Source organism: Anabaena sp. PCC 7108, assembly GCF_000332135.1.
GTDB lineage: Bacteria > Cyanobacteriota > Cyanobacteriia > Cyanobacteriales > Nostocaceae > Anabaena.
Window position 1 is genome coordinate 5,573,383 of record NZ_KB235896.1, and the last position, 57,671, is coordinate 5,631,053.

36 protein-coding genes and 1 pseudogene (1 of these 37 running past the window's edge) are annotated in these 57,671 nt (G+C 41.6%); 33 read left to right on the top strand and 4 right to left on the bottom strand.

Going from position 1 to position 57,671, the window contains the following annotated elements; all coding sequences use genetic code 11:
- From ANA7108_RS0125990 to ANA7108_RS28010, 7 genes and pseudogenes are all read left to right on the top strand, one after another.
- On the top strand, positions 1–1,353 hold the 3' portion of the coding sequence (locus ANA7108_RS0125990; RefSeq protein ID WP_016953762.1) for a cyclic nucleotide-binding domain-containing protein. 138 nt of this gene lie to the left of the window's left edge; only the last 1,353 of its 1,491 coding nucleotides appear in the window; the start codon falls outside the window, past its left edge; it ends in the stop codon at positions 1,351–1,353.
- A 42-nt stretch (positions 1,354–1,395) separates the two neighbouring features.
- A complete protein-coding gene (locus ANA7108_RS0125995; RefSeq protein ID WP_016953763.1) occupies positions 1,396–2,460 on the top strand; it encodes a substrate-binding domain-containing protein in 1,065 nt (354 codons plus the stop codon).
- A 31-nt stretch (positions 2,461–2,491) separates the two neighbouring features.
- Complete coding sequence (locus tag ANA7108_RS0126000; RefSeq protein WP_016953764.1) at positions 2,492–3,328, top strand: hypothetical protein; 837 nt, start codon at positions 2,492–2,494, stop codon at positions 3,326–3,328.
- A gap of 41 nt (positions 3,329–3,369) precedes the next feature.
- Positions 3,370–4,386 (top strand): substrate-binding domain-containing protein, encoded by a 1,017-nt coding sequence (locus ANA7108_RS0126005; protein ID WP_016953765.1) that lies wholly within the window; start codon positions 3,370–3,372, stop codon positions 4,384–4,386.
- Between the two features lie 44 nt (positions 4,387–4,430).
- On the top strand, positions 4,431–6,329 hold the full coding sequence (locus ANA7108_RS0126010) for an iron uptake porin (protein ID WP_016953766.1): 1,899 nt from the start codon (positions 4,431–4,433) through the stop codon (positions 6,327–6,329).
- A gap of 322 nt (positions 6,330–6,651) precedes the next feature.
- Positions 6,652–7,860 (top strand): aminotransferase class I/II-fold pyridoxal phosphate-dependent enzyme, encoded by a 1,209-nt coding sequence (locus ANA7108_RS0126015; protein ID WP_016953767.1) that lies wholly within the window; start codon positions 6,652–6,654, stop codon positions 7,858–7,860.
- Between the two features lie 536 nt (positions 7,861–8,396).
- A pseudogene (locus ANA7108_RS28010) lies at positions 8,397–8,961 on the top strand (IS4 family transposase); the annotation flags it as partial.
- A gap of 167 nt (positions 8,962–9,128) precedes the next feature.
- On the opposite strand, the gene ANA7108_RS0126030 reads toward ANA7108_RS28010, so the two are convergent.
- Both ANA7108_RS0126030 and ANA7108_RS0126035 read right to left on the bottom strand, forming a co-directional pair.
- Entirely contained in the window at positions 9,129–10,028 is a 900-nt protein-coding gene (locus ANA7108_RS0126030) for a dihydrodipicolinate synthase family protein (RefSeq protein WP_016953769.1), read from the bottom strand.
- A gap of 82 nt (positions 10,029–10,110) precedes the next feature.
- Positions 10,111–10,545 (bottom strand): hypothetical protein, encoded by a 435-nt coding sequence (locus tag ANA7108_RS0126035; protein WP_016953770.1) that lies wholly within the window; start codon positions 10,543–10,545, stop codon positions 10,111–10,113.
- Positions 10,546–10,918: 373 nt separating this feature from the next.
- Here ANA7108_RS0126035 and ANA7108_RS0126040 point away from each other — a divergent pair, with 373 nt between their 5' ends.
- The 6 genes from ANA7108_RS0126040 to ANA7108_RS0126065 all read left to right on the top strand — a co-directional run bounded on the left by ANA7108_RS0126040 (position 10,919) and on the right by ANA7108_RS0126065 (position 28,401).
- Positions 10,919–13,696: a non-ribosomal peptide synthetase gene (locus ANA7108_RS0126040; protein WP_084776987.1), complete on the top strand. Its 2,778-nt coding sequence runs from the start codon at positions 10,919–10,921 to the stop codon at positions 13,694–13,696.
- 27 nt (positions 13,697–13,723) lie between these two features.
- A complete protein-coding gene (locus ANA7108_RS0126045; protein WP_016953772.1) occupies positions 13,724–20,461 on the top strand; it encodes a type I polyketide synthase in 6,738 nt (2,245 codons plus the stop codon).
- Positions 20,458–24,708 (top strand): non-ribosomal peptide synthetase, encoded by a 4,251-nt coding sequence (locus ANA7108_RS0126050; protein WP_016953773.1) that lies wholly within the window; start codon positions 20,458–20,460, stop codon positions 24,706–24,708. The genes ANA7108_RS0126045 and ANA7108_RS0126050 overlap by 4 nt, the downstream gene beginning before the upstream one ends.
- Positions 24,709–24,782: 74 nt before the next feature.
- Entirely contained in the window at positions 24,783–25,751 is a 969-nt protein-coding gene (locus tag ANA7108_RS28015) for a TauD/TfdA family dioxygenase (protein WP_016953774.1), read from the top strand.
- Between the two features lie 25 nt (positions 25,752–25,776).
- Positions 25,777–27,624 carry a choline/carnitine O-acyltransferase gene (locus ANA7108_RS0126060; RefSeq protein ID WP_016953775.1) on the top strand — a complete coding sequence of 616 codons (1,848 nt, stop codon included), beginning with the start codon at positions 25,777–25,779 and terminating at the stop codon, positions 27,622–27,624.
- Positions 27,625–27,828: 204 nt separating this feature from the next.
- On the top strand, positions 27,829–28,401 hold the full coding sequence (locus tag ANA7108_RS0126065; RefSeq protein ID WP_016953776.1) for an AMP-binding protein: 573 nt from the start codon (positions 27,829–27,831) through the stop codon (positions 28,399–28,401).
- Positions 28,402–28,865: 464 nt separating this feature from the next.
- Here ANA7108_RS0126065 and ANA7108_RS30740 read toward each other — a convergent pair whose 3' ends face one another.
- The gene (locus ANA7108_RS30740; RefSeq protein WP_202804359.1) at positions 28,866–29,108 is read right to left on the bottom strand and encodes a transposase; all 243 of its coding nucleotides are present in this window, start codon (positions 29,106–29,108) and stop codon (positions 28,866–28,868) included.
- 334 nt (positions 29,109–29,442) lie between these two features.
- Between ANA7108_RS30740 and ANA7108_RS0126075 the strand changes: the two genes are divergently transcribed.
- The 14 genes from ANA7108_RS0126075 (at position 29,443) to ANA7108_RS0126155 (ending at position 46,421) form a co-directional block, all read left to right on the top strand.
- On the top strand, positions 29,443–32,160 hold the full coding sequence (locus tag ANA7108_RS0126075) for a TnsA endonuclease N-terminal domain-containing protein (protein ID WP_016953778.1): 2,718 nt from the start codon (positions 29,443–29,445) through the stop codon (positions 32,158–32,160).
- Positions 32,160–33,713, top strand: a complete 1,554-nt coding sequence (locus tag ANA7108_RS0126080; protein WP_016953779.1) for an AAA family ATPase — start codon at positions 32,160–32,162, stop codon at positions 33,711–33,713. Before ANA7108_RS0126075 ends, ANA7108_RS0126080 begins: the two co-directional genes overlap by 1 nt.
- 781 nt (positions 33,714–34,494) lie before the next feature.
- Positions 34,495–35,325, top strand: a complete 831-nt coding sequence (locus ANA7108_RS0126095; RefSeq protein ID WP_084776989.1) for a bifunctional DNA primase/polymerase — start codon at positions 34,495–34,497, stop codon at positions 35,323–35,325.
- Between the two features lie 9 nt (positions 35,326–35,334).
- Entirely contained in the window at positions 35,335–35,802 is a 468-nt protein-coding gene (locus ANA7108_RS0126100; RefSeq protein WP_016953783.1) for a hypothetical protein, read from the top strand.
- 1 nt (position 35,803) lies between these two features.
- Positions 35,804–36,238: a hypothetical protein gene (locus ANA7108_RS0126105; protein WP_016953784.1), complete on the top strand. Its 435-nt coding sequence runs from the start codon at positions 35,804–35,806 to the stop codon at positions 36,236–36,238.
- Positions 36,238–36,984 carry a hypothetical protein gene (locus ANA7108_RS0126110; protein ID WP_016953785.1) on the top strand — a complete coding sequence of 249 codons (747 nt, stop codon included), beginning with the start codon at positions 36,238–36,240 and terminating at the stop codon, positions 36,982–36,984. The genes ANA7108_RS0126105 and ANA7108_RS0126110 overlap by 1 nt, the downstream gene beginning before the upstream one ends.
- On the top strand, positions 36,963–37,670 hold the full coding sequence (locus ANA7108_RS0126115) for a prokaryotic E2 ligase family D protein (RefSeq protein WP_016953786.1): 708 nt from the start codon (positions 36,963–36,965) through the stop codon (positions 37,668–37,670). The genes ANA7108_RS0126110 and ANA7108_RS0126115 overlap by 22 nt, the downstream gene beginning before the upstream one ends.
- Positions 37,667–38,278 carry a hypothetical protein gene (locus ANA7108_RS0126120; protein ID WP_016953787.1) on the top strand — a complete coding sequence of 204 codons (612 nt, stop codon included), beginning with the start codon at positions 37,667–37,669 and terminating at the stop codon, positions 38,276–38,278. Before ANA7108_RS0126115 ends, ANA7108_RS0126120 begins: the two co-directional genes overlap by 4 nt.
- A gap of 325 nt (positions 38,279–38,603) precedes the next feature.
- Positions 38,604–39,482 carry a ThiF family adenylyltransferase gene (locus ANA7108_RS28025; RefSeq protein WP_016953789.1) on the top strand — a complete coding sequence of 293 codons (879 nt, stop codon included), beginning with the start codon at positions 38,604–38,606 and terminating at the stop codon, positions 39,480–39,482.
- A gap of 300 nt (positions 39,483–39,782) precedes the next feature.
- A complete protein-coding gene (locus ANA7108_RS0126135) occupies positions 39,783–40,235 on the top strand; it encodes a hypothetical protein (protein WP_016953790.1) in 453 nt (150 codons plus the stop codon).
- Between the two features lie 219 nt (positions 40,236–40,454).
- On the top strand, positions 40,455–40,757 hold the full coding sequence (locus ANA7108_RS0126140) for a hypothetical protein (RefSeq protein ID WP_016953791.1): 303 nt from the start codon (positions 40,455–40,457) through the stop codon (positions 40,755–40,757).
- Positions 40,758–41,038: 281 nt separating this feature from the next.
- The gene (gene dnaN, locus ANA7108_RS0126145) at positions 41,039–42,469 is read left to right on the top strand and encodes a DNA polymerase III subunit beta (RefSeq protein WP_016953792.1); all 1,431 of its coding nucleotides are present in this window, start codon (positions 41,039–41,041) and stop codon (positions 42,467–42,469) included.
- 231 nt (positions 42,470–42,700) lie between these two features.
- Positions 42,701–44,005: a DNA polymerase III subunit gamma/tau gene (locus tag ANA7108_RS0126150; protein WP_016953793.1), complete on the top strand. Its 1,305-nt coding sequence runs from the start codon at positions 42,701–42,703 to the stop codon at positions 44,003–44,005.
- A gap of 610 nt (positions 44,006–44,615) precedes the next feature.
- Entirely contained in the window at positions 44,616–46,421 is a 1,806-nt protein-coding gene (locus tag ANA7108_RS0126155; RefSeq protein WP_016953794.1) for a DNA polymerase domain-containing protein, read from the top strand.
- Between the two features lie 325 nt (positions 46,422–46,746).
- Here the strand turns inward: ANA7108_RS0126155 and ANA7108_RS0126160 are convergent, their stop codons facing one another.
- The gene (locus tag ANA7108_RS0126160) at positions 46,747–46,992 is read right to left on the bottom strand and encodes a hypothetical protein (protein ID WP_016953795.1); all 246 of its coding nucleotides are present in this window, start codon (positions 46,990–46,992) and stop codon (positions 46,747–46,749) included.
- 451 nt (positions 46,993–47,443) lie between these two features.
- On the opposite strand from ANA7108_RS0126160, the gene ANA7108_RS28345 reads away from it, so the two are divergent.
- The 6 genes from ANA7108_RS28345 (at position 47,444) to ANA7108_RS0126190 (ending at position 57,531) form a co-directional block, all read left to right on the top strand.
- Entirely contained in the window at positions 47,444–48,448 is a 1,005-nt protein-coding gene (locus ANA7108_RS28345; protein WP_016953796.1) for a hypothetical protein, read from the top strand.
- A gap of 53 nt (positions 48,449–48,501) precedes the next feature.
- A complete protein-coding gene (locus ANA7108_RS0126170; protein WP_042491368.1) occupies positions 48,502–49,446 on the top strand; it encodes a DUF1822 family protein in 945 nt (314 codons plus the stop codon).
- A 20-nt stretch (positions 49,447–49,466) separates the two neighbouring features.
- Positions 49,467–54,203 (top strand): CHAT domain-containing protein, encoded by a 4,737-nt coding sequence (locus tag ANA7108_RS0126175; RefSeq protein WP_016953798.1) that lies wholly within the window; start codon positions 49,467–49,469, stop codon positions 54,201–54,203.
- A 286-nt stretch (positions 54,204–54,489) separates the two neighbouring features.
- Positions 54,490–55,455 (top strand): DNA polymerase III subunit delta, encoded by a 966-nt coding sequence (gene holA, locus ANA7108_RS0126180; RefSeq protein ID WP_016953799.1) that lies wholly within the window; start codon positions 54,490–54,492, stop codon positions 55,453–55,455.
- 117 nt (positions 55,456–55,572) lie between these two features.
- Positions 55,573–56,568, top strand: a complete 996-nt coding sequence (locus ANA7108_RS0126185) for an AAA family ATPase (protein ID WP_016953800.1) — start codon at positions 55,573–55,575, stop codon at positions 56,566–56,568.
- Between the two features lie 120 nt (positions 56,569–56,688).
- Positions 56,689–57,531 (top strand): hypothetical protein, encoded by an 843-nt coding sequence (locus ANA7108_RS0126190; RefSeq protein WP_016953801.1) that lies wholly within the window; start codon positions 56,689–56,691, stop codon positions 57,529–57,531.
- Positions 57,532–57,671: the final 140 nt, after the last annotated feature.

Consider the following 57,671-nt stretch of genomic DNA (forward strand, 5'->3'; position numbering starts at 1 on the left):
TATGTGTTACCTCCCTTAGCCGTAATTTTGGTCATGCGACAGCTTTTAAGCGTTGCTGGCAAAGATTCCTGGGCACGCTTTGTGGAAACGTTAACTTGGGTTGCCGTGATTGTGGCGGGAATTTCTTTAATTAACGCCTTGTTGACCACAAAAAAAGAACCGATCAAATGGCAAATTCATGTACCTAGCCTGTTCTTTCAGGTAGCTAGGGGTGTGGTAATCTTCGCCATTGGTTATCACATTATCAATGGAATTTGGAATATAAATTTGACTGGCTTGGGTTCTTCTGTGGGGATAGCTTCAGCAGTAATTGCCCTAGCGCTGCAAGATACCCTCAGCAACCTGGTATCAGGATTGCTGCTGCTATTTGCCAAACCATTCAGAACGGGTGACTGGATTGAGTTCGACGGAAAGCAGGGGCGGGTACTCGAGCAAAATTGGTGGTCGGTTACTATTGCAGCTCCTGGCAGAAAATTCAACGTTCCCAATGGGGTATTGTCGAAGGCAAGCATTATCAATTACGGTCAGGGAGCAATGTGGAAAAGTATTTCTGCCAGCTTTTCTTATGACGACTCTCCTAATGAAGTGATTCCAGCACTAAATAGCTTGGTGGAGGGCATAGATGCGATCGAAGACGAAGGTTTGGCTCAGGTTAGTTCCTATGGAGACTCCTGTATCACCTATGACCTTTACTATAAATTACTGCCTGAAAATAATTTTGGCGTTTCTGCGACACTCAAATCCCGGCTTTACTATCTAACCAAACGTTATGGTTTTACCGTCCCCTATCCGATCGCAGTACAGTACGATGTCGATGCGAAACTTGGGATACCAAGCCGGATTCCTCAAGTACTAGAGAACCGCCAACAGGAATTGGTAACTTATTTGCGATCGCTCCCATATTTCTTAACGCTCAATGATAATCAAGTTGAAAAACTGAGTGAACGGGCTAGATTTAAAGCCTACGGTAAGGATGAGTTAATTATTCAGGAAGGTAAAGAAGACGAGGGACTTTATATTATCTTCAAGGGTACAGGACAGGCTTATCTAAAAGATGAGCAAGGGAACCGCAAGATAGTAGATGAACTAGAACTTAACGAAGTATTTGGTGAAATGGCTATCTTTCCAGGAGAGGTAAGCCCAGTTACAGCGATCGCCAATGAAGATGTCGAGGTTGTAGTGATTCCAACGGACGAGGTTATTGAAATAATCGAGTCTAACAACAAATTTGCTTCAGAGATTCTTGAGTATATCGAAGAACGGAAAAAGATGGTTCGACTTGCTAAAGGAATTAAGGAGGATGTGAATCTGCCAAATAACAAAAATGGTCGCCGAATCCAAGTGGGAAGATAATATATGTCATCAATCAGGAGAACTTGCAGAAATTACTTATTTTTGTTCAGCATAGTTTTACTATTAATAGCTTGCACTGGTCAATCAAAAACCTCAAAAGCAAATATTGATAATCAAGCTAATCCGGACAAATCTGCAAAAGAAAATTTAGGTATTCAGAAAGTCGAGAGGAAATTAGTTAAATCACTCTCAACCCAAGACTCAGCTCAACAGGGCATTGTGCTTCCGGAGGTAAACCCCCTAGAACTAGAGGGAATAATAGCGATATCTGGAACTCAGGTAGTTTTGCCAATTAGTCAGGCTATTGCTCAACGCTTTATCCAAGACGGGTATCCTAGCAAGATTAATCTCGCTGGTATTGATACGGTTGTTGGCTTCAAACTATTTTGCCAGGATAAAACAATAGATATTGTCAATGCAGTTCGCCCGATTACCAGTCAGGAGTTAGCCGCCTGTGCTAAGTCAGGTATTCAGCCGATAGGCTTTAAAATTGCTACCGATGCCGTGACTATTGTAGTTAGTTCTGAGAATAATTTCGTCCCCAACACTCTGACACGCGACGAACTGGCAAAGGTATTTACTGTCCAAAAGTGGTCAGATGTCAATCCCAAATGGCCAAAAGAACTGATTAAACGCATTATTCCAGCCGGGGCTGGTACGGGGGGAGCAGTTGACTTGTTTGCTCAAGCTATTCTCAAGGGCAACGTTAGCCAACTTACTAATGCTCCCAATACGATGTTTTATGACTTTGTAGAGCAGTTATACTCAGAAGCTTTAATTGATTCCTACATGGTTGGCTTCTTAGAGTATGGCTCCTATCAAGAAAACCGTGAGAAGTTGAAGGCGATCGCTATTGATAAAGTAGACCCTTTCCTACCAGGATATCCTCTAACTCGTCCTTTGTATATGTATGCAGATGCCAAGGCGATTCGGAACCGAACGGAATTAGAAGGGTTTATTAACTATTACTTGACATATGTGGACCAGGAAATTTCTAGTCTTGGCTACCTTCCAGTTAAACCAACCGTATTGGATGAATCAAAAACTAAGTTTTTGCAAGTGAAAGGTAATAAAGAGTTATTGAAGTCAGCAAGTAAGAAAAATTAGTTAGTGGGACAATTTTACACTTTTAGAAAAAATGAACAATAAAAAACTGATGATTTTTTCCACAACTAATTTGCAGAAAGTTTTCACAATTACAGGAATAGTTATGCTCACCTCCTCTGTTTATTTAGGTGATGATCAAGCTCAATCTCTTGCTAACAGTAGAAGTTTATCAAGGAAGGCAGAAGGCAGAGGAGCCACTGCGGTCTTGGGGTCTCCCCAAGTGAAGCAAGTGGCGTGGCAGGAGGCAGGAGGAAAACGCATTGTAGAAATTCCTGCGCGACTTCTAGGGAGCAAGGGTTTAGGAACCCCACTGTTGCGTGAGCTTCCCGCAGGGTACGAGAGTTCAGCGGCTTCTTTCTCAGTGGGGGTTGAATCCCCTACTGAGAAAGCTCATAAAGCCTCCTGCCTCCTGCCTCCTGCCTCCTGCCTCTTGCCTCGTTTATTAATAGCCCAAAATCTAGGGGGAATAGTCCGAAAAATACCCCTAGAAGAAGTCGCACTTCCAGCAATGTCTTCAGCAAAGACAGCGACCAATGCTAAATTTAGCCAAGCCCGAATCGAACTTAAGTCAGATGGTTCATTAATATACATACTCAGAGGTCAAAACCAACAAGGCTTTGAAGTTGAAGTACAAGTTACTCCCATTGGCACTCTGATTCAAGTTGACGAGCAAATAGAGTCTAGTGGAGTTCCTGAAACTGCTGTAAAAGCATTCAAAAAATGGGCACCAAATGACCCACTTATCAGCACTTGGCGGAGTACTCGTCTTGGCGAATTTTTCTATCAATTTGTCATTCGGGATTTTTGGTTAGAAATTGCTGCTGATGGTAATAGAGTCCTCATTTACCGCAAAAAAATCAATATTTAGCAAATCAACAGTCAAAATATGCAATTCGGCGACACAGAGCTATGAAGACATTTACAATCAGTAATTGCCAGAGAATTGCCGCTACCACACTAACTGCAATAACGATTATTTTCACTACTAATACTGCTTCTGCTCAATTACTTAAGGGTGGTGGGGCTGCTTTTTCCGAACCTCTTTATCAGCGATATAGTGCAGAATACGAACGGGAAACAGGCGTTAAGTTCCAATACACTGCGATTGGCAGTGGTGGTGGTATTCGTTTGTTCATCAATAAAACTGTAGACCTCGCAGGTACTACTTTAATTCCTACCCCAATTGAGAAAAATCAAATGCAAGATGGGTTGCTAATGGTACCTACAGGGGGAGGGTCAATAGCTATTATTTACAATCTTGAAGATGTAACCGCAGATGTCAAGTTATCTCGTGAGCAACTGGCAAAAATATTTACAGGTCAAATTGCCAATTGGAACCAAGTTGATTCCAGTTTTCCTAACAAAAAGATTCAAGTCATAGTTCAATCTGACAGTAGCGGTACTAATTTGACCCTGACTAAATACTTGCGAAAAATTACGGGTGGAAAAATAGAATCTAGCCGAGAACCTAATTGGGGATTTCAGGTCTTTGCTTCCCTTCCCCAAGATAGTGCAATAGCAGGAGAAGTGCGAAGAATTGATGGTGCAATCGGCTATATTCAAACAAGCTTTGCTCGTCAGAACAATCTGCCTACAGCTAGGATTGAAAATCGGTCTGGTCGTTACGTAGAACCAACCTTAGCAGAAACGGAAAAAGCTCTAGTCAATATCAAGTTTAATGATGAGTTCACGACTGAAGATATAGATGATCCAGAAGATGGCTACCCCTTGGTTAGTTTGAGTTGGCTACTTTTCTATAACAAGTACCCTAACGAAACTCTTGTCCAGTCCAATAAGAACTTGTTGATATGGATTCTAACTAAGGGTCAAGGATTTAATCGAGAGCTAGGGTACACGAAAATTCCCGAAGATGTAGCTAAAAAAGTGATTGAAACTGCCAATAATGAATTGAAGGTTCGTCCTTAAAAAAGGTTTTTTATCCATTGTTTGTGTAGAAAAATGCAAAAATTATGAGCAAATTGAGTCTGCCATTGCCGCTGACTTTATTGATCCTGGGTTACAATTTATTAGTATTATCTCCGGTCTTGGCGCAAGCAAATTATACTAATACTTCAGGATTTGAAATTCCAACAACTGTAAACTTGCTAGAGAATCATGACGTTAGTTCTGTTGATGAATTAGCTCCTAATTCAGATGTGATAGTCAGATCAACTGTTCAAGGAAACGGGGAATTCTTAACAGGGAACAATGCGGTACAAGACCAGAGATTTTACCCCGAACTTTCACAACCGTCTATAAAGGCGGGGGTTTCTAGCACTTTAGAAAACCAACTGGCTTCTGGTAATAAAATTACTTCAAAAACCTCTGATGATCAACTTAAAATTCCAGAAATTCCTACTAACCAATTACAGCCACCCCAACTATATAGCCAACCACCAGATGCGATGACGGAAGTTACCAGGGTTGAAGATTTACGAGATGTTATTCCTGGGGATTGGGCTTATGAAGCACTGCGAAGCTTGGTAGAAAAATATCGTTGCATTGTTGGTTCTGAAAAAGCTACTTTTGAGGGTAATCGGGCTATAAACCGTTATGAATTTGCTGCTGCTTTTAATACTTGCTTGCTTAAGATGGGACGTATAATTTATAGCTTAAATAATACATTCCCTAATCAAGAAGATTTGGCATCTGTAAAAAGGCTACAAGCAGACTTTGCTACAGAACTGAAAACCCTCACCACTAAGGTAGATAACTTAGAACAGCGAGTAGCCTTTGTCAAAGACCATCAGTTTAGTACTACTACAATTATTCGGGGGACTGTAGATTTTAATTTAATTAGTGCTTTTGGAGGACAGAAAGCTGTTTCTTCTGGGAGTAATCCCAGGGAAAGTTTGAATGAAAATCTTACTTTATCAGGGCGAGTAAATCTCAATTTCGATACCAGTTTTACAGGTAAAGACCGATTGCGTACTAACATTCGGGCTGGAAATGTTAGCAATTTTGGTTCCAGTGTGACTGGAACAGATATGACTCGCCTGATTGGTGCTGTTAATACTGGTAACAATGTTACGCTAGGTTCGTTGTTTTATGAGTTTCCGATCGCAGGTAAACGCGGTAAAGTTGCGATCGCATCTGTTGCTGACTTTCCCACTCGCATTTTCCCTGCGCTTAATCCTGTTGCTTCTATTTCCAATTTTGGTGCTGAAAGTCCTATCTACTCATTTGCTTTTGGTACGGGTGCTGTAGTTTACTATAACTTCACTGATAAAATTGCCGCTGGTGTCAGTTATTTAACTACTTCTGGTAGCAATCCACTTGAAGGACTGTTTGGTGGTCAATCTACTGCTTTAGCTCAGGTAACTTATACTCCATCTGATAAGTTAGCGATCGCTTTTACCTATGGTCACTACTACGCTTCAACACCTAATCTAACTGGGAGTAAGGGTAGTAGATTTGCTCAGTTACCTTTTGGAGGCAGTACTGCGACTTCCGCCAACGCTTATGGTTTACAGTCTACTTACAAGTTGAGCAATAAGTTGATTTTAGGTGGTTGGTTTAGCTATTTCAATGCTAGGGCTGAGTCTGAGCCTAGCGTTAGTGGTTTAGATGGTTCAATTGGAGCTAATGCTGACATCTGGAGTTGGGCAATTACTGCGGTAGTGCCAGATTTGGGTAAGTTAGGTAGTCAGTTAAATTTTGTCTTTGGTATGCCTCCGAAGGTGACAAGTAATGATGTTTCTTCTCGTTTAGATAGCGATACTTCAATGCATTTTGAGCTATCTTATCGCTATCCAGTGACTGATAGAGTTTCTATTACTCCGGGAGTTTTGTTGATTACTAATCCTGAGCATAATGCTGCCAATGATAGTATTTGGATTGGATTATTGCGAACTACTTTTTCGTTTTAATTAAAACCCATCTCTAGAATATCAAAAGCAATTTTGGCAACTAATAGATCAGGTCGAGTCACTTTATAATAGTCGTCCTGAGTAAGCTTCCTACTTTTCCGACTTTATTTATTAGTAAATAAGGATTAATATTCTTTAGCAATGCCTTCAAAAATCCCGTAAGATTGGACAATGTTTTTTTAATGACTAGCAAGCTTTTACAAAATTGGCATAAAATAATTTATTATCGTTAACAATTTCTAAAAACCTGATGATCGCACTTACAGAATCAGGGTTTAACGTGAGAATACAATTTCCAACTCATAGATTAAGATAGAAAACAATGCTGAAGTTTCAAGACCTAACTCAACACGAGGTTGAAGCACTTAAGCAAAAGCATAACTATGCTGATGCTCATACTCATCAATCACAATCTCCTTCTCAACTGGAGATTATTAAAAGGTTGCCTGAGTTATGGCTTGAAGCCGAAAAAACTAAGCAAGAAACCTTAAATAATAAATTTATAGAAACCTTTTATAAAATGAGAGGATTGGATACAGCCTTATTTCCCAACAATGTCATGCTTTATTATGCGGCTTCAATCGCCATCATTCATATAGCCAACTATCTCTTAAAAAAACGCTTGAGCGTCACTTTAATTGAACCTTGTTTTGATAATCTCTATGAAATATTGTCGCACCTTGCAATTCCTCTTGATCCTTTAAAAGAAGAATTATTACACGATGTCGATAAAATTTATGAAAATCTCAAAACTCATGTCAAGAGTGATGCAATATTTATCGTAGACCCTAATAACCCAACAGGATTCACGCTGCTGGGACAGAAAAACAAAAAAGCTTTTGAAAATGTGGTTCAGTTTTGTAAAGATTATGACAAGATACTTGTTATAGATTATTGCTTTGCCAATTTTTTGATGAACGATGAGGAAATTGAACTTTATGATACCTATAAAGTCTTAAAAGAATCGGGTATTAAATATATGGCAATTGAAGACACCGGAAAAACCTGGCCAATTCAGGATGCCAAAATAGCCATGCTGAAAGTCAGCGACAATCTCTATGAAGAGATGTATAGCATTTATACAGCATATATTCTTAATGTATCTCCCTTCATTCTCAATGTCCTCACAGAATACCTACTAGATTCCCAAAACTGCCAGTTTGCTTCCATAAAAAATCTCTTAAATACAAACCGAAAGATTTTAGAAGAAACATTTCAAGATAGTATGTTAAAACCGCTCAAGCCAAAAGGTAACGTCAGTGTCGCCTGGTGTGAAATCATGGAGCCTAATCTCAAGGCGACTGAACTGCAAAAAATCTTATACGAGGAGGGCGTATATGTTTTACCAGGAACCTACTTTTTCTGGCACAATCCTGACCAAGGAGAGAAATACATCAGAATAGCTCTAGCGCGAGATACTGATAATTTTACTGAGGGTACGTCTTTAATTAAGAGCATACTAGACAGGCTAGATAAAAACTTTTCTGCTCAAGTAGCAGCAGTGCCACAGCTTTCACCGTCAGGGGGGTAAACGCGAGAAAATTAATGGAAAGAAGATTTTTAGAGTGTGAAAACCCATTGCTACTAACAAACTGATGAGATACTAGGTAAGACAATGCAATGGAAGGGTGTAATGCCAGCTATCACGACGGAAACATTGATAGCTCCGCCGCACGTACAGGTGCTAGCCCCGCAACTGCGGGCAAGCTTGAAGCAAGCACAGGCGGATTCGGATTAGCTTCACAAAACCCATCGTGGAAAATTGTTCAAAATTTTAAGACTACCGAATTGAGGAAAAGAAAATGATGGATCGACAATACCTTAGCCAAAATAAGAGGATGAAGAGAGAGGTCCGATGTAATAGAGTTATTGTCTTGGCATAAATTTCCCAGCTTGGGTGCGATCGCAAACTTTGAAGAGATAGGGCTGCCGTAGTAGAGTTATTGTCTCTCACAACGATAACTCAAAACCCACTTTCCAGCCCATGCCCGACATCTTATCATTGTTACAATGCCTCCTGCCGCAGATAAATGCTACAACAATGCGGCAATTGAACCAAATAATCCTGGCCATGTTATCGATGAGCGGTCGATACCTGGCAAATATTTATGTAAAAGTGCTATTGAGGATGAGATTCAAACTGATATTTATCAAGCCACTCTTCTTCACAAAGAATTTGCTCAAGCTATCAATGTAGTGATTTTGGTAAAAACCAATCTTAAAACTTAATGCTTGCAGCCATGTAATTCTTTTTTCTAGCGACCTAACTCTGTCGTTTGAAAAAATCATCGACTATTACAAACTCCGTTTCCAAATTGAGTTTTGGGGATTGGAAGATTTTATGAACCTTGGCAAAACTGCCGTGACTAATGCTGCTAATTTAGCATTTTTTATGGTCAATTTATCCCACCATCTTCTCGCTGATTTCCGTCAACTCAATCCCGGTTCCGGCATTATTGATCTTAAGGCTTACCATCGTGGTTTTCAATATGTTCGTGAAATGTTAAAAATGCTTCCCGAAATCCCTGAGCCTATTTTATTAACCCAGATTTTTGCCAAGCTTACTGCTTTAGGACGCATTCATCCCGTTTCCAGCAGCGTTGAACCCTCGGTAAATTGGCAGAGGTATTGATTTGAAGAACTAATTATGCAGATTAAGCCTGATATTGAGAACCTCGCTGTTAATGCAGGACACCCTCTAGACCGGCACTAATGGAGAGCGAAAAAAGCTCAGGGTTTCCCCCTAAGCCTTTCACAGCCCTATCTATCAATCAGTTTATTTTCCTCCATAGGGTGTCCTTAAAGTTTTGGACGATTAGCTAAGGCTGTTTTAATGATGTTGTGAGCTTCCTCCAGTTCAGAGCCAACGAGTTCTAATCGTGGGGGACGCACAATGGTATTCCCCCAACCAACGACCTCCTGAATCAGCTTAGTTGTCTGCACAAACTTATGTCCGACATTGAGTCCTGCTAAGATAAGAAACCACCGATAGAGATTAAATGCTTTCTCATAGTCGCCCTGCACAGCGTAATTATAAAGAGCTACAGATTCTTTTGGTAAAGCGTTGGCAAGTCCCGCCACCCAGCATGTTGCTCCTGCGGCTATACCTTCAACCAGGAAACTATCTAAACCAACAGTAGGAGAAAGACGCTCTCCCAACAAAGCGCGAATGGCAGTGATTCGGCGCACATCACCAGTTGCTTCCTTAACAGTTTGAACATTAGAATGCTCGTTAGCGAGTTCGGCAATCTGCTCTGGCAGAAGATCGCTCTGGTAGCTAGAGGGGTCATTGTATAACATACAGGGAAGTTTTGTTGCCTCAACCACAGCAAAAAGATGTGTTTTCATCTCACGCCAATCTGGGCTGTATTGATAGGGAGGTAAAATCATTAAGCCGCTACAGCCAACTTCCTCTGCTCGTTTAGCAAAAGCTACGGCTTCGGCTGTATTGATACCTCCTGTTCCAGAAACGATAGGTACGCGATCGCCTACTGCGGATACGCACGTTTGTATGTTCTGTATTTTTTCATCAAAACTTAAAGTGCTTGCTTCCCCAAGCGTACCATTAACAACAATACCCGTGCAACCATTATCCACCAACCAATAAGCATGTTTAGCCATAAATTCCCGATCTATGGATAAGTCTTTCCTAAAACTAGTAGTAATTATTGGCATTACGCCTTTCCATTGCATTTTCATACCTAGTATCTCCGTCGGTTATCTGTTAGATAGCGGATAGATTATAGCCAAACGTTACAAAGTTCATTCCATGTTTTTACTTCTATTTTCCAACGTGATTTTCCAGCAACTTTTTGACTCTCTCAAAGTCGAAGGGAAAAGGCTTTTTAATGGGTTGGTAATCTTTTGGATGAGGGGTACCGTGACGGATAATGGCATTCAATACCAAGCAAGGTTCAGAACTAAAATTAATCAATGCGTGGGGGATGCCAGGAGGAATTTTGATCAGGAGCAGTTGGTGCTGAGTTGACAAAATGTAATCGTAATAACGGTTTTGTAGAAACACTAAGACCATGCTACCTCGCACAACTACTAACTGATCGGTCTGAAAGCGGTGGCAAAATAGTGCTTCATCAGCCGTTTGTGGAGGAATCTCAAATAGTACTGTCTCGTTGCTAGACAAAGGAGTAAAAAATTTTATAACATCCTCTTTATCCTGTACAAGTTGGATACATTCTACTTTATTAAGTATGCCCATTTTACTACTTAGTCTTCCAGACAGCAATTTACTTCTATGGGGTGAACTAATAATCTCATTTATTAATTCAACTCAGTTATACACTACAAAATAAAAAAGAAATTACGAAAAAAATATAATAAATTTAACATAATATAGCAAAAATTACTTGAAATATTAAACTTCTCAAAATAAAGAAAGTAGGAAAAGTAGGAAAAGTTGGGAAAGTAGGAAAATACTTTTGTATAAACGTATTTATACTATAATAATTCCAGTGCGAAATTGATAGGAGTAAGCAGGAACGACAGCGGCTGCTATCCCTGTCAAAGTGGAATGAAAAAAGCTAAGTCACCTATGCAATTAAGATACTTAGAAATTACAAAAATTGTCCCCCATGAGTGAGTCTCAACGTCTTTCGGCTAGAAAGAGCGTGATTGAACAGGAAGTTTACTGGCAGAAGCATTTAGGTAGTATTCTGCCCGTGTTAGAAATTCCCTTCCAGCGTTCAAGAGTATCCGTTCAATCTTTGATTAGAGAAAAGGAAACAATTAAACTAGATGAGAAGCTAGGCTTAGAACTCAATAAATTTTGCTACGCTGAGAATATACCTCTACTTACCGCGCTGCTGACTATATTTAAAATTATTTTGCTGCGTTACACAGAGCAAGAAGATATTATTGTTGGTTCCCTATCTGTGGATAGTATTCGAGAAGCAAAAGAAGCAAGTCAGGAAAAATTTACCAATCCGATCGCGTTGCGGACAAGTCTAGCAGGTGAACCAAATTCTAAAGAAATTTTAAGGCGAGTTGCTATAACAGTTGAAGAAGCAGCACAAAATCGAGATTACCCATTTGAGAAACTGGAGGAGCTAACTAAATCTCCGATTTTTAAGGTAATGTTGGTACTGTGCAATGTACCGTTTTGTATTTCAGAAGCGCCGATAAAATCAGAACAACTAGAGGACATTGAGGAACACATTGCTAGGTGTGAGCTTGTTGTTTTGGCGGCTGAAGAAGAGGGGAATTTAAGAGTAAGCTGCTCATACAATCCTGAGTTGTATGAGTCAGACTCGATTCAGCGGATGTTGGGGCATTTCAAGACTTTGCTTTCGGGTTTGGTTGTCAATCCAGAGCAAAGTATATCCACCTTGCCCCTGTTGACTCAAGCGGAACGGCATCAGCTACTGGTCGAGTGGAACAACACCGATGCAGAGTACCCTCGTTCTAAGTGTAGTCATCAGTTGGTGGAAGAGCAGGTAGAACGCACACCGGATGCAGTAGCAGTAGAGTTTGAAGAAGAACATCTGACCTACCGCCAGATGAATCTACGAGCGAATCAGGTGGCACACTATCTGCGATCGCTCGGAGTAAAACCAGAAGTACCAGTTGGTTTCTGCGTAGAGCGCACCCTAGCCAGGATAATCGGATTATTGGGCATTTTCAAGTCTAATGGCGTGTATGTTCCTTTAGACCCCACCTATCCCGAAGAGCGCCTAGCTTATATGCTGTCAGATTCACAGGCGCAAGTCTTGCTAACTACAGAGAAGACGCTAAGCAGCTTACCGCAGCTAGCACTCTGTGCCCAAGGACGGCAGATAGTCTACCTGGATCGAGACTGGGAGCTTATCTCTCAGCAGAACTCCGAGAATCCAGTCACTCAGGTTCAGCCTGACAACTTAGCCTATGTTATTTACACCTCCGGTTCTACAGGAAGACCCAAAGGGGTGGCGATGGAGCATCGTGCTTTCTGCAATTTCATCTGGTGGCAACTGCATTCCACAACGGTTTCCAACAGTGCCAAAACTCTGCAATTTGCTCCTCTCAGCTTCGATATTTCCTTACAGGAATCATTCACTACCTGGAGTTCTGGCGGAATACTGGTGCAACTGTCAGAGGAAGTCCGACGCAATCCTATGGCTTTAGCTAGTTTCCTCGCTTCAAAAAGGATTGAAAGAGCATTTCTTCCCTGTGTGGCCTTACGGAATCTGGCAGAGGTGGTTAATAACGGCAGACCAATTCTTACCACCTTGCGCGAAATCATGGTCACTGGCGAACAATTGCAAATTACACCAGCTATTGCCAACTTATTCAAGCAAACAGGTGGCATTCTCTACAATCAGTATGGGCTAACTGAGAATCCAACGATAACGCAGTTTATCCTCACTGGAGAAACGAGCAGTTGGCCAGCGCTTCCTCCTATCGGTTCTGCTACTACAAATGCCAAAGTTTATATACTAGATCGATGCCTTCAACCCGTTCCGATCGGCGTTCCCGGTGAGTTGTACGTTAGCGGTGAGTGGTTAGCCAGAGGCTATCTCAACCTGCCAGAGTTAACCTCAGAGAGATTCATTTCCAACCCTTTCGGTTCCGGTCGTCTCTTAAGGACTCGCGATATCGCCCGCTACTTGCCTGATGGTAATATCGAGTATCTGGGTCGTGCAGATAATTGGGTAAAAATTCGCGGTTTCAGCATTGAACTCGGTGAGATTGAAACCGTGATGGCACAACATCCAGCAGTTCAGGAAAGTGTAGTTGTACCGCAAGAAGGTATATTAGGTAACAAACGCTTAGTAGCCTATGTGGTGCCCCATGAACATGCTACCAGTATCTTAAATCTGGAAGCAGAGCTTGAGCAAGTTTCTCTAAAGCAACAGCTAGCTAAAAAGCTCGAACTGGCAGTGCGAACTTATTTACGAGAACGTTTGCCCGACTATATGGTGCCAGCAGTTTTTGTCACGCTTGAGAAAATGCCCCTGACACCAAGCGGGAAGGTAAACCGTTTAGCACTGCCTGCCCCAAACAAGTCTCGTCCGGAATTGGCAACAACTCTTGTCATACCCAAATCCAAGGCGGAAAAACAGATTGCCCAAGTTTGGATTGAAGTGCTTGGATTAGATGTTGTGGGAATTCATGATAACTTTTTTGAGTTAGGCGGTTATTCCTTGCTCTTGCCTCAGATTCATAACAAACTAGCTGAAATGTTTGGATCGGAGCTATCAATTATGACTTTGGTGCAATACCCAACTATACACGCTTTAGCCCAACACTTAAGTCAGATAGACTCTGAACAATCTGCTGTCAACGGACGCGAGCAAAACAGTAGACTTGGCCGGAAGTCTTTAGTAGAACAAGAACAGCAGCGCAGGCAAAAGAATCGCAACACAAAATACTAAGAATTTCCCATTATCCAGCTATTAACTATGACTATTAACAATTCAGACATAGCGATTATCGGTCTGTCAGTCCGGTTCCCAGGCGCAGATAACATCAATGCTTTTTGGCAAAATCTGCTCCAGGGTATAGAATCTATTTCCTTTTTTTCTGATGAGGAATTGAAGCTAGTCGAACGCTCTGTGCTGAGTCACCCCAACTACGTTAAAGCTGGCGCTGTTTTGCCCAACATCGACTTGTTTGACGCTTCCTTCTTTGGGTACAGCAGCAAAGAAGCCGAACTAATCGACCCCCAACAACGTATTTTCTTGGAATGCGCTTGGGAAGCTTTAGAAAGTGCTGGCTACGACCCAGGAACCTATAAGGGATTGGTGGGGGTTTATGGGGGTTCGGGCACGAACAGTTACCTAATCAACAATATCTATACCAACCAGCGCTTTTCTCCAAGTAGCACTTTCAAAGAACCAGCCCTAGCTCTTGGGCTGAGCTTGGAGAATGAGAGAGATTATCTGCCCACACGCGTCTCATATAAACTGAATCTAACCGGACCTTCCATTAACATTCAAACCGCTTGTTCAACTTCACTGGTGGCGATTCATATGGCTTGCCAGAGTTTGTTCAATGGTGAATGTGACATGGCACTTGCGGGAGGCGTGAGCATTTCGGTTCCCCAAAAGACTGGGTATTTTTACCAAGAAGACATGATTCTTTCTCCCGACGGACACTGTCGCGCCTTTGATGCACAAGCTAGCGGAACTCTATTCGGCAGTGGAGTCGGAATTGTTGTCTTGAAGTTGCTGAGCCAAGCAATTGCCGATGGCGATCACATCTATGCTGTGATCAAAGGGTCAGCCATTAATAATGATGGAGCTTTGAAACTGGGCTTTACGGCTCCCAGTGTAGAGGGACAGGCAGCAGTCATCTCCGATGCACTGGCGATCGCTGAAATTGATGCGAGTACGGTGACGTATGTAGAAACCCACGGAACTGGAACGGCTCTGGGTGACCCCATTGAAATCACCGCGCTGACACAAGCTTTTCGCAAGAATACCGATAAAAATGGCTTTTGTGCAATTGGTTCGGTTAAAACAAATTTAGGACATCTCGATGCAGCAGCGGGTATAGCGGGTCTGATTAAAACGGTACTGGCTCTTAAACATAAATGCATACCACCCAGTCTACATTTTAAACAAGCCAATCCCAAGATTGATTTTGTCAACAGTCCTTTTTATGTCAATACAGTGCTATCAGAATGGCAAACCAATGGAACTCCTCGCCGCGCTGGAGTTAGTTCGTTTGGCATGGGAGGTACCAATTGCCATGTTGTTCTGGAAGAAGCACCTGAAAAAGTCAAAAGTCAAAAGTCAAAAATCAAAAATAACCGGACGTTGCATATTCTGTGCTTGTCGGCAAAAACCGAGAAGGCTTTGCAGGAACTGCAACAGCGTTATGTAGCTTATCTGAAATCTAATTCAGACGCCAAGCTTGCAGATATTTGTTTCACCGCCAACACTGGGCGCAAGCATTTTAAGCATAGAAAATCATTTGTCGCGCGATCTGTCAAGGAGATTTTGGAGCAATTGGAGACTGGTGCAACGGCATCACGGGAAGTAACCTCATTACCAGAGGCGATTGCTTTCCTGTTTACAGGCCAAGGGTCGCAGTATGTCAATATGGGACGCAAACTCTACGAACAAGCACCAAAGTTTCGGGAAACCCTGAATCGCTGCGATGAAATACTGCGTCCTTATCTAGAACAACCTTTACTCTCAGTTCTCTATCCAGACCTTAACGCAGTAGGGGAGAATCATCAATCCAAAATCAACGAAACTGCTTATACTCAACCTGCCTTATTTGCTCTGGAATATGCCTTGTTTGAGTTATGGAAATCTTGGGGCATAGAACCTGATGTAGTCATGGGTCATAGTATCGGGGAATATGTCGCTGCCTGTGTCGCTGGAGTCTTCAGCTTGGAAGATGGCTTGAAACTGATTGCTTCTAGGGGGCGTCTAATGCAAGCACTACCATCTGATGGCGAGATGGTAGCGCTATTAACAGATGAGGTACGGGCTGCTGCTGCAATTGAACCCTACGCTCAATTCGTCTCAATTGCTGCCATTAATGGGTCAGAGAGTGTTGTCATATCCGGTGGGCGAGAAGCGATAAACGCCATCTGTACTACCCTGGAAACATCTGGAATCAAAACCAAGAAATTAAATGTCTCTCATGCTTTCCACTCACCCTTGATGGAGCCAATCTTGAGGGAATTTGAGTCGGTAGCTCAACAAGTAAGCTTTTCTTCCCCACGGATTAAGTTTATTTCCAATGTTACTGGCACCCTAGCGACAGAAGAAGTATCAACTCCAGAATATTGGTGTCGTCACATCTTGATGCCAGTCAGATTTGCCGCTAGTATGGAAAGCCTCGCACGAATGGGTGTAGAAGCCTTCGTGGAAATCGGGCCTGCACCAATTTTATTGGGAATGAGTCGCTCTTGCCTGCCCGAGGAGAAAGGACTGTTGCTGCCCAGTTTGCGCCCCAATCAAGAGGATTGGCAGGTGCTATTAACCAGTTTAGCAGAACTATACGTACATGGAGTTCCACTAGACTGGTTTAGCTTTGATCGAGATTATGAGCGTCGTCGCTTGTCACTCCCAACCTATCCCTTTCAACGACAGCGCTATTGGATAGAGGCGGCACAGGACGGATATCCAACGGGAACACTTAAGCGAGAAAATGGAACCAAGAGCCAAAACCTTCACCCATTGCTCGGTCAACAGTTATATTTAGCCGGCACAACTGAAATTCGTTTTGAATCTCACATTAGCCAAAACTCACCAGCTTGGGTAAAAGACCATCGCGTTTTTGGCACAACCATTTTGCCAGGAACAGCTTATTTAGAAATGGCTTTGGCAGCTGGGGCTTTTGTTACCAAATCGGACAAGATTTGGCTAGAAGAAGTCGTCATTCAACAAGCGCTGATTCTGCCAGAAAACGAGGAAGAAAAAACCATCCAGTTAATTCTCACTCCAGCGGGGAATTTAGTGTATTCCTTCCAGATTTTTAGCCTCACTCCCTCTTTTGAGGGAGAAAATAGCTTGCCATTGTTTTCACTCCATGCCTCGGGCAAACTGCTGGTCAAAGAAACAGAGGTAGTATCTGATCCCGTGGACTTAACGGCAATGCGGGCGCAATACACCCAAGAGATTTCAATCGTTGCCATATACCGAGGGTTTCAAGAACAGCATATTGATTTTGGTTCCAGCTTCAGGGGGCTGGAACAGCTCTTTGCACATGAAGGAACTGCGCTGGGTAAAATTAGGCTGCCGGAAGAATTGGTTCAAGAAATAGGAAACTATCAGTTACACCCAGTTTTGTTGGACATCTGCACACACGTTTGTGAAGCCATCTCCCCTGACGAGGTGAAACAAAATACCTACGTGCCTGTGGGTTTAGACCGCCTGCGTAAGAGCGGTCGTGCCGATACCCTGATCTGGTGTCAGGCTTTTGAGCGGTCTTCACAAGGGGACAGCAAACAGACAATTAGCGTTGATTTTCGCCTGTTAAACTCGTCAGGAGAGCTAATTGCTACTCTAGAAGGTCTGCAATTAAAGCAAGTTAGCCAGGACGCGATGTTAGGTAACCCACAGTCATCCTGGAACGATTGGCTTTATGAAGTGGAGTGGCGACCCCAGGCACGTTATGGTCTTTTACCAGATTACCTGCCTACTCCAGAAGAAGTTAGCTCACCCCTCCAGACCCAGTTAGCTCAGTTGCTTGCCCAGTCAAGTTTGACAGTTTATAGGGAAGCCTTGACAAAGCTGGAGGCTTTAAGTGTCGCTTACATCCTTGCGGCTTTGCAAGAAATGGGATGGTCGTGGCAACAAAAGCATCGTTTTGCTACAAACCAAATAGCTTCGCAGTTGGGTGTGGTTAGTCAACACCAAAGACTGCTACGTCGTCTTCTGGAAATCTTAGCTGAAGTTGGAATTCTGCAAAGAAGTGGCGAAGAGTGGGAAGTCATCTCGGTTCCTGAGATTGGCGACCCCCAGAATATGATAACTTCCTTGTCCTACCCAGAGGCAGAAGCAGAGGTAACCCTACTCGGACGTTGCGGACTAAGACTTGCTCAAGTACTTCGGGGAGAGTATGACCCACTACAGCTATTATTCCCCGGAGGAGATACGACTACACTCACTCAGCTGTATCAAGACTCTCCAATGGCACGGTTGATGAATAGCTTAGTACAAGGAGTCGTGTTATCAGCCCAAGAGCAGTTGCCTCAAGGACGTGGTCTAAGGATTTTAGAGATTGGGGCGGGTACTGGCAGTACAACTAACTACATCCTGCCGCACCTTTTTAGCGAGCGGACAGAGTATGTCTTTACCGATATCGGAGCCTTTTTCATGGCTAAAGCGCAGGAGAAGTTTAAAGATTACCCGTTTATCCACTATCAAGTTTTAGATATTGAAAAAGACCCACAGTCTCAAGGATTTTCACCGCATCAGTATGATATAATTGTGGCAGCAAATGTGCTGCACGCCACCAGCGATTTGCGTGCTTCTTTGCAATATGTAAAGCAATTGTTGGCTCCAGGGGGTATGCTGGTGCTTCTTGAGGATACTGCTCCCCAGCGTTGGGTGGATCTAACATTTGGGTTAACAGAAGGGTGGTGGAAATTTAGCGATTATGAGTTACGCTCTGACTATCCCTTGTTGAGCGCCTCCCAGTGGGAGACATTATTACAGGAGATTGGTTTTGAACAAGCCGTAACCATTTCGCCTGATGATATCGAGATACCCGATAAAAAAGTTTGTTTGCCTTCGGCGGTAATTGTCGCTTTCTCTGAAGTTAAGCAACAGGTAAGTTCGCCGCCTCACAGGGTCGTTTTGGCTGATGGTCAAGGAATAGGTCAACAGTTAGCAGCACACTTGGGATCTCTTGGAGAGAATTGTACGTTAGTAGTTCCGGGCAAAGAGTACGAACAGATAGCCCCCTTTGAGTTCAGGATAGACCCAGCTAATCCAAAGCATTTTCAGCAGCTATTTGAAGCTTTGCCGGGAGTAGCCGCAATAGTACATCTGTGGAGCTTAGATGCGCCGGAAGCTTTGATAGTAGAAGACTTAGAAGCTGCCTCAAAGCTAAACTGCGGTAGTACCTTGCACTTAGTCCAAGCGTTGGTCAAGACTTATAATAAGTTACCGCGCCTGTGGTTAGTTACCCGTGGAGCGCAAGCGGTGCAAGGATATCATCTTCCAGGAATAGCTCAATCTCCCTTATGGGGTATGGGGAAGGTCATTGCGCTAGAACACCCCGAATCGAAATGCACCACGATCGATTTAGACTTTCAAGCAACGGAAAATGAGGTGCAAAACCTATGTGAGGAAATCTCCCAGAAGGATACAGAATATCAAGTCGCTTTTCGAGACCAAACTCGCTATGCAGCCAGACTCGTGCGCCATCGTGAGCCTAGTATCAAGGGAGCAACTCGGTTAAAAATTCCAGAAAACCAACCGTTTCGACTAGGAGTCTCTAAGCGAGGAACTCTAGAGAACTTGCAACTGCAAAAAACAACACGCCTCAAGTTCCCGGACAAAATTGGGACACAAGAGCGTCTGTCTTTAGGCAGCGATGGCACTTATCTGATTACTGGCGGTTTAGGAGGACTGGGATTACTGGTAGCGCAGTGGCTAGTCGAACGGGGGGCAAAACACTTAGTTTTGCTCAGCCGTAGCGGACTCAATCCGAGTGTGAGTAATCGATTGGAAAAATTGGAGCAAGCTGGTGCTTGTATCAAGGTAGTCCAGGCAGATGTGTCTGACAGCAAACAACTGAATCGAGGCTGGAGTGAGATTGAGCGAACATTACCGCCGTTGCGCGGAATTATCCACGCTGCTGGCGTTTTAGATGACGGCATACTCCTACAACAGAATTGGCAGCGCTTCGAGCGGGTTTTAGCGCCCAAAGTGCAAGGAGCGTGGAATTTACATAGTTTAACCCAGAATAAGTCTTTAGACTTCTTTGTGTTGTTCTCCTCTACCGCGTCCTTGCTGGGTAACGGAGGTCAGGCGAATCACGCGGCGGCAAACGCTTTTCTGGATGCACTAGCATCTTATCGTCGGATGCTTTTACTGCCGGGTTTGAGTATCAATTGGGGGGCTTGGGCAGAAGTAGGAGCAGCGGCGAGAATGGGGCTAGTGGAGCAGTTAAGCCTCAAAGGAGAGGAAAGCATCGCTCCACAACAGGGATTGCAGGTTTTGGAGCAGTTGTTGCTAGCTCCACCTATCCAAGTGGGAGTCATGCCTATTAACTGGTCGAGATTTTTGCAACAGCGAAAGGCGTTGTCGCCGTTTTTCACCGATTTGGCAGCAGAAATTCAGCAATTGGGTTTCCGGTCTACATCTGTGACACCACAGGAGGGAGATTCCCTGAAGAAGGCTATCCTGTCTGGAATACCAGCGGAACGCCAGCAGTTGTTGGAATCTTGCATTACAGAACAAGTAGCGAGCGTATTAGGATTTTCTGCTGCTAAGTTTGATAGGCAAGAATCGCTGATTAATCTGGGACTTGACTCTTTAATGGCGATCGAGTTGAGAAAGAGGCTCAATAATGAGATGGGGGTAAACTTGCCTGTTATGAAAATCATGGAGGGTGTGAGCATTACCTCTCTAGCAGAGGTAATGTTAGAGCAATGGGCATTGACTCAGATCCAGTCAGCGTCCCCATCCGCTGAACTCAATGACAGTATGGAGGAAATCGCTCTATGAACCTTAAGCAATTTGTAGCTGAACTCGCCCTAGCTGGTGTGAAGTTGTGGGTCGAAGGCGACCAGTTGCGCGTGCGTGCCCCAAAGGAGGTACTAACACCAGAGGTACGTAATTTACTGGCATTGTATAAGGCAGAGCTTGTAAAGTTGCTGCAAAAAAAGAGCAACGCTAGCGATACTTCCATACCCCAGATACCTGTTTCGCTCCGGAGGAACTTGCCTCTCTCTTTTGCTCAGGAAGGACTGTGGTTCTTGAGTCAGTTGGAGCCAAATAACCCTTTCTACAACGTACCACTAGCTCTGCGACTTCAGGGTTCTCTGAACGTTGTCGCTTTAGAGAAAAGCCTTAACAAGATTATTCAACGTCACGAAGCCTTACGTACCAACTTCACAACAGTTGAGGGGCAACCCGTTCAGATTATTGCTGAAAGCTTGACCTTGAGTGTGCAAGTTTTAGATTTGAGTGAGCTACCTTATCGTGAGAGAGAAATTGCTTGGGGGCTAAAAGCAAGAGCACAAGTCCAGCAACCCTTTGATCTCAGTAGCTCTGGGTTAATTAAAGCTTCTGTGCTGAAGCTAACACAGACAGAACATATCTTACTACTAACAATACACCACATTGTCTGGGATGCTCCTTCAGAGGGCGTATTGGTTAGGGAGTTAGCAGCCTTCTACACAGCCTACTGCAATGACTTGTCTTTAGAGCTACCAGAGCTACCGATTCAGTATGCAGACTTTGCTGTTTGGCAGCGCCAGTGGTTACAGAGAGATGTACTAGAATCTCAACTCGCTTATTGGAAGCAAAAACTTGCGGGTGCGCCATTCGTATTGGAACTGCCAACTGACCGAGTGCGAAAAGCAACTCAAACGTTCCGGGGGGCGTGTTACCGACAAGCACTCTCAAAAGAACTAACAGAGGCTTTGATGATTTTAAGTCAGCGCAAAGGAGTTACTCTGTTTATGACGCTGTTAGCGGCGCAGCAAACATTGCTTTACCTTTATACAGGGCAGACCGATATTTGCGTAGGCACGCCTTACGCAGGCCGCGATCGCGCGGAAATTGAGGGATTGATTGGATTTTTCGTTAATACGCTGGTTCTGCGGACTGATATATCGGGTAATCCGAGTTTTGAAGAGCTACTTTTTCGAGTTCGGAAAGTGGCGTTGGGAGCATACGCTCATCAAGACCTACCGTTTGAGAAGTTAGTAGAACAATTGCAGTCAGCGCGTAACTTAAGCTACACACCGCTGTACCAAGTGAGATTTGCGCTTCACCCACCGATGCAGATAGACCTGGAAGACTTAACGGTGAGTTCAGTAGCGGTAGAAACAGGTACGGCGAAGTTGGATTTGTTTGTAGCTTTCGTCAACACCGACTCTGGACTAATTGGGACGTGGGAATACAATACTGACCTGTTTGATGCCAATAGGATCGCTCGCATGGCCGGACATTTCCAGACCTTACTAGAGGGAATTGTTGCTAATCCTCAACAGAAGGTTTCAGAATTGCCCCTGCTCACAGAGCGAGAGCGACACCAGCTATTAGTAGAGTGGAACAACACCACAAAAGAGTATCCCTTCGATAAGTGTATCCACCAGTTGTTTGAAGAACAGGTTACGCGATCGCCTGATGCCATTGCGGTGGTTTTTGAAGGGGAGCAACTGACCTACCAAGATCTGAACCAACGGGCGAACAGAATAGCACATCACTTGAAAACTCTAGGCGTGGAGGCAGAAGTGCTGGTAGGCATCTGCGTGGAGCGCTCCTTAGAGATGGTAGTGAGCCTGCTTGGCATCCTCAAAGCTGGAGGGGCTTATGTGCCTTTAGACCCATCGTATCCCAAAGAGCGCTTAGCGTTCATGTTGCAAAACTCACAGCCAAAGGTGTTGTTGACTCAGGAGTGCTTGATAACAGAACTACCTGAACATACGGCACAAGTTGTTTGCTTAGATACAGATAGGCATCTCATTGCTCAACACTCAGAAGAAAACTTAAACCAAACAGCAACAGTTGATAATTTAGCCTATGTCATTTATACCTCTGGCTCAACCGGAAAGCCAAAGGGAGTCCAGGTGACACACGCTAATTTGTGTCACTACGCCCAAGCAATGAGTCAAGCACTAGATATCACAGCAGAAGATGTATATTTGCACACCGCATCGATTGCTTTCTCATCTTCTGTCAGACAGTTGATCGTGCCTCTGGCTAGTGGCGCTACTGTCAAAATTGCAACTTCTGAACAGAGAAAAGACCCGATGTCACTATTTGCGACAATTAAACAACATAGTGTGACAGTTATTGATATTGTCCCCTCTTATTGGCGTAACTGCATTCATACACTTGCTAGCTTAGAACCTGGTACGAAACAAGCACTGTTAGATAACAAACTGCGTTTAATTGTGTCGGCGAGCGAACCACTGCTGTCCGATCTTCCTACTCAGTGGACGTTTGGTTTTCAGCACAAAGCACGATTAATCAATATGTTTGGTCAAACTGAGACCTGTGGAATTGTTGCCACTTATCCAATACCGGCACAACAGGATGAGCCAATCAAAATTGTCCCTATCGGTCGCCCGATCGCCAACACACAAATTTATCTGCTCGACTGCCATATGCAACCAGTCCCTGTTGGTGTACCTGGAGAAGTGCATATTGGTGGTTTTGGACTGGCGCGAGGCTACCTCAACCGCCCAGAATTGACAAAAGAAAAGTTCATCCCCAACCCCTTTAGCGAAGAAGAAGGATCACGCCTCTACAAAACCGGGGACAATGCCCGCTACCTTCCAGACGGTAACATTGAGTTCCTTGGTCGGCTGGATCGTCAGGTGAAGATTCGCGGTTTCCGCATTGAACTCGGAGAAATCGAAGCAGCGCTAGCTCAACACCCAGAGGTACGGGAGACAGTAGTTTTAGCAAGGGATGACCAACCAGATAACAAACGACTGGTAGCTTATGTTGTTCCCAACCATGAAGCTCCTGCCACCATTGAACTGCGGCACTTCCTCCAACATAAGCTCCCCGATTACATGGTGCCAGTCGCCTTTGTAATGCTATCAGCGCTACCTCTGTCCCCCAATGGTAAGGTAGACCGTCGCGCCCTCGCAGCACCAGATACGGAACTAAGTAACTCAATTGGCTTTGTCCCTCCCCGTGACACAGTTGAACAGCAACTACAGCAAATTTGGTCAGAGGTTTTGAAGCTTCCCACTGTTGGAGTGAAGGATAACTTCTTTACCTTCGGAGGTCATTCTCTTTTAGCTGTATTCTTAATGGCTCAAATTTCGCGGCACTTTGGGAAAAATCTGCCCATAGCAACGCTTTTCTCTAGCCCAACTATCGAACAGCTAGCTAGTTGTCTTCGATCCGAAACTCATTCCTTGCCTTGGTCTCCTTTGGTAGCAATTCAGTCTGGCAGCGAGAAGCGACCTTTCTTCTTTGTGCCTGGAGTTGGGGGAAATGTGATTTACTTATATGAGCTAGCGCGTCATCTTGGATCTGAGCAACCCTTCTACGGTTTGCAAGCACGGGGACTTGATGGGGAATCAGAGCCTTTTACACACTTGGAAGAGATAGCCACCTACTATATTGAAGCAATACAGAGAGTTCAGCCCTCTGGTCCGTACCTTCTGGGAGGGCATTCGTTTGGAGGTGTAGTTGCCTGTGAGATGGCAACTCAGTTGCTCAAACAGGGGCATGAGGTCGCTCTACTTGCGATTATCGACGTTGTTGCGCCAATTGTTGGTAATAAGCCGAATTGTTCTGATGAAGATGAGGCGGCATATCTTTTTGATTTTGCCAGCTACATTGAATATATGTTCTCCTTAAACTTGGAGGTATCTAAAGAAACTCTCGCTTCCCAATCTCAGGAGGAGCAATTGAACTATCTCAAAGAACGGTTGATACGGGTCAACTTGTTACCCCCTGATGCGGGAATAAGGTTAGTACGGGGGCTAGCGCAAGTATACATTGCGTCCCTAAAAGCTCATCGTGCTTATTTGCCTTCGGGGCTGCAACAGATTCCAATTACTCTTTTCCGTTCTAGCGAGGTTGATGTATTTGAGGGTGATACAGAAGAGTTGACACAAAGGCGAAAAGAACCTGCCTTGGGCTGGAACGAGTTTTCTTCTACTATACACATTCATGTTGTTCCAGGGAACCATAGCACGATGATGCAACAGCCGCACGTACAGGTGTTAGCCACACAACTGCTCTCTTACCTTGAGCAAGCACAGGCTCCATTGGCTTAGTAATTGGTCTGTTAAGTGGAAACTCTTGAGATAATTAACAAGCTCCTTCATTTCACTAAAGAAGCTCAATCATTATGAAAATAGGAATTTTAGACTCGAATCACAATCTACCCTTGCTAGTAGAACCTGACACAGAACGCGAATCGTCTAATCTTGACTATCTCCTTTCATGGTACAGAGATAGTGAACTTTTAGAAGACAAATTTCTGAAACACGGAGCGATTCTTTTTCGAGGCTTTGGTGTAAACACAATCTTGGCTTTTGAAAAATTTGTAAAATCTGTTTCAGGTAATTTAATGGATTATGTTGATGGAAATTCTCCCCGAACCCAACTAGCTAGTGGGATTTATACTTCAACCGAATATCCATCTGAATACTCCATTAGTTTGCATAATGAGTTATCCTACTCTAGCCAATGGCCAGACCAACTCTATTTTTGCTGTATTACTGCGCCTAAAAATGGCGGAGAAACACCGATTGCTGATAGTCGTCAAATCCTAAAAAGTCTTAACCCAAAGATTGTGGAAAAATTCACACTTAAACAAGTGAAGTATATCCGCAATTTACCTAGTAGTAATGGCATGGGAGTTTCATGGCAAGATTCTTTTAAAACTTCAGATAAGTCCCTAGTAGAAGAGCATAATAGAAAAGCTGGCATGGAATTTGAGTGGAAGAAGGATGGTGGATTGCGATTAAGCCAGATTCGCCCTGCTATTGCAACTCATCCTCATACAGATGAACAAGTTTGGTTTAATCAAGCCGAGCTATTTCATCCATCTACTCTTCCTAAAAATATATACGAAGCTATGATGTTTTATTTTGAGGGGAAGGAAGAGGAACTCCCTCACTATGCTTACTTTGGCGACAATACTCCAATTGATGTTTCAATGCTAGATGAGATTAGAGAAACTATTGGTAAACAAACTGTTCTTTTTCCTTGGCAGGAGGGTGACGTTCTAGTCATAGATAATATGTTGGTTTGTCATGGACGAAGACCGTTTTTTGGTTCGAGGAAAATTTTGGTTTCTCTGTCAAATTTCTGATAACTTTAGCTGTAAGTGTAAGTAAATGTATCAATTCCAAGAGTCTCTTCCCAAACTGCCCTTGCCAAAACTCTCAGACACCTGCGATCGTTATATCGAGATGGTGACACCGCTGTTGAGTGAAACAGAATTAGAGCGAACCAAGGCAGCCGTAAGGGAATTTCAACAAGGGAGCGGAGTCGAACTACAGCAACAGTTGGAAATGGTTGATCGCTCAACTACTACTAACTATTTACAACAATTTAAAGAGGAAACCTATTTAGAAATGCGGTCCTCACAACTAAATATGAGAACCACAGGGGTGGCTTCGCCTGTCTTGACAACCTCGAAATATCCCTTCACCCAGATTGTCGCCATCATAATTTTTAAGACCCTCCAATTCCACCTGAAAATCAAATATCGGGAACTAGAGCCAGATCGGGATGTCTTTCGAGGAAACAAACCGCCCCTTTGTATGGCTCAGTATGACAATTTGTTTGGCACTGCGCGAATTCCAGGAATCAGGTGCGACAGCTTTCAAAGGGCGAAAAATTCCGAGCATATTGTGGTCATGCGACGGGATACATTTTACACCTTAAAGTTGCTCCCAGGAGATAAGTTGCCGACGGTGGAAGCTCTAGCACAGCAAATTAATTGGATTGTAGAAAATACTCATAAAGGGGAACCGCCTGTGGGAGTGCTGACAGCCCTCCCCAGAGAGCGGTGGGTAACAGTTCGCTCTTACCTCACGAACCTAGATGCAGAGAACGCTCGCTCTCTAGAACTATTGGATAGCGCCCTGTTTGTCGTCTGTTTGGACGAAATAACACCTCCCGATTTGGAAACACTAGCAAGAACTGCCTTCACTGGAGATGGTGGGCGAAACCGCTGGTTCGATAAACCGATCCGACTCGTTTTCAACTCTGAGGGTCAGTTCGCTGTAACAATTGAACACAGTAATGTCGATGGCTATCCGGTAGCGCGGTTGATAAACGAGGTCAACCGGGAGCTTGAATCTCTTGAACAATCCCTAACAACCTCCAGTTCAATCGAACTTGAACCCCCACAGCAACTGTGGTGGAAATTAGACCAAACACTCTTAGAAGAAGTAGCGCAGGCATTAACAGATGCAGAGAGTCTGAGCGAACAAATTCAGATGGGGATAGGAATTTTCAACGAATTTGGGTCAGACTTTATTCATCAGCATGGTTTAAGTGCTGATGCTGTGTTTCTCCTGTCGCTACAGATTGCTTACACTCGCCTGCATAGTAAGCTTCCTACTGGCGCTTGGCAAGCTGTACACAACAGAAGCTTCCGGTACGGGCGACACGACTATGCCTTAGTAATTACACCCGAATCTGTAGAACTAATTCAAGCCTTTACTGAGGGAGCTTCAGACGAAGTGCGATATGAGTCCCTAAAACGTGCTGTTAACGCTCGTTTCTCGCGAGTGTTTGACGCTAAAAACGGGCAGGGAGTGGTCATGCACCTTTATGCACTTTATAGCTTATCTCGCCATAAAGGTAGCGGTGTTCCCGATATTTTTCAAGATAAAACCTTTGAAGAATTTATCTTAGACCCAAGCTTCTCCGCTTCTACTCTAAGTAATAAAATGGGCGTAGAGATACTCTGCCCCAGTCCATATCGCGACTATGGAATCGGCTATGTCATCGATCGCAACAAGATTGGCTTTACTGTAACGAGCAAACATCTACAGCCGGAAAAATTTATTTCCCTTCTGAAGCAGTGTCTTTTGGAAGTAGGTGAACTTATCAGTAAAAATTCTAAATTAAATGGCGATCTTAACCAGCTGTCTAGACAAGAGACATACAATACAATTACAGCCAAGTCAAGTCTGAGTGCAGAAATTCAGCAATTCTCATTTTGGACTTAAACTCATCTCAGTTGCAAAAACTTGAACAAAAGAATAGGCTTTTTAGAGAACACTATTGAGAAATATTTTTAATAGGTCGCGCAAAATTTTCAAAATGAGAATTGCTGGCAGAAATTTCCTTAAACTTTACGACTTTAGTAGACGTACTGCGCTACAGAGCCTTATACCCCACCTTCCGCACCCTAAACTGTCACACAACGAAAAATGGTCGTTTGGGGATTTGAGATTGGCGATCGCCACCTAAGATTTAGACTATTTTGTATCAAAATTATCCTCAAAGGTATTCAGAAATCCGAAATTACCGATTGTGACACCAGGGGTGCGGAAGGTGGGTTATACCAGCCTGACCAGACAGCTTATACATTTGTGCAAGATGGAAACATAGAAGCAGGTAGCTTGACTTATCAACAGTTGGATCGACGCGCCCGATCGCTGGCAGCTTATTTGCAGTCTCTAAAAGCCACTGGCGAACGGTCATTACTGCTGTTTCCACAGGGGTTGGAATTCATTACCGCCTTTTTTGGTTGCTTGTATGCGGGTGTTATCGCTATTCCAGCCCCTCCCCCCGATCCTACGCGACTGAAACGAACCCTACCCCGATTGCAAGCGATCGCACGAGATGCCGGAGCAACCTTTATACTGACCACATCCCGCATCATGACCCAGCTTGAGGAAAACCCATCGCTTGAGGGGGCGACAAAGAAGCTAAAAAGGTTGCTGGATAAGCATCACAGTCCTCATGCCCTGCTGATAAAATGGCATCTTATTGCGAACTAATGCCATCATTTCCAAGACCAATTCTTGACACTCATTCATAGAAACTATCCAACTAAGTAAGTCGGCGGGGAAATTTATAACTATGTAACGGAAATTTAACAATTAGCAGCATTGTTAAATTTAATACGTTCTGTACTACATTTTCTTCTTTCTCCCCTAGCGTTCACCCCATTTATAACGGCATAAGCAAGGTCTAACCGACTTTCCGCACTTCATCGTGTAATACACGTAGATTTCCAAAACCTGGCGAACAATGGTTAAATCAACAACCTAAATGACCAATGGTATTCAATATTAATACTTAATAATTTGAACATTATTAGGAATCTTTATTGAAAAGAGAGATAATACATTTTGAAGTGCGGAATGTGGGGTCTAACTCGTCCTCAAACATTTGTCCCGATAGCTCATCTTTTTTCAGATGCTGCCACTCCAATTCAATTGGATACCCTTCGGGAAGCAAGCTACATCTCGGAGCAATATTTAGGTAAAAAGAAAATGTATAAATTCTGACTTTCCCACTTTGACCATAACTGTTGTACTTCTTGGCATCGGTGTATTGGACTGTTATCCTGCACTATTACTCTTATACGTCCCAATTTTTCCGCCTCTTGGGCTTCATACTCCATCATTTGGATATAAGATTTGCGATTCACTGTGACTTGAACCATAACTTGGGCTAAATTGTGAACCATAAAACGAGCCATAAGTAACGGCAAAATAAGCCTTACGGGAAAAAGCGAAATAAAACTTTGCATCAAATAATGAACCAAAGTAGATTTTCTGCATCATAATATGAACATGAGTAGAGAAAACCCTGGCGGACGAAACCCCAAGCAAACAACCAGCTTTAAACAGCACAAAAATCAACTTTCATCCCAAAATATGATTCAAAATAACCAAGATATGCTTCACTCCCCCCACAATAAGTAATATAGACTTGTGTAGTGAAACTCCAAAACTGCCTTTAGACATAGGGTTTAGGGGGAGTTAAGAAAAAATAAAGCTCTAACACACACCTACCTATCATCTTCTAGTTCCATGAACTCCTCTGAATTTGACCAATGGTGTTCCCAACAGCAACTAACGGCGCAGACAAAAGACCTAATTGCCACAATCAGGTCAGCCCAACCCTCACGCCGTGTACAAGGACGCGCCAAAAACGTCAGCGGAGTTTACCCCAGCCGGAAAATGGGTCAAACCATCCAATTTGAAAGCCACACCGTAGAACTGTGGGCAATCTACCAAATGGAACACGACCCAGAAGTATTGGAATACTACGACCAGCCACCCCCCTTCAAAATCCAGTACCACAACAAAACAGGACGCAAAATAGGTCACTACCATACCCCAGACTTCTTCGTGTTGAGAACGTCGGGTGCCGCCTGGGAGGAATGGAAAACCGAAACCGAACTCAAACGACTAGCCGAAAAATACCCCGGACGCTACCAAAAAACTGCCGACGGTAAATGGCACAGCCCACCAGGAACAGCCCATGCTTCTTCCTATGGACTCAAATACCATATCCGCACCGATAGCGAACTGCATCCCATCTTCACCCAAAACCTCATCTTCCTAGAAGACTACCTGAGATTCAAAACCAACATCCCCCACACCATCACAGAACAAATAATCACCACAGTCCAAGCCCACCCCGGAATCACCATAACCGCCACACTGTCCTCAATCCCCGGAATCAGAGCCAACGACATCTACGCCATAATAGCCACAGAGCAACTCTACGTAGACCTGTATGCAGCACCCCTAGTAGAACACTGGCGAGTACAGCTATATCTAGACCAACAAACCCATCAAGCTTACACACATCTAGCCATAACTTCACAGCATCATCAACCAATACCCCCATCCACAGCACTCCTACCAAACACAATCCTGCTGTGGGACTCCAAGCCCTGGACATTAGTAAATATTGGTGAAACCAGCACCACACTCCTACCCGAAATTGGACAACCCATCCAACTACCAACAGCATATTTCCGGCAACTATTGGAAAGCGGCAGCATCAAAATTCAAAACTCAGAAAAACAAGCAACCATCAACGATACAGTCCAGGCACTCATGGATGCCGCCTCCCCAACCGACCTGAGCCTTGCCAATCAGCGATTTCATCTAGTACAAGCCTATATTCAGCGCCACACAGATATCTACAAAGACATAGCTCCAAGCACCCTGAAACGATGGGTAAAACAGTTTCGAGAAGCCGAAGCTCGGTATGGTTGCGGTTATGTTGGTTTACTACCACAGGCAAAAAATCGAGGAAATCGTCACCCCAAAGCACCAAACCAATCAAGCGAATTACTAGATAAATTTATTACCGAACACTTCGAGACACCAAGACAAGCTCCCGCCGCTTCAGTCTATAGATTATATGTCAGAGCTTGCAACGAATTAAATATACAACCCCTGAGTTCTCGTACCTTTTATCACCGCCTCAAACAGCGACCAATCCACGAACAAACCAAAAAACGTCAGGGAGCAAAAGCCGCATATTCAACAGAACCAACAATCTTAGAACTAACCAAAACTACACCCCAACACGGAGACAGACCCTTTGCCATCGTTCACATTGACCACACCCAACTCGACATCGAACTACGCTCTGTGGCCACAGGACGGAACTTAGGCAGACCTTGGCTGACATTACTAATTGATGCCTATTCCCGACGGATAATGTCCGTTTATCTCACCTTTGACCCACCCAGTTACAGGTCTTGCATGATGGTACTACGGTCTTGTGTCCAGCGTTTTGGTCGTTTTCCCCAAGCCGTAGTCGTAGATGGAGGTAAAGAATTTCATAGTATCTACTTTGACACCCTACTAGCACGCTACCACTGCATCAAGAAAACCAGACCTGGTGGCAAACCGCGTTTTGGTTCAGTCATAGAGCGATTATTCGGCACAACAAATACCGAGTTTGTGTACAACCTTTTAGGCAACACCCAAGCCAGTAAACAGCCACGGCAACTTACTAAAGCTGTTGACCCCAAACAACTTGCCGTGTGGACATTGGCAGATTTATATACCTATCTAAGTGAGTGGGCATACTCTGTGTACGACAACTTAGAGCATGATTCCTTGGGGACAACACCATTACAAGTTTATACAGACACTTTAGAAAGAACAGGAGAACGAGAACACCGACACATTGCCTACAACGAAGACTTCCTCATGTCCACACGTCCCAGCACACCTAAAGGAACGGCTTTAATCCAGCCTGGAGTGGGAATTAAAGTCAATTATCTTTATTACTGGAATGATGCTTTCCGTAATCCGGGGGTAGAAAAAACCAAAGTTCCCGTGCGTTATGACCCCTTTGATATGGGTGTAGCTTATGCCTACTTGGAGGGACGCTGGGTTAAATGTATCTCCCAGTATTACAGCACCTTTGTCGGACGCACAGAAAAAGAAGTGCTGTTAGCCGCAGAGGAAATCAGACAAAAGGACAAGCGTAATTCTGTCAGTACGAATATCTCAGCTAAACGCCTAGCAGATTTTATTGCCTCAGCGCAAGAGCATGAAACCTTGTTACTGCAAAGATTACGGGATTTGGAAGCCAAAAGTGTACTGGAAAATTTAACGTCCCATCTTTATGAGGTATCGTCAGCCACCCAAGTTCAAGTTATACCGCAGTCCCCAATCAACAAGTCAAACGGTGAAGATGTCTCCACAGTTCATAAAACTGAAAATATCCAACAGTTGGATGTCACAAAACTACCTGTCTTTGAGGAATACAGATAATGGAGAACTTTCCTGAATCAGCACAGTCCCAACTCAACCAATTCAAGGAATATGCGATATCTCATCCGCAGTTGGCGCAAGTGGATATGCTACTCATGGGTGCGATTCGTGAACCTGCGGGATTTGCTCACGTCCTGGTGTATGGACCTTCTGGTGTGGGAAAGACGACGATGATTCGCCAAATTACTAGACGGTTAAATGGGACTACTGTTGACCAGAATGGTTTTCGTGAAGCAGGCTATCGCAATGGCAATGGTTCTCCAATACCACTGTTACTGGTAGAAACACGACCTCCTGACGGTGGGATGTTTAATCGGGCTGATTATTACCGCACGGCACTGAGGTTGTTGGGAGAACCATACTACGAGCGGCGAATGATGGTGGATATTGATGCCGAGCAGACTTGGGAGAAAAAGGGGCGGGGACGCAGTAAAACGGCACAGTTCAATGATTCTCCTGAACTGCGTCAGGCTTTGGAAGAGGCGATGAGCAAACGCGGTGTTAAGGCTGTGATTTTGGATGAGGCACAGCATTTAATGAAGATTGGTAGTGGGGCTAGTGGTGGTAAGCTTTTAGACCAGTTGGACTGGATTAAGTCAATGACGAATGTGACTGGTGTACTGCATATTCTCATTGGCACTTATGAACTTTTGAATTTTCGCAATTTAAGTGGACAGGCATCACGCCGGGGGTTGGATATTCATTTTCCCCGTTATTTGTTTCAAAATGAACAAGATAGGCAGGATTTTCAGGGATTTTTACTGGCGCTGCTGAGGCAAGTTCCCCTTCAGGTTGATATTCCGGCTTTGATGCAGCATTGGTTTTATTTTTATGAGCGTTCTATTGGTTGTGTGGGTGTATTGAAGGATTGGTTAATTCGGGCTGTGGCGGCGGCGTTGCATGATGGCTGTGATACACTGACTTTGGAACGGTTGTATGAACATACTCTTTCTCTTGCTCAGTGTGAACGCATGGCGATAGAGGCGACTGAGGGGGAACAAAAACTCTGTTATATGGAAAGTCGTCGTGAACACTTATGGCATTTGCTACAGATGGGGATGACTTCGACTTCGGTTCCTGGTGGGATTGTGGATTTATCGTCGGGGGTAAAGTCTACTGTTGCACCTGTTTCTACTGCTACTGCTAAATCTACTCGGAAAAAACGTTCTGAATCTCAGACAGCACAGGCTGATACTCCTACTCCAGAAACAATGGCTGGCAGTCCGGAATCAAAGAAGAGGCAAACTCGAAAAAAGAAGGAATCTCCTGTGGTAGTAACGGAAACTACACAGAACACCCAAGAAACAACGCAGGATACACCCAGTTCTTTGGTTGAGACAGCAGAAGTGCAAACCCCGCCTAAGAAGAGACAAACTCGCAAAAAGAAGGATACTGCTGTAGTTTCAGAGGAAATGCCGCAAGATATACAAAGTTCTGAGCCTGTAGAGGTGTCTTTAACAACTGAGCCATCTACCGTTGAAGCAGTTCCCAAGAAAAATGCTCGTAGGAGTGTTGGGCAACGCAAGCCACAACGAGATAAGGTTGGGGAGTAGTTACAAAATTTACAATCTTTTGCTCAATAGAGTAATGAATTGATTCAGAGCTTTTTGGGTTGTTTTGTATCCTGGGGCTTGCTTACCTAATTTTAGTTCCTGTAATACTTGCTCACGTAAAGCTTCAAGTTCTTTCATGTTGGGCAGTGTCGGTGTATGCGTTTCCACAATTGAAGGTTGTTGATCTTGATTCTTATCTTTCCGTATATTACACGGAAAAGTGTCTGTTTTTTCCTATGTATTACTTGGAAAAAGGAATTTTCTACTTTCACATTTTTTTGAAGCATAAAATGGACATCGGCTTTGTGAAGCATAAAGTGAGCCAAAAGCTCATTTTATGCTTCAAGTCACAATCCTACCTTTTTTTGGGATTCAAAAACGAGGATCTTTAAATCTGAACATCCCAAACAAAATTTTCTCCGTATAAATACACGATGTTTATTGTAATAAAAATATAGGCATACTGGAATTAGTTTTTAGCGATGCCTTCGGCGGGCGTTGCGATTGCGATCGCACGTTTTTTACCAGACCTCACCAAATCGCGTTGCTCCCGCATAGCTTCTAGTATCATTGAGAAAATCCTGATCAATCAGATTGTACAGTAGAGCGGGTAATGAGTGGTGGCGAGCATCACTTTACTGGCTCTATCAATGTGTATAGAATTACTGTCTGCTAACGCAGACATAACTGAAAACCGCACAATTAAAACCCATGCTGAAAAAAACCACAAACCCAAAAACTAATTGACACCCTCAAAATACTCCCCCCACACTGGCCTATCATCCCCACCCAGGGAAAAAGACCATTAGGGTATCAATGGGAACAACACCCCTGGTCTCCTCAAGCATTGCTGAACCAACTACAGCAATATGAGAAAGTCCCAGTCAGAAACCGCCATCACGGTTTTTACAAAATAACCCCCACAGGTATAGGTGTCCTTTGCGGTCAAAACTCCCAGGAATTTTTAATCGCCATAGACTGTGATGGATACAGCGCCCATGCAGCAATCATCGCTCACCAACCACTACCCACCACAGTTGCATTTACATCAGGACGACCAGGAAGGGCGCAATATTTACTAAAATTGCCAGGTAACACTCACCTTAAACTCAAATCCTGTAAAATCACCACCGCCCCCGGTGAAGTTTTAGAATTTAGAGGTACTAAACTACCATCAATACTTCCCCCCAGTATTCATCCACAAACAGGTTATTATCGTTGGCTGAGTGGTTGTCGTCCTGACCAAATCGAAATAGCGATCGCACCATCTTGGATAATTGAACAGATGACCAAACGTGCGAAACCACCAAAAATAGACTACCACAAAAACAGTAATACCTTACCAACAAATCCAGAATTTACAGGTGAGGAGACAGAAACAGCACTGCTACTACTAGAAATTATTCATCCTCGCTTTGCAGATAAATATGATTCATGGATCAAGGTAGGAATGGCTTTGAAATCAGTCAATCCTACCCTGCTTTCTGCTTGGGAGGAATGGAGTCAGCTATCAGCTAAATACACACCAGGGGAGTGTGAATACAAATGGCAATCATTCAAGAAATGGGGAATGAATATGCAGATTTTACACCGTTTAGCTAATCTTTCTTAACTACTAATTATGTCAAAAATTGAAACTCAACAAATTGTGGATACAGATGTAGAAACTGACGATAACGATGCTGATGTTACCACCTCATTCACAGAAACTGATGTTGTTAACGTAGCATCTGAAAAAGAAGATAGATTTGATTTTGACAGCAACACTATCATCTTAGGCATCCAAATTTTACCAGCAAAACAACACGATTTACGGCAGGTATTAATCACGGCTGGAATCAAAGGAGAACCACCAGTCATGCAAGTTAGTACACTGCATGAAATCGAACAATATCCAGTAATAGCTGAAGTTCTCACAAAACTAAAAGCTATTTTACCACAAATAGCAGAACAATCACAACAAAAAGAAGCTCAAAAACAGAAATTATCTGTCAACCAATCAGAGAATAACAAAATTGTCAATCCTCCTGATTTACCACAAACTAATAATCACAAGACTAACCCATCTAATCAATTAACACTGTTTTAATATGCCTCACATTTTGATGATTGAAGGTCAAGAAATACCCATAGCTGATGAAATTGCAGCTACTGACGAAACTCTCCGCAATGCCTTGACACCATTCTACCCAGAAATTGCTCATGCAGAAATTACGCGAACGGATAAGGACGGAATCACACAAATTCGCATGGTCAAGAAAGCAGGTACTAAAGGTTTAGGTGATATCCTCCAAACTTTAATTACTAGCGAACATCAATTTAACCCAGCTTTACTATTAAGTTGGCAAATCAAAATGTTAGAAATTCAAGGTCATCTGAATATCGAAAATCTGCTGTTATTACAAGATGAACTAGAAACAGCAATTACCACTGGGAGAGAATGGCAAACTGAATTAGACAAGAGTTTAAATATTCTCAAAAAATCTCCTCCTATACCTTCACAAATACCAATTTCCGGCTTCTAATGCAGTCTCAATATCAAATGGCTGCTGAGTCTTTGAAAAAATACCAGATTCCCCAAACTGTAAAAGAGGGAATTTGGTATTTAGAAGAACTCAGCGAACAAATTAATTACCTCAGTCTCTACAAAGAACTGTTCCCCTGTGAATGGTTATCCTCAAAAACTCCATTGAGACAACATTCACATCCCAGTGTTTACAGTGACTTAGAAATTGAGTTTTTGGAACTGGTAAATGAGTGGTTATTTCCCATAGATTACCACGAAGATTTTCGGGAATGCACAGAAAGATACACAGAAATTCCCGTTTACTCCCAAAACACAGATTGGTGGGAAATAGGTTTAGAAGAACTCAGTTTCACAGAACAATTTCTTTTGTCACTTATAGGTTATGGACATCCTCAAGAAGATTGGAATTTTTGCTTTGGATTTATTCCTCATAAATTGGTAATGGTGGATAAAATCAATTGGGATAAACTTTCATCACTTTGTCAACAAACAACATCACCTCTGTCTCTACTTTATGATGCCATATCCATCATTGACCACAGTACAGAATGTATTTGGTTAGATGTCACCCATGAAGAATATGTCTCCTTTGATTGGGAACAAGCAGTGCTGAAATATTTAGCTGAACAATGGCAATTATGCCAAACATATTGCCAGAAAATGACGGATTTTTCAGAATGGATTGAATCTTCTATTGACCATAGAAAACAGGTAATCAAACTATGGAACAAAGCACGGAATTAGCTAACATTTTACCTCAACTCAATATTGGTGATATCTCACATTCAATTATCAACCAAACTACTCATACAGAAACACTGGCACATCTGCTATTTCTGCCAGGACAATACCTTCTAGTTTATAAAGAAGGAGAAACAACAAATTACAAATTTATTGCTCCTACTGCGTTGAGAGAAGCATTTGCTGCTGAACCCATTGATTCAGGTTATTTACCACCAAATACTGTGAGGTGGGGAAGATGTCACAAAGGAGAATGGTTAGTGCAGTTTTATCCACCACAAAGTTATTGCATCTCCTTAGAAAATACAACTTTAACAGTACCTATGCCGGGGTTAATATTTGCCGGATGTAATCGTCAATATTGGATTTGGGCTATTAAGAAATTCGAGCAAAATTCTCCTCTATTTTATGCACCATTACCAAATGTGATGGAGAACGGTTCTATTTGTTTTGGTGAAAATTCTGTTCCCAATTGTTCCCCTGAAAATATCATGCAAGTGTGGCAATTGTTTTGGCATAGTGCTTTCAATCAAGATTCAGTGCAGGGTAAATCTAAATCATATCCTGAAAATGTGCGATCGCTCCTGTATCAACTACACAACAAAAACTCTAAAAGATACCCAACACGGGATTTAGTGCCTTGGGGTAACAAAACCATCACCACTGCAATTGAGCTTATTATCTCATGACAATACCCGCATTCATCAATTATCAATTTGCTACTAACACCAACTTACCAGCGATAACAGGCAAAATGATGGAATACTGGGTAGCTGGGAACGGAGTGTTTATTCGTGCTGCACGTCAAGGACTGTCTGCGTGCTTTCCTATCAACCAATGCAGTATTCGCGGTTTACCTCATCTCACACCCTACTTTAACCTGCAATATCCCTTGGTTTCTGCTAAATTAACGTTGCAAATTTTACACTTAGCTCAAAATTCGGGACACCAAGAAATACTCTTCTATCTCTGCTTTACGGACGGACAGTGGCATCTGCACACCCCAGAACAAACTGCCACATCTACCAGTGTAACTCCAGTGGAGGCAACCAGCTTGTTCTATGAGACTGCAATGATTGAGGTACACAGTCATCACAGTATGAACGCACAATTTTCTACTACTGACGACGAGGAAGAATCTGGAAAATTTAGAATCTTTGCTGTTTTGGGTGAGATTTTCACTAATCCCCATATCTGCGTTCGGTTGGGTATATACAGCTACTTTTGGCAAATCCCTGCTAACTGGGTATTTGAGTTACCAAGCTGTCTTATATCCAATTCAGTAGCATTTAAATGATTGCAGCTATTTTCAGGTAAGTTTCGCGCAGAGTCGCAGAGGAACAAAGGCGCAAAGGAATCAATGTGTGATTTAAATAGTTGAAAACGGGGCATTGCTGAACTGAAGTATGAAATTGAAAAATCAATGATTTCAAACTCTTACTCTCTGCGACTCTGCGCCTCTGCGTGTTCGCGAAGCGTGCCGTAGGCATAACAAAATCATACTCTTAATCAGCAACGCCGAAAATGGCTGTAAATAACCACAGAGACGCAGAGAACGCAGAGGTGAAGATTCAAGGAATAATACCGCTACAAAACAAATTTGATGTCACAGATATTACACCATGATGAAATTAGACCTATCTTTTGCTCATTCTGTCCCGCTTATGCTACCTGCACATAATCACGTTGAGTTCATAATTGTGGGTGCTGGTGGGACGGGTGGTTTTTTGATTCCGTCCGTTGCTAGACTGATGCTAGAGATTGAAGCAAATAGCAATAAAACCGCTTCTTGCATAGTTGTAGACCCAGATATCATTGAACCTAAAAACATCCCCCGACAGAATTTTCAACAGTCAGAAATTGGATTACACAAAGCGGAAGTTTTAGCAGCTAGATACAGTTTAGGATTAGGAGTACAGATTAGAGCGATCGCTAAACCATTCACTAAAAAGATTATATCAGCCAGATGGCGTAAATTAACAGTTGTTATCGGTTGCATAGATAATGCTGCTGCGCGTGCTGAAATTAGCAGTTGCTTAGACCAAAATTACTCAGATTCTCAACCACAAATTTGGTGGTTAGATTGTGGTAATCATGCTAATTCTAGTTCTGGACAGGTGGTGCTTGGTTCTACTAATCAATTTACCTTAGAAGCTACTTTTGATAATCTTCAAAAACCTAACTTTTGTTTTAATCTTCCCAGTCCTTCTAGACAACATCTAGAACTACTAACTCCATTACCTGAAGAATTAAATTCAACAAGTTTATCATGTGCTGAAATTCAAGCACGAAACCGCCAAAGCTTATTTGTTAATCAACAAGTAGCTGTTATTGCTGCGGAGTATCTGCTGGCATTAACATTAACTGGAGGGTTGAGAAAATTTGCAACCTATTTCCATAATACTACAGGTTCTTGTCGTTCACTATATACCTGTGTAGATTCTCTGAAAAAGTTTACAAATGAGGAAATAGTTCCACAAAAACGCTCAGTTTTAGTTTAGCAATACAGTATCAAATAACTTTCGCTGACGCGCTTCTTCCTTGAAGAAATTCAAGGGAGAAAATTATTTATGGGACTTACGTAAAAAAATCTTTTAAAATCTCATTTTTTGTGTATTTTAGGTTTTTGTGACTAACCACAGAGGCACAGAGAACACAGAGAATGAAAGTTTTAGCAATTTTATATGAGGCTGCACAGAATACTGAAATCCATTGATTTATCAATCTTTATCTGTGTTTATCTGCGTACCCTTCGGGAAGCAAGCTACATCTGCGGTCAATTATTCTTGTTATTTTATTCTATGCCGCTTCATATCAATTTGGTATTAAAAAGTATTTTCGTAAGTCATGAGGAATATTTGCAAGGCAAAAAAGCAGCTACAAAACATCTAAAACCTGTTCCCAAAGTTGAAATTAAACTACCACAAATAAAATCAATGTTCAACATTACTAAAGTACAACTTAGTGCTAGTGGATGGACTCTCAATATCCTTTCAACTAGAGTTGCTACTATCACCAGTCCTTTGGGACAAAGAAAAGTCACATACTTCGGTTTTGAAACTGAAGAAAAGGCACTTCAATTTAAAAAATGGCTTGTTGAGAATACAACAAATTCGACTATTTTTGTCAGAAAAGCGGAACGATTAAGTCAAAATTGGGAATGTAAATGTTGGAATGTAGCAACAGAGTTAATAATTCAAATAGCCGAACTAGATATAAACCAACAAAACCAGATTAAAAATCAACAAAATTAGTTCAAGCAATAAATTATTTGACACCAAAACGACTAATTTATTATGCGCTACGCGCTAAGTATTTGATGATTTTAATCAGAAAGCGTAATCTGTATTTTAGATTATGTTTCTAATTTTACAGAGGTGTATATCAACAGAATAATGTATACATTAAACACCTTCATTGTCAATCAAATCATCATATTTTCTGGCTAAGAATTGTACAATCTCTATCAAACTATGAAACTATCTCATTCATTTACAGCCAATATTACCAAAGACACTTATGTCAGTTCATATAACAATGGTAATAACCAATCTTGTTCATTTTTTGAAGATGGAGAAACAGTTACAATAAATTTTAATACTGATTGTCTTCATCAAGTACGAGAAACTATCAAAGCTCTTCAACAAATTTATCAATCTCTTTCTCAACAACGACAACAGCAAATTACAAATGAGATTGAACAGTTAAATACTCATACTCTCATCCCAGTTTCTCCAGGTAATAACGGCAAATCTCACACAGTAGAAATAGGTTGATAAACATACCTTTTTTATTGATTTAGACAATGATTTGTAATGAATTACCACTTCAACCAAAGCAGATGATTAAAAGCCGTAAAAATTGAGAAAATTTCATCTGTAATAAAACGCTAACAACTTTTATGCTGATGGTTTTTAGCGATTAATTGGAACTTACCAAAAATGAATTCCAGAAAAAAACTACTCTGTATACAAAGTACAGGGTGAATCAAGGTGTTTAGTGACAAACTAAGCACCTCTTATTTCATAACTTCATTGACAACAAAGAAACCATAATTATGAAATTTACCATTTCTCAAAAAGAATTAGCTGATACCCTCGCTGTGGTTAGTTATGCTGTACCTAACAAACCTCATCACCCTATTCTCAATAATATATTGTTGGTTGCGGATAAGCACGAACAAGAAATTTTAGTGACTGCTTTTGATTTGAGTTTAGGAATTCGCGTTCAATGCAAATCTAGAATAGAAATAGAAGGTAAAATTGCTTTACCTGCTAAATTATTCACCCAAGTAATTTCTAGTCTTCCCAAGCAAGATATTATTTTGGAGATTGTAGATAATGCGGCTATTATTACTCACTCCTGTGGTAAATGTCGGATTCAAACCGTTAGTCCTCAAGAGTTTCCATCTTTACCAGAAATTGAAGGGAAGAATATTATATTACCAGCAATTAAGTTGTTACAAGCATTAGAAGGAACATTATTTGCTGCTAGTCATGATGAAAATAAACAAGTTTTAGCTGGAGTTCATTTCCAATTTACTAATAGTAGTTGGGAAGCGGCCGCAACGGATGGACATCGGTTAGCAGTTGTTTCTGGAACGATAGAAACAGATGAAGAATTGACAGAAAATGCACAAATTGAAGCTGATTCAAATACAGTAGAAATCACAATTCCCCAACCTACACTAATAGAATTACAAAAGATTTTAGGTAGTGTAGGAGATAACAGCGAATGTACTATTAACATCGACAATGGAATTGCGGTATTTACATTACCCAATATCCAAATTACCACCAGATTATTAGAAGGAGATTATCCCAAATATTCATCTCTAATTCCCCAACAATTTCAACATCAATTTATTGTTGATAGAAAATTATTAGATCATGCTCTAAAAAGAGTGGGAATTGTTGCTGACCAAAAGAATAAAATTGTCAAAATTATCTGTGACTACCAGCATCAACAAGCTACTTTATCTACTGAATCTTCAGATATTGCTGGTGCTGTGGAATCTTTGAATATTAAACCTCAAGATGGTTATCAGCAACAATTAGTCATGGGTTTTAATATCAAATATCTGGAACAAGCTCTCAAATTCCTACCTACAAATGAGGTGTTGATTAATATCAACCAAACTACAACTCCTGTGGTTATTACTCCTGTTGATGGCATTCTCAATCAATTAATTCTAGTGATGCCGGTTCAACTTATTGGTAATAACAGCACAGCTATGGAAGAAGATACTTCAGATGAAGAAGAAGTTATCGTTACAGAAAATATTTGCTCTGGAACTGAAGTAAATGAGAAAATAAATGTAGCTGCTGAAGGTGGGAATACGGAAGAAGTTGTTAAGGAGAAAAATAATCTGATGAACACAGATTCTTCTCCACAGAAAAACACAGCAAACACTAAAACTAATTCTCAAACTTCTGCAAATTCTACTCGTAAAACTAGAGGGAGAAAAAAGAAAGTTGCTGCTGCATAGGATAACTGAATCAAAAATTGTAGTGGTTTAGATTTACTAAGCACGTCTCAATACTTATCCGTCAGAACTTGCACAAAATATTCTTAAACCCTCGTTCCTCTGTGTACTCTGTGCCTCTGTGGTTCGTTACATCAAATCTGTTTTAACAACCACACCAAAAATTACTCACACCCCAAGTTTATTACTCATACATAAGCTTGGGGAAATTCAACATATCTACTTTTGAAAAACATGATATACCAACCACTTCACCTGAAATATCGTCCCCAGTCCTTTACTGAACTTGTTGGTCAACGAGCGATCGCAACTACTCTCACCAATGCTATCACATCCCAACGAATTGCCCCGGCGTACTTATTCACTGGTCCCAGAGGTACAGGTAAGACTTCCAGCGCCCGCATTTTTGCCAAATCTCTCAATTGTCAACATGGTAATTCTCCTACCCCCACACCCTGCGGACAGTGCAATTCATGTACCAGCATCTCCAAAGGTTTATCTCTGGATGTGGTAGAAATAGATGCTGCTAGTAACTCTGGTGTTGAAAATATCAGACAAATTATTGACCGCACTCACATTATACCTGTCAATAGTCGCTACAAGGTGTTTGTTTTAGATGAAGTGCATAGCCTCAGTTCACAAGGATTTCAAGCTTTACTCAAAACTTTGGAAGAACCACCAAAAAATGTAGTGTTTATCCTCTGCACCACAGAAATTCACAAAGTCCCTGCAACAATAATTTCTCGTTGTCAAAGGTTCGATTTTAAAAGAATTGGTGTGGAGGATATGGTACAAAATCTCAACCAAATTGTGAATGAGGAATTAATTGATATTACTCCAGAAGCATTACGTCTGGTAGCACAAATCTCTTCTGGTTGTTTGCGGGATAGTCAATGTTTACTGGATCAATTGAGTCTACTAAATATCACCATTGACCAAAATTGGGTATGGGAAATGGTGGGAAATGTGCCTGAATATGAATTGCTAACAATAGTGGAAAGAATTGCTGAAAATGATAGCGATTCCGTAATTAATATTATTCGGAATTTGTTAGAATGGGGTAAAGAACCTTTAGTAATTCTGCAAAATCTCACCAGCTTTTATCGAGATATGTTGATTGCTAAAACTTCTCCTAGCAGTAAGGAAATGGTGATATTAACTGAAGATACATGGCAACAATTGTGCCAAATAACTAAAAGTTGGGAGACTACAAGTATCTTAGCAGGACAGCAACACTTGAGACAATGTGAAGTGCAGGTAAAATTATCTACTCAACCACAGTTATGGTTAGAGGTTGCTATTTTGGGTTTACTACCTGCTGCTAATTCTACAAATTTAAGTCAATTTATTCCCATTGCTGAAAATCCACCTTGGACGAATTGGAAAACACCTGCTGATGCGATCGCTTGGGGGCAACAGAAATTACCAAATATGAGTCTTGAATCCCTGCAAGAACATTGGAATTCCTTGATTCCAGTCAATGGTAAGAAAGCTCCTATTTGGGTAGAAACGGTACAACAGTTATCCTCTTCTCGATAACATTCTATGAATTGATATAGCAATCTTATCTGATTTTTGAACATTCATTTATGGAAATAGCCTTACCCAGAGGGGGAAAGATAATAAATGTCAATTTTCAGAATAAGTTAGGATTGCTATATAACCAACCATTCACGATGAATGGCTTTTAAATTTTCCATCACATACTAATTCTTAAATTAGTTAAGGGACTTCGAGGAAACAAATTATCCCAATAAATGAACAAAAGAACCACAGATGCACAGAGAACACAGAGAGAGAAGAAATAGAGAGAGTTTTTGCGTTAGTTTTGGGACATATTTTTATTTGGAAGTCCCTAATTTCTTACACCAATTTTATGTGAGGCTGCACAGAATCATGAATTTCATTATTCCATCTTCATCTGTGTTTATCTGCGTTTATCCGCGTTCTATTATTCCTGATATTTCATTCTATGGAGTTTCATATTAATTTGGAATTACATTATAAAATTACCACAGCGATTATTTTGAAAATCTATTTGTAACAAGCTTTTTAAATATTAGCGGCTAATGCCGTTATAGATGTAAATTCATTCGTTACTTTTCAAAATAAAAAAATAAAAACCATTAGTAAATAACTCATAATTACAATGAACATTAATTACAATCATCGTCATTTTATCACCAAAAGCAATAATCAAATTACCGTTGCCGAAAATAAATTAAACATATTCTACACAGATAATACAGTTTATGGCTCATGGCAACCTTTACAGACAATTAAACCTTACAATGCCCTGAAACAAATGGTTATTGACATTGAAACTTCAGGGCTGATTCCTAGTAAAGATAGAATTTGCGCTATTGGTTGTATGAATGAATTGGGCGAATATTTTGTATTTATGGATGAAAATGAATCAAAATTACTCTGCCAATTTATTGCCTATTTTCAGTCTATTTATCCTGATGTAGTTCTCACATACAACGGTACAGATTTTGATTTTCCTTTTATCATTACTAGATGCCTAATCAATAACATATCTCATCCATTTACTATTTCTCAGCAATCGAGAATTATCAAGACAGCACAGATATTTGGTAAGCCTATGAATATTTCCGAAATATTCATCAGCAACAGCCAACATATTGATGTTTACATTTGCGTCCTGAGATGGGATTTTGTCAATAAAGCATTATATCAACATTCCCTAAAAAGTGCAGTCATAGAAATGGGATTGCGAGAATCTGCTAGGTTGGTTTTAACTCCCCAAGAAATTCAAAGGTGTTGGGGTGAAAGTGCAGGTTCTCAAGGATGGGAAACAATCAGAAAATACCTAATTTATGACTTGGAAGATACGAAATTAATTGCTGATAAATTAGTTCCTTCCTATTACTATGAATCGCTGATAGTACCAGGTATGAATTTACAACAACTATCGCTCACAGGTAATGGTACTAAATGGCAGCGAGTTTTAGAAAGACAATATCCAGGTTACAAACCAACTGCTGATCTGAAGTTGAAATTTGAGGGAGGACTGGTAATGTCTGTACCAGGTTTACACAAACACATTGCCAAAATTGATGTTTCCAGTCTGTATCCCAGCATTATGCTTAAATATGGGATTTGCTCCCGCAAGGATACGCGACGAGTGGGGTTAAGTATTCTCGATTATCTCACGAGGGAACGACTCAGACTCAAGGAATTAGGAAAAGCTGGAGATTTAGCTGCTAAACAAGCTGAAGCTGCTCTCAAGGTGTTAATCAACTCGTTGTTTGGCTTTTATGGGACTTCTGGTGTTGGTTTTAACGATATGGAAGCTGCTGCACTGGTTACAGCTTATGGTAGACGGATTCTGCGATTCATGATTGATGTGATTGAAAAAGCGGGAGGTATCCAGGTTGAAAGTGATACTGATGGTGTGTTCTTCTCCCACTCTGAACCTCTGCTGATATTTGAAAAGCTGCAAAATGCTTTACCTGCGGGTATTAATATAGAGTTGGAAATCCTTGCTAAAGCGATGTTTGTTCCCTCTAAAGGAGCTAAGAATTATATTATCTGGCATGAAGATGGTAAAATTACTACTAAGGGTTCATGGCGGAAACGTGATCGTTCTCGTCTAGAAAAGGAGTTTCCTTTGAACTACCTGACACAATATCTTCTGTCAAAAGCTAAGGCGGAACAATATTACCAGGAATTAACAAAGGTTATTCGTTCTGGTGATTTTCCTGTAGAACAGTTACAGGTTACTCGGAAAATTAAGAAGGGTGAAAAGGCTCTTTTGGTTTTGGGTAATACTGGGGATGTTGTGACATTTTATCAAGGAATTACGGGGTTGACTAATTCTGAAGGCTATTCCAGTGGGTATTATTTGGAGTTGATTGCTAAAAAACGAGATGAGTTACTTTCGGTTGTTGAGCCTCAAGGTGATGTGGGAAAGCAGTTGAGTCTGTTTTGAGTGAGGGGTTATGCTAATTGTGAGCGATCGTCTATAATTTTTGTCTCCATACTTCTTGCATCTATTTATTCTTTAGCATTGCTAAATGAGGCTATGAAACCTGGATTTCGTGTAATATTTGTCAGCATCAATCAAAAGTTAAGAAACGCTTGTGATCTCAAAACCGTAGATGGCTGACCACAAGCGTTTTTGGTAGGTAATGCGGCGCAGCACTTTTGCGCGATAATGGCTGTGCTTTTACCGATAACTTGACCAGAAGTTAGAGAACTCGTAAGCTCTCACCAGGAGATTTTGTCTTGACTCTACTTGCCAAGTTACCTACACTCTACTTATCAGCGCCTTCTTGTTCAGAGGGCTGTGAGTCTTGTGTATCATCAGGACTAGAGTCATTGCTATTCTCTTGTAACTTCATTGAGCCAAAGGCGTAGCTAACTGCTACTTTGACAATATCAAAGTAGGCAGGGCGATTTTCTTTGTCAATTACTGCCAAACCAAAGGAACCGGAGACTAAAAGGACTAAAATAGGGGATAGAACGCCTCTGTAAGAGGTTTCCTTTTGCTGTCTTTTCATTGTCTAGACCTCAACTAGATGATTGTGGACAGTCTTTGGCTGACCGATACTCAGCCAAAGAAAAATTACCAATTGTTTTAAATAGCCTTTGGTTGACTACTAATCAACCAAAGGCTATTAGACATCAACGTTTTTTCATCAAATCTAGACTTATCAGGTCAACTTTCCTACTGATCTTTCAGAAATACCCCGTAGTTTTTACGCCACTTTCATCCTCATCGGTTATTGCGTGACAGTGGATTAAAGTACAAAGTTTTGTAAAAAATTTAAGGCATCGCGTAAAGTTTTGCTTGTCAGTCAGAAAGACGATTAGAAGTTCAAAGTTTCATTCCCCATTATGCAATCGGGAGTGCAATTTTAGATTTGCCGAACCTCATCAGGGTTAGCCCGTATCAATTAATACGAATTACAGCGACAACTCAGTATCTTGAAAGCTTCGGAAGAATCTAGTATGGTTAACTCTCTCCCAAGTGGCTTATCTGATTTTGATGTACAACTTAAACAGCTGATTGATAGGGTACAACAGTACCCAACACACAGTCAGGAAAAACAGCAAGTTCTGGCTGAACTAGCCGAGGCAATAACGCGATCGCACAAATTTTGTCGTCCGTCAAAATTATTCCCTCTTGTTGTGCAAAAAATTTCTTTGGACTTACACAAGCAACTTTTGCACGACATTAGCCAGAACATAGATAGCTATAATCCACAACGCATACCCATAAGAGAATGGGCGAATTTTCTGCGCGATCAAGCTTTGAAAACGATATTGAGCGACGACGATAGCATAATTAATCAAATAGCCCAAGAAGCTAAAAATGCCGCACCCGATAGTAGTCAACGAAAGCTGGCTTTAAATTTGTTAGTTGAAGCTATTCAAATAGCAGATAAGTTTGGCCGTCCCCAAGGGACTTTTTCATTTCCGCCTGGTTTATATGAGTACATATATAACGAGGCCATTCAGGAAACTTTACTTTACATTTGTCAAAATATTGATAAATATAACCCTAGCCGTGGTGATATAATGGGTTGGGTTAATTTTTTGCTCCCTAGAAGATTTAGTGATGTTCGTGATAAATATATGAAGCAAGGCATCACAAAATCACCAAAAATTGTTAGAAACAAAACAGATAATCAGCAGTCTGAACTTAAAATAGTCTTCCTAGATAATCCAGAAAATTTAGAAATATTTTGGCAAAAAGAAGAAGCAGTTTCTAAATCACAACAACTGCGAGATTTTATCGAATCAGACCCAGATAGCTTGTTCAGGAACGCACACATCACAGGGCGACCAGATGTGAATTTTCAAGTTGTTGCGTTGGAGAAAGTGTGGGGAGATAAAACTTTAGAACATATGGCAGAACAATGGCAGATAGATTCTATTCAAACCCTGTCTAGTTTTTACAATCGTTGCGTAAAAAAATTCAGCCCTCTTTTTTTGGAATACTTACAAGATTAGTACAAAAATCTAGTTAATTAGCGAGGCAATTTTTCAACATGGAAATTAGTAAGATGATAAGATCATTTACTTTTAGAGTTCCTATTTCTTTGGAAGTGCATAGAATAGCGCAACAGTTATCTCAAGCACAATTTACTTTCGAGAAAGCTCAAAAAGTCTATCACAATACTTTAGCAGTACATGCAGTAGATTTTTATCTGCGATGCATGGGACTAGACACAGATTTTGCTCAAAGTGATAGCCACGATAAAATAATGCTGGCTTTTACAGATGTGGCAGATTTAGAGGTAAAAAATTACGGCAAATTAGAGTGTCTTCCGGTGCTATCAGATGCAGAGGTTTGTTATGTACCACCAGACGTTTGGTCAGACCGAATTGGCTATATTGTAGTGCATCTTAACGAATCATTACAACAGGCGACAATTATAGGATTCGCCGTAACAGTAGCGGAAAAGAAAGGTATTCTACCTATCAGTGAGTTGCAAACAATCGCTGATTTTCCGGAGTATATAAGTCAAATAAATCTACTAGAATTGCCAACTAAAAACGTAGAAAAAACGGCAGTAAACTTGAGTAATTGGCTTCAGAATATCTTTGAGCTTGATTGGCAGGGTCTTGAAACATTAGGGATAAAATCCGATGGGTTAGCTCCTATTCTCAGGGATTTTGAAGATAGTAGTATGGAAAGAATCAAACTAATAGATTTGGGAGTGCAAATTAGGTCTCATTCTTTAGCACTGTTAGTAGGCCTAAAACCAGAAGCTGATAATAAAGTAGGTATTCGAGTACAATTGCGTCCAAGTCTAGGAGAAAATAATCTGCCGCCTAATGTCAAACTGACTTTACTCTCTTCTTCTGGAGAAAAAAAACAGGAAATCGAATCAAGAACTCAAGATAACTACATTCAACTCAAGCGATGGAAATCAAAACCTGGAACAAGATTTAGCCTGACAATAACTCTCAATGATTTAAGTCTGACAGAAGATTTTTTGGTGTAATTAATATTCGGGAAATAATTATGAGCAACTTAGTTGTATTAAATCTCGGAAATGGAGATTTTAAAAATGGCTTTCCAGAAGTGACAGCGTATCTGTGGAGAGCAGGCGAATTAGAGATGAAATTTACGGGGAGTTTACCTGTTATTCTCGAACTAAAACTTCCGGAAACCTATGCACACTGGCAGTTACTCTACAGAGACTTATATCAACCTTTTAATTGGCGGGTTCGTGGGGAAGACGATGATGAATTTGAGATCAATGAAATAGATATTACCAACGTTGCACATACCGATTTTGGTCAGTTATGTCAACAACTAAAAACAGAAATTAATCAATTACTAAACTCTGAGCAGTTTCGCAAAATTGACCAGCAATTACGCACTCAATTACAAGCAGATGAAGAAATTCAAGTTGTGATTGAAACCAACAATGAATTGCTTCAACGCCTTCCCTGGCATTTGTGGAACTTCTTCAATGATTATCCCAAGGCGGAAATAGCCTTGAGTTCTCTAGAATACAGGCGACCGACAAAATTACTGCCAAAAACGCCTAGAGATAAAGTCAGAATTTTAGCAATTTGTGGCAATCCAGAAAGTCGTGATAGTTTTGGCAATTCGGTTAAAATTAATATTCAGGAAGACCTGGTATCGCTAAGAGAATTACCAGATGCAGAACTCACAGTTTTAGTTGAGCCACAATTAGAAGAGTTAAATAGATATCTGTGGGAATTTTCTTGGGATATTTTGTTTTTTGCTGGTCACAGTTCTAGTCAAGAAAAAGGTCGGATTAAGCTCAATAAAACTGACTACTTAACGATTGACCAATTAAATTATGGTTTGAGAAAAGCCATTACACAGGGTTTGCAGTTAGCAATTTTCAACTCCTGTGATAGTTTAGGTTTAGCGCGGGATTTGGCTTCTTTACATATCCCCCAAGTAATTGTGATGCGCGAACCCGTACCTGACCGCGTGGCACAAGAGTTTTTAAAACACTTTCTGAGGGCTTTTGCTGGGGGAAAATCCTTATCATCTGCGGTACGGGAAGCACGAGAAAGACTTCAAGGTTTAGAAGAAGAGTTTCATTGTGCAACTTGGTTGCCAGTAATTTACCCAAATCCAGCAGTCGCACCACCGATTTGGCTGGATTTGGGACGCTGGTCAAGGAGTCGGTGTCCCTATCGAGGGTTATTTGCTTTCCAAAAGGAGGATGCACCATTTTTCTTTGGGCGAGAAGCTTTTACACAACAATTAGTAGAAGTTGTGCAAAAAGAGCCTTTGGTGACTGTGCTTGGTTCTTCTGGTAGTGGTAAATCTTCGGTCGTTTTTGCTGGGTTAATCCCGGTACTCGAATCTCAAGGAAACTGGCGCATTGCTGATTTTCGACCGGGAGACCGTCCCTTCCACGCTTTGGCGGCTGCACTGATTCCTCATTTTGAACCCCAACTGCAAAGCAATATCGACCGACTACAGGCAACCAGAAAGCTAGCTAATGACTTACGCAATGAAACTGATGCCTTGCGGGATACTATCGAAGAGATTGTAAGGCAAACTGCTGATACCCGCATACTATTAGTAGCAGACCAGTTTGAGGAATTATACACTCTTTGCGAGGCAGGGGAACGCCAGTGTTTTTTGGAACGGCTGCTAGAGGTAGTGAGTGCAGTTAATCACCATACTCCCCACTTTACTCTCGTTCTGACTCTCCGGGCTGACTTTCTCGAATCTGCTCTATCTGACCGTTCTTTTGCAGATGTGATGCGTTATGGCTACCAAATGCTTGGGCCGATGAACCGTCAAGAATTGGAAGAGGCAATTGTTCAGCCTGCTGCAATGCTTGGAGTAACTATTGAGTCCGGGTTGACAAAACGGCTGTTGGATGACATTGTTAACCAACCAGGTCAGCTTCCGTTGTTGGAGTTTGCCCTTACCCAACTGTGGGATAAACAAATCAACGCCCAATTGACCAACGCCGCTTATGATGAAATCGGGTATGTCAAAAATGGAAATATAGAAATCCGGGGTATTAAAGCAGCTTTGGCTAACTATGCCGAGGATGTGTATAGAAAACTTAACGACGAGGAAAAAGAAAGGGCACGGTGCATTTTCATTCAACTGGTACATCCAGGAGAAGGGACACCGGATACTCGACGCATAGCCACCCGTCAGGACGTTGGGGAAGAAAACTGGGATTTGGTTACACACCTAGCTAACAGGCGGTTGGTAATTACTAATACTCGCTTGTTTATCAATAGCAGTGGTCAGCCAACCGAAGAAGAAACTGTCGAAATTGTACATGAAGCAATGATTTCAGGATGGTTTCGCCTGCAACTGTGGCTGGATTTAGATAGAGATTTCCGTACTTGGCAAGAGCGAATGCGTACCTTAATGCGTCAGTGGAAAGACGCAGGACAAGATGAAGGAGCGTTGTTGCAAGGTGTGGTTTTGACAACGGCTGAAGCTTGGGTGAAAGAACGACCCCAGGAAATACGCTCAGATGAGAGATATTTTATTAAGCGTAGCATCCAAGTACGCGATCGCAAAAGGCGACGTACAATTTACGGATTAACAGGTTTCTCGGTAATTGTGACAATTCTGGCTGGGGTGGCTGGGTTTGCAGCCATTGGTCAGGTTAATGAGAAAATTAATGCCGAAACTGCACTATCGCAATCCAAGTTTGCCTTGAATCAACGACTTGATGCTCTGATGCAAGGTATAAAAGCCACTAAGGAAATGCAAAAATTGCAAAGATTTGGTGTTGCCAACAGTAATACTCAAATGCAGGTAGCAAAGGCATTACCAGAATTAGTATATGGAGTGAGAGAACGCAATCGCTTTGACGGGCATTCCAAAAAGGTTGAAAGTGTGAGTTTCAGCCCAGATGGTCAGTTGATTGCTTCAGCAAGCGAAGACCAGACTGTCAAAATTTGGAATCGGGATGGCTTATTGCTGGAAACTTTACCAGGGCATAAACATTGGGTAAATAAAATTAGCTTTAGTCCGGACGGCAAACTCATTGCCACAGCTAGTTCAGACAAGACAGTTAAACTTTGGCATCTTGAGTGTGTTTCTATTAAAAATAATAACTGTCAAAAAATAAATGTTAATTTGTTAAAAACTCTTGACAAAAAGCATAATGGTCATAATGACTGGGTCACAGATGTTAGTTTCAGTCCAGATGGAAACACTTTAGCAACAGCGAGCAAAGATAGTACAATCAAAATTTGGAGCCGAGATGGTGTTTTTCAAAAAACCATCCCAGCCAAAACAAACATCTCAAACAAAAGTGATAAATCTGAAAAAAATGGTTTTTGGAGCGTGTCTTTCAGTCCAGATGGTACGGTAATTGCTGCCGCTCATGATGACAAAACTATAAAACTATTTAACAAAGATGGCACTTTACTCAAAACTCTTATAGGGCATACAAATCGTGTTAGGCACGTGAGTTTTAGTCATGATGGCAAGCTAATTGCTTCCGGCAGTGATGACAAAACTGCTATTATTTGGCAGCGAGATGGCAAGTTGTTAAAAACCCTTACAGGGCATGAAGGAAATGTTAATCGTGTGCGTTTTAGCCCTGATGGTAAGTCAATAGCTACTGTCAGTGATGGTGATAATGAAAATGTAAAACTCTGGGCTATTGATGGAACTTTACTCACAACTTTTAACGGGCATCGGGATAGGGTCAAAGATGTAAGTTTTAGTCCTGATGGTAAGATACTTGCCACCGCAAGTTGGGACAACAGCATCCGACTCTGGAATCTGGAGGGGTTATTTCCTAAAACTCTTGAAGGACATAAATACAGGGTCATGGATGTAGCTTGGTCGCCCGATGCTCAAACTCTAGCTACAGCTAGCTGGGATCAAACAGTACGATTTTGGAATCGGGATGGCGCTTTTCTGAAAAGACTTGAACATACTGACCAAGTAAATGGGGTAAGTTTCAGTCCTAATAACCAGCTTGTTGCTACAGTTGACTCTAGTGGAACTATCAATCTTTGGCGACGGGATGGCACTTTACTCAAATCTCTGACAAAACAACATACTGACTTTATTAGGGCTGTGGCTTGGTCGCCAGACAGTAAAATCCTAGTTACAGTAGGTGGGGAAAAAGACCGCACTGTTAAACTTTGGAGTCGGGAAGGTCAGCTACTCCAAACCCTTAAAGGACATACAGATGGAGTTTATGGTGTCAGTTTTAGCCCAGATGGCAAAACAATTGCTACTTCTAGCAAAGACAACACTGTTAAACTTTGGAGTCGGGAAGGTCAGCCACTCCAAACCCTTAAAGGACATGCTGGTTGGATATGGAATGTAACTTTCAGCCCTGACGGTCAATTTATTGCCTCAGCAAGTGAAGATAATACTGTTATCCTTTGGCATCGAGATGGTACTTTATTTAAAAAATTTAAAACTTTAAAAGGTCATACAGCTAGGGTTTCTGATGTCACTTTTAGTTCGGATGGTAAGCTGATTGCTACAGGCAGTTCTGATGCAACTATCAAGTTCTGGAATCTTGATGGTCTATTACTTGCGACTCTTGAAGAGCATAAAGACCGGGTAATGTCAGTCAGTTTCAGTCCAGATGGCAAAACCCTCGCTTCAACTAGTGTTGATGGAGCCGTAAAACTGTGGAACCTCAAAAATTTTAAATTAACCTCTGATCTCAATCTCCTACTTGCACGGAGTTGTGATTGGGTTGGTGATTATCTCAAAACTAACCAAAAGGTAGAAAAGAGCGATCGGCTTCTTTGTCCTTGATAATAAACTCGTGCTTAGGGACTTCCAATTTAATAATTATCCCCAATTTCTTGTGTAGGACGGGCGACACGAGGAGTTGAGGTAGTAATGAGTGAAAAAGTTGGAATCACTGAAATTGTCTCTAGATAAGCGTTTCAAGCGATATGGCGGAATTTTTCCTGAATCGTTGCAGTACCCCTATTACACTTTAGTGCCATTTCGTTGAATGAATGCTTTACCATGCAAATAAAATTATAGTGGGCTTAGAGCTAACGCTCATGTACGACAATTGTATTGCCGTACTACCATGCCAACACACTTATACTTTGGTGAAAACAAATTCTTTCTAAGTCGCACCATCAAACAACTAAAAACCCACACTCTAGATCAACAATGGGCAAACTTTAACTATACAGAATACCCCCCAGAATCTAAAGAAACCATTCCTCAAGCATTATCCGATATCATGACACCACCAGTTGGGAGTGGAGGAAGATTAGTACATTTGCCCAACAGCACATTACTGGGAATTTGTTCAAAAGAAATTTTGTTGCAGTTGGAGTCCATTCTCCCCAAAATTCCCTCAACAAACACACTCCTTATCACCAACACTCACAAACCTGACGCGAGAAATAAATCAGTCAAACTCCTACTGGAGTACGCACAGGTACAAGAATTTCCTCTCATTCCCCAATGGCAAACCCAAGCATTAATACAGCAAGCTCGTACTTTAGCTGACGAAGTAGGTGTAACACTCACTACCGATGCCTACACAGTATTGATTGATTACACAGGCAATCATACACGACTGATATTCACCGAACTAGAAAAGCTCAAAACCTATGCCTTGGGTAAAACAGTCAACGGGGATATGGTGAAAGAATTAGTATCAGAAAATGCTACTAATAGTTTACAACTAGCCAACGCCATTCGCTTGGGTAACATTGCTCAAGCATTAGAATTTATTGAACGCTTAATTAACTGTAACGAACCAGCTTTAAAGATTACCGCTACCCTGACTACTACCTTTCGCACTTGGCTAACAGTCAAACAGATGATCATCACTGGATGTCAAGACGACAATGCAATAGCCCAACTTGCAGACGTGAAAAATCCCAAACGCTTGTATTACATACGCCAAGAGGTTGCTAATTGTTGTGTAAACAAGCTGAAAAATAGTTTGAAAATGCTATTGGAACTAGAGCTAATGCTGAAATCTGGTATAGATGAAAAACTCGCCTTGCAAACTCAAATTATCAAACTTTGCTCGTAGGTACTACTTCTTTCAAATGCAATAGACACCTCGGAAATTTAACCTAAAATGCTCCGATTGTTGGAGGGAAATTAAATTTCTGGAGATGTCTAATCAACAATTTCCAAAACTCAAAAAATGAAGCAACTTGATCTACTTCATCTCACAACAGACTTTTCTGTTTGTCAACCTTCTCAAAGTATAGATGCCGAATCTACACAGCCAATTGCAGAAAACTGGCAGTTCTCAAAAATCATTGGTCAAAATTTAGCGGTATCTTTACTCAAAGGTGCAATTACACAAAACCGAATTGTCCCTGCTTATTTGTTTGCTGGAGCAGAGGGAGTAGGAAAATCCTTAGCTGCTAAATGCTTTATCGCTGAAATTTTCAACATCCAAAACCTAGCTAACTGTCCTGATATTTTATGGGTTGAACCAACATACCTACACCAAAAACAGTTGTTCAGTGAGAGTGAAATAGCAGCTTCTGGGGGACTGCGAAAAACTCCATCCCAAATTAGAATTGAGCAGATTCGAGAAATTACCCAATTTCTGGCTACCTCCCCTCTAATTGCACCTTACAAAATTGTGGTGGTAGAAAATGCGGAAAGAATGCCACCCACTGCTGCTAATGCACTCCTGAAAACTTTGGAAGAGCCAATATCCGGCACAATTATCCTCATATCATCCCAACCCCAAAGGTTACTGGCTACAATTCCCAGCCGTTGTCAACGGATTCCTTTCCAGCGACTAAACAACGCCCAAATGACCACAGTTTTAGAAAATGTGGGACGTTCTGAAATTCTCAATCACCCAAATGTTATACAATTTGTCGGTGGTTCTCCTGGAATAGCGATCGCTTACCATGATCAACTCCAATCTATCCCACAATCAATTTTGCAACAACTAATTCAACCACCTAGCAATCTGTTAACAGCGTTAAGTATTGCCAAAGATATTGAGGTGCAATTAGATTTTCATCAACAACTATGGTTGATAGATTACCTGCAATATTGCTGGAAGAAATTTCTCAGTGATCAAAATTGGCTGTTGAAATTGGAAGATGCCAAAAACTCTCTGTTAAAAATGGCCTCTCCCCGATTGGTATGGGAAGTCTTATTATTTCCTGACTAATACCAAAAACTAAATTTTCAACGCAATCTATCTAAACATCATCAAACATACCAAACAACATTTTTGGATAAAAGGATTGCGCTATGCGCTCTTGTGGTGAACTAAATCAAACAAAAAACCATGAGTGCCATTATCAATAATTACCGTCAATTGGATGTAGCATTTCTCCTACTCAATGACTTAACAACAAAACTCCGCACGGCTGGAGCAAGAATTTCAGTTAGGAAAGTGGGAAATTTCCACAGAATCACCGTTTTGAAAGAACCCACTATAGCCAGTATTGAGCAAATTCTCAGTTACACCAGTGCGGAAACAGAAACTCCTAACCTCAACAGTAATACTTCACGCTCTGAAAGCACTCCGTCACCAGATGAAAATTTTAGTGAGGCTGGTGGTAATACAGTGCTTACCGTAAACGAAGATATTGAGGATAATTCAGTAGTGGATGCGAACTGCTTGCAGCAGTGCTTCGCTATCGCTCCATCAACATCATCTGAATCTACTTCACCAACAGATGATACTCCTAGTGAAGATGGTGCTAATACAGTACCTACCGTAAACGAAGAGATTGAGGATAATTTAGTAGTTGAGGCGATCGCTCCATCAACATCACCTGAATCTATTACACCACCAGATGATACTCCTAGTGAAGCTAGTAGCGATACTGTAACTGTGGTGAGTGAAGATATTGATCATAGCAGTGATAGTAATGATATTATTCCCTGCGACACAGCAGAAATTATCACCGATTCAGATTCTCCTACACCTGATGACTCTTCCTCAGAAATAACAAATATTCCCGATTCTCCAGAGTTAGCAAGTTTGGAAGATTTACAAACCCTAACTTTAAAAAGACTAAGGGAGTTAGCCAAATTGCACAAAATCCCTGGTTTCTCTCGCATGAAAGAAGAGAAATTAGTAACCAAATTGCATGGTTTAGCAACCAAAGAACAAATTTTGTAATAGTCATCAACCTCAAATCTCTAGTAGATTTGGGGTTATTTTTTACGCAGTTTTCCCCAATACAACCAGTAATAAATGCGCTAGGCGCAATCAGGTTTGATACTGGGCTGTATCCCAAAAAGCATCAAATTAGCCTGTAG

Coding starts and splice junctions, on each gene's coding strand:
- ANA7108_RS0126000 (WP_016953764.1), top strand. CDS start 2,492: ATGAACAATAAAAAACTGATGATTTTTTCCACAACTAATTTGCAGAAA.
- ANA7108_RS0126005 (WP_016953765.1), top strand. CDS start 3,370: ATGAAGACATTTACAATCAGTAATTGCCAGAGAATTGCCGCTACCACA.
- ANA7108_RS0126010 (WP_016953766.1), top strand. CDS start 4,431: ATGAGCAAATTGAGTCTGCCATTGCCGCTGACTTTATTGATCCTGGGT.
- ANA7108_RS0126015 (WP_016953767.1), top strand. CDS start 6,652: ATGCTGAAGTTTCAAGACCTAACTCAACACGAGGTTGAAGCACTTAAG.
- ANA7108_RS0126030 (WP_016953769.1), bottom strand. CDS start 10,028: ATGAAAATGCAATGGAAAGGCGTAATGCCAATAATTACTACTAGTTTT.
- ANA7108_RS0126035 (WP_016953770.1), bottom strand. CDS start 10,545: ATGGGCATACTTAATAAAGTAGAATGTATCCAACTTGTACAGGATAAA.
- ANA7108_RS0126040 (WP_084776987.1), top strand. CDS start 10,919: ATGAGTGAGTCTCAACGTCTTTCGGCTAGAAAGAGCGTGATTGAACAG.
- ANA7108_RS0126045 (WP_016953772.1), top strand. CDS start 13,724: ATGACTATTAACAATTCAGACATAGCGATTATCGGTCTGTCAGTCCGG.
- ANA7108_RS0126050 (WP_016953773.1), top strand. CDS start 20,458: ATGAACCTTAAGCAATTTGTAGCTGAACTCGCCCTAGCTGGTGTGAAG.
- ANA7108_RS28015 (WP_016953774.1), top strand. CDS start 24,783: ATGAAAATAGGAATTTTAGACTCGAATCACAATCTACCCTTGCTAGTA.
- ANA7108_RS0126060 (WP_016953775.1), top strand. CDS start 25,777: ATGTATCAATTCCAAGAGTCTCTTCCCAAACTGCCCTTGCCAAAACTC.
- ANA7108_RS0126065 (WP_016953776.1), top strand. CDS start 27,829: ATGGTCGTTTGGGGATTTGAGATTGGCGATCGCCACCTAAGATTTAGA.
- ANA7108_RS30740 (WP_202804359.1), bottom strand. CDS start 29,108: ATGGCTCGTTTTATGGTTCACAATTTAGCCCAAGTTATGGTTCAAGTC.
- ANA7108_RS0126075 (WP_016953778.1), top strand. CDS start 29,443: ATGAACTCCTCTGAATTTGACCAATGGTGTTCCCAACAGCAACTAACG.
- ANA7108_RS0126080 (WP_016953779.1), top strand. CDS start 32,160: ATGGAGAACTTTCCTGAATCAGCACAGTCCCAACTCAACCAATTCAAG.
- ANA7108_RS0126100 (WP_016953783.1), top strand. CDS start 35,335: ATGTCAAAAATTGAAACTCAACAAATTGTGGATACAGATGTAGAAACT.
- ANA7108_RS0126105 (WP_016953784.1), top strand. CDS start 35,804: ATGCCTCACATTTTGATGATTGAAGGTCAAGAAATACCCATAGCTGAT.
- ANA7108_RS0126110 (WP_016953785.1), top strand. CDS start 36,238: ATGCAGTCTCAATATCAAATGGCTGCTGAGTCTTTGAAAAAATACCAG.
- ANA7108_RS0126115 (WP_016953786.1), top strand. CDS start 36,963: ATGGAACAAAGCACGGAATTAGCTAACATTTTACCTCAACTCAATATT.
- ANA7108_RS0126120 (WP_016953787.1), top strand. CDS start 37,667: ATGACAATACCCGCATTCATCAATTATCAATTTGCTACTAACACCAAC.
- ANA7108_RS28025 (WP_016953789.1), top strand. CDS start 38,604: ATGATGAAATTAGACCTATCTTTTGCTCATTCTGTCCCGCTTATGCTA.
- ANA7108_RS0126135 (WP_016953790.1), top strand. CDS start 39,783: ATGCCGCTTCATATCAATTTGGTATTAAAAAGTATTTTCGTAAGTCAT.
- ANA7108_RS0126140 (WP_016953791.1), top strand. CDS start 40,455: ATGAAACTATCTCATTCATTTACAGCCAATATTACCAAAGACACTTAT.
- dnaN (WP_016953792.1), top strand. CDS start 41,039: ATGAAATTTACCATTTCTCAAAAAGAATTAGCTGATACCCTCGCTGTG.
- ANA7108_RS0126150 (WP_016953793.1), top strand. CDS start 42,701: ATGATATACCAACCACTTCACCTGAAATATCGTCCCCAGTCCTTTACT.
- ANA7108_RS0126155 (WP_016953794.1), top strand. CDS start 44,616: ATGAACATTAATTACAATCATCGTCATTTTATCACCAAAAGCAATAAT.
- ANA7108_RS0126160 (WP_016953795.1), bottom strand. CDS start 46,992: ATGAAAAGACAGCAAAAGGAAACCTCTTACAGAGGCGTTCTATCCCCT.
- ANA7108_RS28345 (WP_016953796.1), top strand. CDS start 47,444: ATGGTTAACTCTCTCCCAAGTGGCTTATCTGATTTTGATGTACAACTT.
- ANA7108_RS0126170 (WP_042491368.1), top strand. CDS start 48,502: ATGATAAGATCATTTACTTTTAGAGTTCCTATTTCTTTGGAAGTGCAT.
- ANA7108_RS0126175 (WP_016953798.1), top strand. CDS start 49,467: ATGAGCAACTTAGTTGTATTAAATCTCGGAAATGGAGATTTTAAAAAT.
- holA (WP_016953799.1), top strand. CDS start 54,490: ATGCCAACACACTTATACTTTGGTGAAAACAAATTCTTTCTAAGTCGC.
- ANA7108_RS0126185 (WP_016953800.1), top strand. CDS start 55,573: ATGAAGCAACTTGATCTACTTCATCTCACAACAGACTTTTCTGTTTGT.
- ANA7108_RS0126190 (WP_016953801.1), top strand. CDS start 56,689: ATGAGTGCCATTATCAATAATTACCGTCAATTGGATGTAGCATTTCTC.